Raw genomic sequence first — 53,591 nt, forward strand, 5'->3', positions numbered from 1 at the left:
TCTTTCTAGGCTAGGTTTATGCAACAAAGCCCTTTAGAGTTGAAGTAACAAATCAAATTTAAATCAGATTTGAAAAATAATTACGGTAGTTGCTGTCCTGTGGTAATAATTCTAATAAACGCTGTACAGCATCAATACGATCATGTGTTTGCCCAATAATCCGTAATAATTGATCGGTATCCTTTATTTGATAAATCAACTGGCTTAAACGGGCATCAAAACAATGTCTCCAAGTACTGAGTAAAGGGCTTTCTGATTTAGATAAAAAGCTACCTTTATATAGCGAGAATGTACTCGAAATAAGATTTGCATTTAATGATTGTTCAGCACGTAAAAAATCACATTGGACTTCACAGGTAAGCCTATAAATGCGAGCCTCAATTGAATGAGGTAGTAGGCTACGAAGTTGTGAAAGCTCAGCCTTTAAGGTTTTTAGGCTGACATTACGCTCACCATAAAGGGCATAGTGTAACTCTTCTAAACCAATGCCGTACGGATACAAAGCTAAAATGCAAAGTATTTCAATTTGACGGTGAGTCAAGTTCAAAGTATGCCCATTAAATTGAACCCAGGGCGAACCTAGCGCTTTAATGTATAAAAAATTTTTCTGTTCAAATTTTATTGCTCGCTGTATTAAGTCTGCACAGCGTTCCACAGCAAGAATGCCTAGAGGGGTATGTTTTTTATATTTTGTGGAAAGATTGATAATGCCATGAAATTGACCTGAAGTCGGATCCCAGATAGGTGCTGCATAACAGACCCAATCACGAACGCTGTCCATTTGGTTTTCATGAGAATATACACAACTTGATGTTTGACTATTTAATGTCATACCAATCGCATTGGTCCCAACCGCCTGCGTTGACCAATGGCCACCTTCAATAAAATGTACCTGTTCAGCAGAAGAAAGCATCGCGGAACTACTCCAGGTCCATAACAGAGTACCATGGTGATCTGTAAGACCAATTGCCATATCGGAATCATTAGCAATTCTTAATAAATCGGCATAATTATGCTGAATAGAGCGGCGGAATAGGGAAGTCTGATCTTCTTGAGGCAAAGCCAAAACGGGTGCAGCCTGAACAATATGCTGATTAATTAAATGTGTTGTTTGCAGCTTTTTTGCTAGTGCTGTATTGAACAGGTTCATATCATATTCCTTTATGATTAGACTGTAATATCTTTAAACTTCAGAAATCAATTTCCAGATCTATACTCATTCAATCTTTTCTTACGTGTACCAAATCATTTTTCTTGGATTCGTTAAATAACCTTTTTTGGGTTTTACCAGCCTTTTAGCTACTTTAAAAGTGTTGTTATGGACTGGAAATGACTATTTTTATCTGAAGTGTTAATAAAAGTAACCATTATGTTGATAAATAGGATCCTTTAAATGATGAAAATGTCATTCACGCACGTAGGGCACAGGTACAGCCTCACCATAATACTGGCGGTCAGCAAAATAACTCGATCGCACTAATGGTGCACTCCAAATATTCTTAAACTCTAAGTGCTCTCCATGAGTTTGATAATGTTTAAACTCTTGCAATGTAACAAAACGATGAATTGGCGCATGTGATTTGGATGGCTGTAGGTATTGGCCGATTGTGACATAATCAATTTGATAATCTTTCAAATCATTTAATAACGCAATAACCTCAGCTTCAATCTCTCCTAAACCCACCATCAAACCACATTTCGTTGGGATATCAGGGCAGTAGTGTTTAAATTTCTTAACTAAATTCAATGAATGCTGATAGTCAGCGCCTGGTCGCATGGCTTTATACAGGCGTGGCACGGTTTCAATATTGTGATTAAAGACATCAGGTGGATTTTTGCTCAAAATTTTAAGTGCAATATCTGCGCGACCACGAAAATCAGGAACCAAAACTTCAATCAAAGTGCCTAGACTAGTTTGACGAATTTCTCGAATGCAATCTGCAAAATGCTGTGCACCGCCATCTTTTAAATCATCTCGGTCAACGGAAGTAATCACAACATACTTTAAGTTTAGATTCTTCACTGTTTCAGCCAAATGCAGTGGCTCGTTAATATCTAAGGCATTAGGACGGCCATGCGAGACATCACAGAATGGACAGCGTCGAGTACAGATATCACCCATAATCATGAATGTTGCTGTTCCACTACCGAAACATTGCGGCAAGTTAGGACAAGCCGCTTCTTCGCAAACGGTATGTAGTTTTTGTTGTCTTAATAAATCCTTAATGATTTGGACTTCCTCAGGTTGACTAATTTTAGTCCGGATCCATTCTGGCTTTTTCGGTATCGTTTCCGTTGGAACAACTTTAATTGGAATACGCGCCATTTTTTTAGCGCCACGTAGCTTCTTTCCAGTTAATACTGAGTTATTTAAATCCATTTCAAACACTCCGTCGTTTAAAATAATTAATATTGAGCCTGATATTAAATAAGCTGCTTTAAATGCATTAATAATATTAAAACAGGGCAAAAAAACTTATCATATGAAACAAAGGTTGGTTAAAGGTTTGTTTTTGTATATAGCTGAATAATATTAAAAAATTTACAAATTTTTTAATATTATAAACCACTGTTTTTAATGTTTATCTTATGTTTTTATGCATTATATTTTTTTAGTCTAATATGAAATTAAATAAAAATATTCTTATATAAATATACGATTTAAAAATCCAGTTATTCAATTTGGGATTTTCTTTTAAGCGTAGTTAATAAGGAATAAATATATGCAATTAACGGAAGAGCAATTGCTAGCAGCATACAAAAGAATGCGCGACATTCGTGAATTTGAGGATCGACTTCACGATGAAAACAATACAGGTGATATCCCAGGTTTCATCCATCTTTATAGCGGTGAGGAAGCTGTTGCCGTAGGGATCTGTGAAAATTTAACAGATAAGGACTTCATTACCTCAACACATCGTGGTCACGGACATTGTATTGCAAAGGGCTGTGACATTCACGCCATGATGCTAGAAATTTTTGGCAAAGATGATGGTTTGTGTCGTGGTAAAGGTGGCTCAATGCACATTGCGGACTTAGATAAAGGCATGCTCGGTGCAAACGGTATTGTGGGTGGTGGTCCACCTTTGGCTATTGGGGCAGCTTTAAGTGCTAAAACACTCAAAAATGGTGGGATTGGTCTATCTTTTACCGGTGATGGTGGTTCAAATCAGGGCTTAACTTTTGAAGCCATTAATATGGCTGTTGTGTTAAAGCTTCCTGTCATTTTTGTTTTTGAAAATAACGGTTTTGGTGAAGGTACTGCACATGATTATGCCGTAGGCAGTAAAGATATTGCAGGCCGAGCAGCAGGTTTTGGCTTACCCGCTGAAAAAGTAGATGGAACAGATTTTTTTGCTGTGTATGAAGTTGCACAAAAGGCTATTGAACGTGCCCGCCGTGGTGAAGGTCCGAGTGTGATTGAAACGGTAACCAACCGATTTTATGGACATTTTGAAGGTGATCCAGGGCTTATCCGTTCTAAAGAAGAACTGGATTATGTCAAAGAACATAAGGATCCATTGAAAATATTCCGCGAAAAAGTCAAAGACAAAATTGACGAAGCCAAGCTCGATGCGATTGACGCTCAGTCTAAAGCCAATGTAGACGATGCTGTTGCAAAAGCACGCGCAGCTAAGTACCCAGAAGCCTCTCAGTTACTTACTGATGTTTACGTCTCTTACTAAAGGAATAGTAGAACAATGCCAAATAAAAGTTATCGAAACGCAATTAAAGAAGCAATTGAATTAGAAATGCACCGAGACCCAAGTGTCATTGTGGTCGGTGAAGATGTTCGTGGTGGGCATGGTGGCAAAAATACCGATGACAATAAACTGGAAGGTTTTGGCGGTGTACTTGGTGTAACCAAAGGTTTATGGACTGAATTTGGTTCTGAACGAGTCATTGATACTCCAATTACAGAATCAGCGATTATTGGTATGGCGGCAGGTGCTGCTGCAACGGGTTTAAGACCTGTGGCAGATTTAATGTTTATGGATTTTTACGGCGTGTGTTATGACATGCTGTATAACCAAGCAGCTAAATTTCGCTACATGTTTGGCGGCAAAGCCAAAGCGCCACTCGTTGTACGAGGCATGATCGGTGCAGGTTTTTCTGCCGCAGCACAGCATTCTCAGTCGCCATATAACGTGTTTGCCTCAGTACCTGGCTTAAAAGTGGTGGTGCCTTCGAGCGCCTATGATGTGAAAGGGTTATTGATTCAAGCCATTCGAGATGATGACCCAGTAGTCTTTTGTGAACACAAGTTATTGTACGACATTAAGGGCGAAGTACCAGATGAGGCCTACACTATTCCTTTTGGTGTCGCAAATTACACACGTGAAGGTACTGATATCACCATTATTGCCTTAAGCCTGATGGTGCATCGTGCCAATGAAGTGGCGGATAAGCTCGCAAAAGAAGGCATTTCGGTTGAAGTGGTTGACCCTCGAACCATTTCTCCATTAGACGAAGATGGCATTTTAGAGTCAGTGGCTTCAACAGGTCGCGTAGTTATTGTGGATGAATCAGCAGCGCGTTGTGGTTTCGGACATGATGTGGCTGCCCTCATTGCACAGAAGGGCTTTCATTATCTTAAAGCACCAATCGAGTTAGTCACTCCACCACACTCACCCGTACCATTTTCACCAGTATTAGAAAAAGAATGGCTACCAAGTGTAGAACGCATCGAACAGGCTGTACGCAAGACGTTGGAGGCTTAGGATGAGCGAAATTAAAACTTTAGAAATCCCAAAATGGGGTTTGTCCATGGAAGAGGGTACGATTGCCCAATGGCTGATTCAGGAAGGTACCCAATTTAGTAAAGGACAGGAAATTTGTGAAATTGAAACCACAAAAATCGTCAATGTATTGGAAGCACCTTTTGATGGCCTGCTACGAAAAATTATTGCTAACGATGGTGACACACTGGTCGTAGGTGGAATCATTGCAATCTGTGCAGACGCTCAAGTTTCTGATGCAGAAGTTGAAGCATTTGCACAGTCTTTAGGTGGAACACCTGCTGTAACTGAAAATAAAGCGGTAGCAGCGGTTCCTGAAAAAGTCGATGTGGCTCAAGTTGAAACCAAAGTACAAGCTGCTCCTAAACAGAACAGTGTTGGTAATGGATCAAAAGCGGTGACTCAGGGCGGATATTCTATTCCTGATGAGTTACAAGGCTACCAACAAAGCGATGATATTTTTGCAACGCCACATGCCTTGAAATTGGCTGAAAAGCATAATGTAAACTTGGCTCAGATTACAAGTTCTGGACGTGAAAGCCGTATCAGTGTTCAAGATATTCAGGCCGCAGTTCAAGCTGCTGGTGGTTCTTGGCCAGATGTACGTCATCAAGCCAGCACGAAAGCCGCAAAATCTAAAGCAGATGATAGTGATGTTCTAGCAACACCCGTTGCTCGCCGTTTGGCAAAACAATGGGGTATTAATTTGCATGATTGTCGTGCATCGGGTTCACGTGGACGAGTCTGTAAGGAAGATGTTGAAGCTGTATATCAACGTGAAAACCCTGTACAAGCTCAACATACTGAGTACGCGCATCCAACAGAGTCAGCAAAATTCACCACCATAGCTATGAATGGTATGCGTAAAGCAATCGCTGCACGGCTACAAGCGGCAAAACGCAATGCACCACATTTTCGCTTAACGATAGACTTAAATGTTGAGTCGGTTCAGGCTTTGCGTCAGCAAATTAACAGTACTGTACCGCAAGTTAAACTGTCCATTAACGATATGCTGATTAAAGCTGCTGCTGCTGCACTGATTAAAGTTCCACAAGTTAATGTTCAGTTTGATGAAGAGAATCAGCAGATTTTACAGTTTGAACAAGCTGATATTTCGGTTGCTGTGGCCATCGAAAATGGACTGATCACACCAATCATTAAAGCAGCGAACCGTAAATCTTTGGCGCAAATTTCCAATGATATGCGTGATCTGGCAACACGTGCCAAAACTGGAAAATTAGCACCTGATGAGTTTCAAGGCGGTAGTTTCAGTATTTCCAATTTGGGAATGCTGGGTATTCAACAATTTGATGCCATTATTAACCCACCTCAAGGTGCAATTCTGGCCTTAGGTATAGCAGAGAAACGTGCTGTCGTTGAAAATGATGAGATTGTTGTTCGTGAAATGGTGACCGCAACATTGTCTTGTGATCATCGTGTCATTGATGGTGCGTTGGGTGCTCAATTCCTATCGGTATTGAAGCAGTTTATCGAAAATCCTGCATTAATTTTGGTGTAGGAGGAATAGTCATGTCAGATACACAATTTGATCTTGTGGTTATTGGTGCTGGTCCTGGAGGATATGTCGCTGCGATTCGCGCAGCGCAACTGGGATTAAAAACTGCAATCGTTGAAAAACAACACTTAGGTGGAGTGTGTCTTAATTGGGGATGTATTCCAACCAAGGCTTTATTGAGCGGAGCTGCGCTTGCGCAGCACTTCAAACACGCAGAGCAGTTTGGCTTTACGCTTAACGCGGTTGATTTTGACATTCAAAAACTGGTCCATCATAGCAGACAGGTTTCTGAGCAACTGGTGCAAGGTATCGGTCAACTATTGAAAAAAAATCAAATCACTGTTTTTAACGCAGCAGCCCAGTTTATTGCCAAAGAGCAATTAGAGCTTACAGATGCGAATGGTCAAAAACAGCAGATTTCTGCACCGCATATTATTGTCGCAACAGGCGCACGTGCGGCCAATTTGCCTCATATTCCTGTAGATGGCCATCAGGTCTGGAGTTATAAAGAGGCTTTAGTTCCAGAGCAATTACCAAAGTCTTTACTGGTCATTGGTTCGGGTGCTATAGGCAGTGAGTTTGCAAGCCTATACCAAGACTTAGGCTGCCAAGTCACCTTGGTTGATATTGCCAAGCAGATTCTCCCTAGTGAAGACATTGAAGTTGCGAAGTATGTACAAAAGCAATTTGAACAGCAGGGGATGCAGGTTTTAACCGAAGCAACGGTAAAAAAAATAGAAACTGATCAGGCTCAAGTGCATTGTCATATTGAAACTTTAGCAGGTGTGCAAATCATTAGCGTTGAAAAGGTGCTTTCAGCTATTGGCGTGAAACCGAATGCGGAAAATCTTGGCCTAGACGATTTGGGTGTTGAATTTGAAAATGGTTTTATCAAAGTTGACTCATGGTGTAAAACCAATGTCGTGGGTGTTTATGCAATTGGCGATGTCGCAGGTGCACCCTGTTTGGCACACAAAGCCAGTCATGAAGCCATTCTTTGTGTGGAGAAAATTGCAGGTCTGAGTCATGTACATGTTTTAGATCGTACACAAATTCCTGGCTGTATTTTTACTCATCCGCAAGTGGCCAGTATTGGTTTGACAGAACAGAAAGCGAAAGCTGCGGGCTTGAATATCAATGTGGGTAAGTTCCCTTTACAAGCCAATGGTAAGGCATTGGCTTTGGGCGATAGCGCAGGATTTGTTAAAACCATTTTTAGTCAGGAAACGGGGGAATTGTTGGGTGCTCACATGGTCGGACATGAAGTCACCGAACACATTCAAGGTTTTGCTATAGCAAAATACCTAGAAGCTACGGATGAAAGCTTAGCACAGGTCATTTTCCCTCATCCTACTTTATCTGAGGCGATGCATGAGTCGGTATTGTCGGCAATGCAACGTGCAATTCATATTTAAGGAGTCGCAACATGCCTAGAGGTTTAAACAATAAAGTTGCATTAATTACGGGTGCAGCACAAGGAATTGGACATGGTATTGCCTTACGTTTGGCACAAGAAGGTGTTCATATTGCATTGGTCGATCTTCATCAAGAAAAGCTAAATACTGTTCAACAAGAGATCGAAGCCTTTGGCGTAAAAGCCACCACATTTATTGCAGATATTTCAGATCCAATACAAGTCAGTCATGCAATTGATCATGCAGAATCGACACTTAATGGCTTTGATATCATGATCAATAATGCAGGGATTGCACAAGTTAAAGCGTTGGCAGAAGTAACGCCGAGTGAATTTAACCAAATCATGAACATCAATGTCGGTGGTGTACTTTGGGGGATTCAAGCCGCAGCAAATAAATTTAAACAACGCCAACAGGCTGGAAAAATTATTAATGCCTGCTCAATCGCAGGTCATGAGGGTTTTGCTCTCCTCGGTGTTTATTCAGCAACTAAATTTGCAGTTCGTGCATTGACACAAGCTGCAGCTAAAGAATATGCCAGTGCTGACATTACTGTAAATAGTTATTGTCCGGGTGTTGTTGGTACAGATATGTGGGTCGAAATAGATCAGCGTTTCTCTGAAATTACAGGCGCACCAGTTGGTCAAACGTATAAAAAATATGTAGATGGTATTGCTTTAGGACGTGCTGAAACACCAGATGACGTGGCTGCATTAGTTGCATTTTTAGCCAGCGAGGATGCAAACTACATTACAGGTCAGTCTATTTTGACAGATGGTGGAATGGTTTACCGTTAATATCAACATAAGGAATACATAATGAAAGCAGCTCGTTTTTATGGCCGAAGAGATATTCGGATTGAAGATATTCCTGAACCGAAAGTAGTTCCAGGCACAGTTGGAATTCAAGTTGCATGGTGCGGTATTTGCGGTACAGATTTACATGAATTCATGGAAGGCCCTATTTTTATTCTACCTTGTGGTCATCCACATCCAATTTCAGGAGAATCTGCACCTGTAACAATGGGACATGAATTTTCAGGCGTAGTTTATGCAGTTGGTGAGGGAGTAGATGATATTAAAATTGGGCAACATGTCGTAGTTGAACCCTACATTATTGCGGATGATGTACCGACTGGGCCGAATGATAAATATCATTTATCAAAAAATATGAACTTTATTGGTTTAGGCGGACGCGGCGGCGGTCTTTCTGAAAAAATTGCGGTTCAGCGCCGTTGGGTACATCCTATTTCAAATGATATTCCCTTAGACCAAGCAGCATTGATAGAACCTTTGTCCGTTGGTCATCATGCCTATGTACGAAGTGGTGCAAAAGCTGGTGATATCGCACTGGTTGGTGGAGCAGGCCCTATAGGATTACTTTTATCAGCCATTTTAAAGGCTAAAGGTCTCACGGTCATCATTACTGAATTGAGTGCAAAACGTAAAGAAAAAGCGATAGAAGCGGGTGTTGCAGATTATGTGCTAGATCCATCTAAGGTTGATGTGGTAAATGAAGTAATGAAAATTACTCAAGACCGCGGTGTAGATGTTGCTTTTGAGTGTAGTAGTGTGAATAAAGTTATGGATACACTCGTCGCAGCGATGAAACCAACTGGTGTCGTTGTAATTGTTTCTATTTGGAGCCATCCTGCCACAGTTAACGTACATAGTGTGGTGATGAAAGAACTAGACATTCGTGGCACGATAGCTTACGTCAATGACCATCAGGAAACTATTCGTTTGGTTGAACAAGGTAAGATTAATCTAGAACCTTTTATTACCCAACGGATTGCATTAGATGATCTTGTTTCTAAAGGTTTTGAAACATTGATTCATAATAATGAGTCTGCTATAAAAATTATTGTTCATCCGTAGTAACGCCTAATTTCAAAGACAAATTTGAATAAGCTAGAGATAAACTCTATGTAGCTATTTTTAATATTTATAGCGATAGGAAATGAGTCTGTATTTACAAACTCATTTCGTATAATATTGATTATGTTAAATTGAGTACATGATATTTTAATTTCTTAATAGATAGACCACTCTTATAGATTTAAATCTCTAACTTTATTTTTTCCTTCCAAATAGCGAGTAATTCTTCATGATTTATTTGGTTTGGATTAAAATTCAGTCTTAAAAATGAGAATAAATTACTTAATGATACAAACAAGATACCTTTACTTGGGCTAAAGCTATATTGATAAATATCTATTAAAGACTTGATATAATTGATTTTATCATCCTTGGTTAACATATTCTTCAAACAGTATCCATAACACATTGCAAAACCAATTAAAGCAATAATGTATGTGAATGCTCTCAAGGTATAGTATTTTTTTGATTTATCATAGACTTTTTCTAATAAATCAAAAGCAACATTTTTATGTTCAATTTCTTCTATTGCATGCCAAACCCAAAACTTTAGAATTTCTGGATCTTGGATCAGTTGATTAAATTTTGGAGATTTTAAAAATTGTGCTGAAATCGTTGCTGTGCAATGTTCTAAAGCTGCGGTAAGAAATAAGTCACTCTCTTGTTTAGAAATACCGAATTGACCAAATAAATTAGAGACCAGCTGACTAAGAAGTTGAATAGCGTAGTCTGTTTTCTGCTCTAATTCTGCAATACGAGTTTCATTGATTGGAAAATATTGATTGAATTGAATATGTTCACGTGTATGAATGGCTTCTTGTGCAATAAAATTTGTAATCTGTTTTTGTAAATCAAGATCATGCTTAGATTTAGGATTTTGGTGAGATTTGCGTACCGACTGAATAAAAAATCGTTCGCCTGCAGGAAACATGGCAGATAAAGTAAGCATCGCATAAGTAAGTCCTGCAGAATTTCCCATCCAATAGCGAGTCTGTGGTGAATGCTTCACAAAAAATTTAAGATTGCGAATTGGAAAGTGTTTCACTAGTGGCATATTCATGATATTGAACTCCATAGAAGGCTTATTGGATAGGATATTGTCTTAGGCTCATTCGATGACTTTGGGGTGCCCCTCTTCAGCAATGAAATGAATATCAAAGGTTTTATTGGTAATAAAAAGGACTAAGGCATCATTGTCACTACGAGCACCGTGGAACATCACACTTCCTTCTGGAAACCAAACAAAATTCCCTGGCCCAAATTCACCTTGGCTTGTCACCAAATGTCCTTCAAGGACATACATGCCATGTGCACAGTTATGCCAATGTTCAACAGTTGTAAATCCTGCTGGATAACGTAATTTCCAGATCATCATGCCTGTATCTGGGCATGCCAGACAGGTTTTAACGGGAAGTTCATCATTCAGAAATGGAATAGGTAAAAATTCCCAAGGTGCAGTATTTGTATTAATCACAAAAGGTTGTTGATTCATTTTGACTACCTGATTTCTTTCAATTGAAGGATTTATCCAGCCGAAAGCAAAAGGCTATTCGGCTGTCTGTGGCTTATGCAAATGATGTTGATGTTGTTATGATTGGATCAGATGTAGTTTTGAGTTGCTTGATTATGTGGGTTGAGACAAATTCAGCATCTTTAGCAATATCAAGGAAACGTCCTGAACCCCAGGTATGTAACCAAGGTAGGCCAATAAATGTGACATCAGCATCGAGTGTCACACCTCGCTCATGTTTCGGGTAACCACTGGCTTCAAAAATATCGAGATCAATCCATGAGTAGTCCGGACGGAATCCGATACACCAAATAATTGAAGTAATATTTGCTGCTTTAAGATCCAGTGTCGTGATTTCAGTTTCAGGCTGCCATACAGGCTCATAAACTGAAGATGGTTCAACAGTTTCTATGTTCTGTTCAGTGATATAAGCATCAATTCCCGCATTAATACGGTTATAGGTTGCATCTGCCATATCCAGGTTTTGAATCAGGTCGGGACGAAATACCAACTGACCATCTTTATAATCTTCAAAACGACCAAACAGTTGCATACCTTCTAAAGCGAATTGACGCAAATCAATATCACGTCCGCCATCACGACCTGTGACATAGTGGTTGGTACTATTACGAACCTCTTCACTATAACGATGGTCTTTGACTGTGGTTTGGTAATAACCCATATCGAATAACCATTTCACCACATCTTGACCACGGTAGAAACGTGCACAGCGAGGAGCATCACCTGTCGATAAATAAACTTTTTTACCCGCAAGGTGTAAATCTTCAGCAATCTGAGCACCTGACTGTCCTGAACCCACCACAAGAACATTACCTTCTGGAAGTTGCCCAGCATTAAAATATTGTTCTGAATGAATCACAGTTACATCATTAGGTAATTGTGATGAAAGTTTTGGATAAATTGGTGTGTGGTATCCACCTGCGGCAACAACCAGTTTTTTTGCTTGAATCTCACCCTGATCAGTTGAAATAACAAAGGAATGATCTGCCAGTTTTTCAACATGTTGAACAGTGATTCCTAAAATTGCAGGAGGATTAAGTTTTTCAATAAATTGATCTAGATATTCCACGATCTCGTTCTTTTTCATAAACCCATCAGGATCTACACCAGAATAAGGATGATCTGGTAATAAACATTGCCAGTTAGGCGTCACCAACGTAAAGTTATCCCAGCGCTTATTGCGCCAAGCATGGGTTAATTCAGATTCTTTCTCTAAAACCACATGATCAATATTGGCTTTTTTCAGATAATGGCTGACACACAGCCCTGCTTGTCCACCACCTACAATCACAACGTCATAATTTGATTTGAATTGCACTTGTTCAACTTTAGTCATGGTCTTTTGTCCATCCTGTTTATTCATTTGTCATTTCAATAATTTCAATGCTTTCTTGAAGGGTAATCCCCAAAATCTTGATGTGCTGCTTGATACTGGCCAGATTGTCTAGTGCCGCACTACAAGCGAATCCATAGCGTGCTCTGACACGTTCAGAGGCTTGACCTAAACCGTTTTCAACCTGCTTCATAAAATCAGCGACGTTATAGCGTTGATCTGGACTCAGGTAGTCATAAATCACGGTTGATGGTGAATAGAACTGACTAGTTTCACCATTTGGCCACCTGACCGTAAAATTTACGCTTGGCATATGTATTGCTCCACAGACTGAGAGGAGAATTCTTTTAGTACCTTAAAAGAATCATGCTGTTGTAACAGGTTTTGATAATTCAACCCTGTAAAACACCCTTGTTGAAAATCCCAAAAATAATCTTGTTCACCTTTTAGTTGAACACCTACTTTTCCAGAAGTATTAACCTCACCAATCACTGTGCAATCAATTCCCTGTGAAGCAAAAAGCTCAATAATGTCCTTACACTCATCGTCATCAGCAGTGAGTAGGAAACCATAACTTGGAAAAATTTGGAGCCATTGCAACCAATCTACATGTTGCGGTTTTGGAATCTGCTCTAGACAAATATTTGCTCCCGAACCAGTTGCCTCCAACAGCATTAACAAACTTCCTAAGATTCCTGCATTGCTAATGTCACGAGCAGCATAAGCCAAGTGTTGCTCTGCAATTTCTGGCAGAAGCTCGAGCTGAGCGCGTAGCACTGTGGCAGGTACATGTTCAAAACATTTCCAGTAGGTTGTATTCGGGTGAAATTTTCCCTGCATATTGAGTGCGATCAGAATCTTTTGCCCTGCATGCACATGGAAGACTGATAGAAGTTGCTGAGCTAAGCCTTGAATAGCAACAGACAGCGCTGGCTGAAAATTTGCTTGAATATTGGTATGCCCACCGACTAACTGGACTCCATAGGTTGTACAAGCTGCTTGTATACCTTCTAATAAAAGCTCTGCAGACTGAGAAGTGGTATGCCAATAACTATTTACAACACTCAATGTTCGTCCACCCATGGCAGCAATGTCACTCACATTTGCCATCACCGCAGACCATCCTGCAAAGTAGGGATGTTGCTCTACAAAACTTGGTAACATCCCTTCGCAAGCATGTAATATGTATTGATCTCCTATTTTCAGGGCAGCGGTATCATCAGCAGGCAGTGCATACAAATCTTCATTTTTTTGAATAACTTGAGTATTGATCTGCTTAAAGCTATGTCCAATATCTTGCTTTGAAAGCATGGCAGGTGTTTGTTTTAACAAAGTTAACAATTCAGAAAGCATCATCAAACCTCCTTGTAACTGTAGGCTTGCATGACCACGTGCTGTAGTGGGTAATTTTCTATTTGAGCTTGCATCAACATATGTGGAAGATCCGCAACATTTAGCGTATCCAAACTATCCCAACACAGCTTTTGAAAATAACGCTCGTTTTGTTGCTGTACAGTGGCTAAAAAGGTTTGGCAACCTAAATTTTTGGCAGTGGATACAGCCGCATTAATCAGTGCTTTTCCAATCGCGTGGTGGTGGCGATATAAAGGTTCCACACATAAACGACCGCCCCACCATGTTTGATCCCCATCGGGAAAGATCCGAACAGCACCAATCACACGATCATGTTCTCCAAACATTTGTCCAATCGCAATAATCCCTAGCGCTTTGAAGTCCTGTTCATCTCGGTCTTCTTTCAAGATTTTTTGTTCATCCCGAAAGGTTGCTTCACGCAATTGGTAATATTGTCGACGCTCCCAATCTTCAGTGACAACTTTGATGATAATGTCATCCGTAATAAACTGCTTTAGCTCTTCATTGAGCTCGATTAACCAAGGGTAGCGAGATAATTCCATCACAGACTCCTTATTCATAAGCTTTAAGTGACGAGCAAGCCCCACATTTGGCACAACCTGCTTGAGTATCTTGAGAGTTCAAGCCATATCGGCGTAATTGCGAACCAATTTGGGTATATAGGGATTGCATAAACACTGGATCAGGCTTTGGATGATGTTCCAAAGCAGTTCCCTGAATCGGCACAAAAGGTACAACAAACGGATACACACCTCGTTTTGCCAGATTCTCTGTCATATCAATGATTTCTTTCTGGGTGTCACCTAAACCAGCCAAAATATAGGTGCTGACTTGTCCCCGACCAAATACCTTGACTGCTGCATCAAAAGCAGCAAAGTAAACGCCCAATGAAACTTCTGCTTTGCCAGGCATAATTTTTTGACGGACTCGATCACTGACCGCTTCAAGATGCATTCCTATTGATACAGCACCTGCATCTTTAAGTTTCTGAAACCATGCAAAATCATTAGGCGGTTCGCATTGCACCTGTATCGGTAAATCAACCTGCGCTCTAATAGCTTTGACTGAGTCATATAAAATTTCTGCACCACGATCAGGTGTATTGGGTGTTCCCGTGGTGAGTATCATTTGGGTGATACCATCTAGCTCTACGGCAGCTTTGGCGACTTCAGCGAGCTGATCTGGACGTTTACGAATGATTGCACGTCCGCTTTTTAAAGACTGGTCGATTGAACAAAACTGACATGCGGTAGTCTTGTCATTCATGCGAATACAATGCTGTAAAACCGTTGTTGCTAAGACATCGTGACTATGTAATGTGGCAATCTGTTCATATGGAATTCCATCTGCTGTCACCAAATCATAAAACTTAGGGCGTGTAGGAGCAGATAGCGTTGCAACAGGAATATGATTTTTAGAAACAATCACCTTTCCAGTGATAGGGTCTGTTTTTCCTGTGTAAGGAGAATCTTGTGAGGCAAGGTTTAATACAGGAATCATTAACGTCTGACCGTCCAGCATCATGGCTTTATGATCACTAGGTCCAGCACCACCTTTACGGGATAGCCCAACCTCACCTTCCCACTTGAGCCCGTTACATTGCAAATCACTGAGTAATTCAATTGCAGACATGGCATTCTCCTTGGATTATGATTAAATTAGCTTAGATTTCTTCAGCAAATTCAGCAGTTTGTTCCAAAATTGGTTTAGAGATTGGTTCTACTTGAAGTTCATGTAAAACTTGGGTTGGTCGACGATCGATGAGCAGACTGAGTAACTCTGGACGGCTATAATGACCGACCGAATCCATCATGCGTTTACGTTTATCGATTAGAGAAAAATCGAGATCAGCAATACAGTAACCTTCGCCTTGAGTCACCGGCTCAGCTAGAAACTTGCCTTCAGGCGAAACTATTGCGGTGAAACATCCTCCAGAAATTGGAGCGAGTTCACAGCCTGTATCTTGTATAATTTGTTGTTGTTGTTCTGGATGAAGCCATGCAGTAGCATTCACTACGAAACAACCTGACTCCAAAGCATGGTGTTGAATGGTTGCGCTAATTTGGTCGGCAAAGATCTGTCCAACTAAAGATCCTGGAAACATGGCAGCATGAATTTGCTCACCATCTGCCATTAAAGCGTAGCGCGCTAAAGGATTGTAATGTTCCCAACACGCGAGCGAACCAATTCGACCGACCGCAGAATCAATTGCCTGTAAACCACTACCATCGCCCTGCCCCCACACCATGCGTTCATGGTAGGTTGGTGTAATTTTTCGACGATGTTGAATAATTGAACCATCAGCATTAAACAGCAATTGAGCATTGTAAATTGTGCCACCGGCACGTTCATTAATACCAATTGAAACCACCATATTGGCTGCTCGACAAGCTTTCCCAATTTGTGCTGTCGCTTCTGATGGCACAACAACAGATTCGTTGAGCAACTTTAAGTGTTCTTTGCCCATTGCAAACGGTGCTTGTACAAATGAGAAATAAGGATAATAAGGCACGACCGTTTCAGGAAATACAGCAAATTGCACGCCTTGTTGACCCAGTTCTAAAATCATGTCGCAGATCTTTTTGACCGTGCCTGACTGGCTATATAAAACTGGGCTACACTGAACTGCTGCTGCTTTAACAATTTGACTCATATCTTATTTCCCCTTTATTTCCCAAGTATTCTTAAACAGTCCAAGTATCGATAATTAAGGCATTATCTCGACGCATAAGAAGCTTCAAATCCATGACATCTAAAGGATTAATTGGACGAATTCCTTCCATTAATGCTTTTTCAGTTTGTCCGTATAAAGCTTGTAGAGCGAAACGGCATGCATAGACTTCACCACCTTCAGCCATAAATGCTTTAAGTTGATTATTGACAGCCAAGTGTCCAGGGAATGCTTCTGCCCCCAATGTTGGAAAACCACGTTGTACTCCCAACTGAACACCTGGACCGTATAGCAAAATTTTGGTTTCAAAGCCTTTGCGTAATAACCGTTTTGCTTGTAAGACATTAACCAAGCCAATAGAACCTTCGAAGGCAACGGTATGGAACGTCACCAATGCTTTTTCACCCGGCTGAGCTTTTACATCCTCAAATACCTTTTCTTCATAATCGACAAGAAAATCACCATCTTTGTATTGTTCAATATCTACTTTAGGCATAGCCGTTCCTCATATCTACGGTTTCAATTCAACCAACTGTTTTGGTCTATCTGAGTTATTGCGAGAGCCATGCCAATTTGATTAAAATGTTGTTTTAAATTTTTTATATTATTGAAAAATATATTCTTATTAATTATTTAAGGGGGCTTTGTAAAAATAAGAATGTGTTGAAAAACTACAGCTTTTCGTAGTAATATGAAATTTCATAGTTAAGATTATGATTTTTCATAGCATGAATAATATCGACTTTATTTCTGATTGGGCGTCTTCTGAAGATTCGATTCGTCCGCTTGCTTTTGAGCATACATCGCAAGCATTAATCGTGATCGACCCATATCAAAATCGCTTTAATGATCTGAATATTAGCGCATCTCAATTATTACGCTATGAACGACATGAATTGATTGCAAAAACAGTTACTTCTGTTTTTGGACACATCAATCAATTGCCACATCTCATGGCGTTCACAGATGAAGCACTCAGTAAAGGTTATGCTTGGAATAATGAACTATATGCTTTTGATAAAGAATATGAAAAAATACAACTCGATGTCACCGCTATTCGTTTGCCTTATAAAAATAAAAATCTACTCATTTGGTCATTGGTCGATGTCAAAGATCTAGAATTACGCCAATTGAACAAAAATGCAGACAAGGTCATTCGTGCTGGGCTAAAAGAATGGCAAGCCTTACAAGAGCTTTTTATTGACTCAGATACAGGCAAACATTTATTACTGAGTTCCGTGGGTGATGGTATTTACAGTATTAATAAACAAGGACTATGTACCTTTATTAATCCCGTCGGCGCAAAAATGCTTGGCTTAAAACCCGAAGACGTTCTTGGTAAAAATATTCATAAAGTTCATCATCATACCCATGAAAATGGAACACACTACCCTGTTGAAGATTGTCCAATTTATGCTGCGGTGCATGATGGTATTGTTCATGAAGGCATCCAAGAGGTTTTCTGGCGACGTGATGGTAGCTATTTTCCAGTCGAATTTACCAGTACACCGATTATCCGTGATAGTGAAATCATTGGTGCTGTGGTGGTCTTCCGCGATATTAGCGATCGTTTAAATACTGAAAAACAGCTGACCCATGCACTAGAGGAATTACAAGATTTAAAAAGCCGCCTAGAGCAACAAAATGAATATCTACAAGAAGAAATTTTACAAGAAAATCAATATCACGAAATTGTAGGCAATAGCCCTGCTATTCTACAGATTATTGAAAAAATAAAAGTGGTTGCACCCACTGATGCCAATGTCATGATCTACGGAGAATCAGGAACAGGCAAAGAGCTGATTGCACGCGCTATCCACCAGTCCAGTCACCGTAAACAGCATCCACTTATTCGTGTGAACTGTGCGGCAATTCCCTCTGAATTATTTGAAAGTGAATTTTTCGGACATGTAAAAGGGGCTTTTACAGGCGCAGTTCGCGATCGGGCTGGACGCTTTGAACTCGCCGATCAAGGAACTTTATTTTTAGATGAGATTGGTGAAATCCCACTTGAATTACAAAGCAAATTACTCCGAGTCTTGCAGGAAGGGACTTTTGAAAGAATTGGCGAAGAGAAAACACGGCACGTTGATGTCAGAATTATTGCCGCCACCAATCGAAAATTAAAAGAAGAAGTGAAGCTTAAAAACTTCCGTGAAGACTTATATTTCCGTCTAAATGTATTCCCGATTCATTCTCCTGCATTACGCGAACGTAAACAGGACATTCCTTTACTGGTCTCGCACTTTACCAAGCTAATTAGCGAAAATCGTAAAGTGCCTTATTTACCTTTTTCACAAAAGCATATCCTCGAACTGCAACACTATGACTGGCCCGGTAATATTCGTGAATTACAAAATGTATTGGAACGTGCATTAATCACTGCCAAACACGGGGCTGTTTCTTTCCAATATTTGCTTGAACAAGAATCTTCTCAAGTCCTACTACAGCACAATCAAACCGTAGCAATCGAGCAAGTCCTGACAATACAACAGCTTAAAAAGTTAGAAATGACAAATCTCCAACTGGCAATCAAACAATGTGAAGGTAAAATTTTTGGTGATGAGGGTGCAGCTAAACGCTTAGGCATTAATCCCACCACGCTAATTTCAAAATTAAAAAAACTAGGGATTCAGTATTGAGTCCTATTCACTCAATACTGCGATAAAAACTTATGCTTACTTACAATGTTCATCCAAAACATCAGTTTTGGTAAACACCTCTTTTAGTACATCCAAATCTTCATCAACCGCTGTTTTCATCCCACGTCTTTCTAGCCATTTTCTTCCCCAAAGACTCAGTTCCATAATTAAATGTTGTAGTTCTTTTTCTTCGTCACTTAGCGAATATTCAACTTTTGGAGGGACAACAGAATAAACATGGCGTATTACTAATCCATCTTCTTCAAGTTCACGTAATTGTTTGGACAGTAAGCGTTGATTAATACTCACTAAATGACGTTGTAATTCACTAAAGCGTAAAGTCCCATCTTTAAAGATGGAATGAAAACACACCCTTCCACTTTCAACCTAAAATATGCAGTATGGCTTCCATTGAACAGCCTGGAGCAGAATCATAATTACGGAGTTTTTTCATAGCACTTTACAGTTACCTTTTGATAAGTATAGGAATATTTAAATCGTATAAACACTAAAAAACAGTATGTATCATCATCTCATCAAAGTAAAACTGATTCTTGGAGAGGACTATGTCCGCACTGTTATTCCGACCGATTATCATCCGAAATACTGACTTTAAAAACCGTATTGCCATGTCTCCTATGTGCATGCACTCTGCCACACATGATGGGCATAGCACTGATTCTCATATCGTGTATTATGGCGAACGAGCTTTAGGCGGTGCTAGATTAATCATGCTTGAAATAGCATCTGCATTACCAAATGGTCCCATCGGTCCTGGAGATTTAGGAATATGGAAGGATAGCCATTTCGACAGTTTAGCTCGAATCGAAGATGCGGTTTACCGCTTTGGAGCTAAAGCAGGTGCTCAACTCGGTAATGAGAAGTAAATTTTAATACAAATTTACTTCTCTCGAATACCATAGAGACTGCAAGGTAAGCAAATTAGATCTCATACATAAATTAAAAAATGATCTTCTTTCGATTTAAATTTGAATCACATTTTTTAACATTAAGCTGAACTTAAACACCAAGAATATCTCTTTATGTTAGATAGGATTTCATATTGATTTAAAAAGATATAGCTCCAAGAATGTATTTCGTCAGTGCAATCACGCTGGGAGCAAATAGCACCATGATGATTCCTGAAATAATCATGGAAAGGCTGGCAATGACCCCTTCTAATTCATGTCGCTGTCTTGCACGCGCAATACCCATGGCATGTGCGGCATTACCCAATGCTGCCCCCGAAGCAATTTTGTTCTTGCACCGCATCCATAACAGCAGAACATCTCCCAACAACATGCCAACTAAACCTGTAATCACGGTAAAGAGTGGAATTAAGCTGATGGATCCACCAACTTTTTCAGTCAGTATCAAAGCAAAGGGAATTGAAATGGAACGCGCCAATAGACTATTTTTAACAATGTCATCAAAGTTCATCAGACTGGCCAAAAACCAACTGCTAAAAATACCTACTAACATGGCAAGGCTAGAACTCAGCATAAGTACTTTAAAATGTTGCTGAATCATGCGGCGATAACGAAATACTGGAATAGCAAAAACCACGGTGATTGGGCCAAGCATCGCCACCAGATATTGGGTATAGCTGTAATAGTCTTGAAACTTATGCTGTAAAAGAAAGATCAGCATGATACTCAATACAGGGACGACAATAATCGGAGATAAATAGATTTTTTGTGTTCGAACAAAGAACCGCTTTGCCATGAAATAACACAGTATGGTCCAGACCAAGTAAAAAAGCCCCCAGAACTCAGTCATACGGATTTTCCTGTTTACGTACTTCCTTCTTTAGGAACATACGCACTGTATATACGGAAGACATCATTACCAAAGCGGTACTGATCAAAATCACTAGCAAGATTTTCCAACCACTGATGATCAGTAAGTCATGATATTGAATCACGCCCACCACGGGCGGAATGAAGAACAGTAGCAGTTCAGCCAGTAACAGATCGGCACCCTGTTCAACATGAGCTAGTTTCAGCCATTTCATTTCAAGTAAAATCAACAGCAGAAAGAAACCCAATACACCCGATGCTACAGGTAAGCTCAGCAGCATTTGCAAGCCATAAGCACAGCTCCAAACCATCAAAATAATGATGATTTGATAGCTTGAACTTTTGAGCTGACTGAGTTGATTTCGGATATCCAACATTAGCTTATGTCCGCATAAGCCCGTTCTTTAAATGGCTGAATCGAAACCCGTTTGTAGGTTTCTAAGAAAGACTCATGCTCCAAACGTAGATCCAGATAGGTATTCAAAATTTCTTCGAGCACATCCGGAATATCTTCTGCTGGAAAAGAAGGTCCTAAAATATCGCCAATAGATGCATCGTGGTTAGAATTCCCACCTAAAGTAATTTGATAATACTCAGCCCCTTTTTTATCGACACCCAAGATACCAATATTACCGACATGGTGATGCCCACATGCATTCATACAGCCTGAAATGTTCAGATCAACCTTACCTAAATTATATATAGAGTCTAGGTCATCAAATCGACGAGCAATCGCTTCATATACTGGAATAGATTTAGCATTCGCCAATGAACAAAAATCACCGCCGGGGCAGCAAATCATGTCGGTCAGAAAACCAATATGTGCACGGGCTAGATTGTCACGATCCAAGACTTGCCACAGTTCAAATAAGTCTTTTTGTCGCACATCAGTTAAGGCTATATTTTGCTCATGCGTGGTACGGAGTTCACCAAAAGTATATTGATCGGCTAAATCTGCAATTAAGCGCATTTCATCGGAGGTCATATCACCTGGTGCTACCCCAGGCCTTTTTAAACTAATTGTGACTATACGATAGCCCGCCACTTTATGCGGATGGGTATTGATATTGAACCAGTGTTTAAACTTCGGATACTGCTGGAATAAAGCTTCAAAATCATGCTGTTCTAAGTTTTCATATATAAATGGCTGAAATACAGCATCCATTTGCTCTAAAACACTTTTTTGAACTTTTAGCTGAGTCTGAGTATAGGCAAATTCCGCTTCAACTTTTTCAGCAAAACCCTCAGGAGTTAATGCTTTCACAAGAATTTTAATGCGTGCTTTATATTTATTATCGCGACGACCATGTAAGTTATATACGCGCATAATCGCATCTAAGTAGGCAATTAAGTCTTCACGTGCTAAAAAATGCTTGATGACATGCCCAGCTAAAGGTGTGCGGCCCAAACCACCGCCTACTTTAATTTGATAGCCAATTTCCCCTGTTTCATTTTTTACAACATACACTCCAACATCATGGAATGTTGTCGCAGCTCGATCCTGTTCTGGGTGTGCACAAACTGCGATTTTAAATTTACGTGGCAGGAATGAAAATTCAGGATGAAAGGTACTCCACTGGCGAATCAGTTCGCAGGTGGGACGCGGATCGGTTAATTCCCCTTCAACTACACCGGCGTACTGGTCTGTGGTGGTATTTCGAATGCAGTTACCACTCGTTTGAATGGAGTGCATGTGTACCGTAGCCAGTTCCTGCAAAATATCAGGTACATCTTCAAGCTGCGGCCAATTCAGTTGAATATTTTGACGGGTTGAAATATGTGCATAACCACGATCGTACTTCTGTGCAACCTCAGCAACCTTACGCAATTGATTTGAATTCATTAAGCCATAAGGAACAGCCAAACGCAGCATCGGGGCATAACGCTGAATATATAAACCATTTTGTAAACGTAATGGTCGATATTCGTCTTCAGTCAGTTTCCCATCTAAATAGCGTTGTGTTTGATCACGAAATTGTGCGACACGTTCATTCAATAAGTTCTGGTCAAAATCAGTATATAGAAACATCTGTGCTACCTATTTATTTATGCGATAAATATGAAATAAATATATTTTTGATGAGAATGAATGAAATGAATCAAGCTAAAAAAGTTACAGGATAACTAGAGACACCATGCTGTAGACAGGTCTGCATATATTCGCCATAGACCGATAACTTTTCATAAACATGCTCTGCATAGAACATATCTTCGACTAATTGAGTGGCTTGTTCTTGGCTATAACTTCCATTCGCACTCAATAACTGAGCATTGAGTTTGGAAAATTTTTCACATAGTTCGATATAGCTTTGGTCTTTATTTTTACACAGTAACTGACGCATATTTAATTCAGCACTATCCTTAATCTTGTCTAATGGGTTAGTAGGAATACAATAAATCTTAATTTTAAAAAACTTCTCAATTTCAGTAATTTTTTGAGTATCAAGCTTTAAGTGAGTAATTAAAAAAATCTGAGTTACATCAGCTCTGCACAATGCATTCAGCAGTGCATAATAAAAAAACTCAACATCGTCTAGGTCAGTATCATGCAGATCCAAATATATATTCAAAGCTTGTAATACATCATCAATTTTTAAGTGCGTTTTTTCCTCAGCCTGATAGTAACGGTTTAATAGATTCAGTAAGGGCAGTGTCGCTGGGCTATGATAGATGGATGTTTGATTTAAATTCCCGAGAATAAACGGAGCAAATAAGTAGGCTAAACTCGATTGTTCATTTTCAATTATAGACTGCACAATATAATTCACTTTCACCTTGGAAAGCTCGCGCAAGACTTTTGCACGCAGTAGTGTTGCTTCTAAATTGACGAATTTTTGTATCAGCTTCTTTTCCAACTTTGCTGAAAAAACTCCCTGTTCAATAATCTCGGCAATTCTATTCAAGCTCTCTGTAACAAACATTTCAAAACCATCCAGATTCATTCATATTCATTATTTTGATTCTTTTTTAAATCAGCTGTAGCTACAGAATCGCACTGTCTGAATATAACAGAGTATTGTTATCTACTATCTCTGTTATATTTTATATAACACGTTCTTGTATCTACATCTTGAATTCTGTCTGCTGCAAAATCTAGATAATTATTCAAAGTAGGTAGTTTTTATGAAACGATCTATAGTTTTTCATAACACATGTATAGATAGTGTTTTTTTTAAAAATATCAGAAATTTGTGTCTGCAATGGAGGTTCCTATGAGCCTTGGTTTGACCGCACTAGAACTCGCCCGAATTCAATTTGCCTTTACAGTTTCTTTTCACATCATATTCCCAGCCACTTCGATTGGTCTAGCCTGTTTCCTTTCTCTGCTTGAATGGAAATGGTTACGTACTCAGAATCCAGTCTATAAAGATCTTTTTAAGTATTGGATTAAAATTTTTGCAGTGGCTTTTGCCATGGGTGTCGTATCAGGCATTGTTATGGCCTATCAGTTTGGTACCAACTGGAGTGAGTTTTCCCGTATTGCGGGTTCAGTCACGGGTCCATTACTGACTTATGAAGTGTTGAGCGCCTTTTTCCTAGAAGCTGGCTTTCTCGGCATCATGCTGTTCGGGTGGGGACGCGTTGGTCCTAAAGCACATTTTTTTGCCACCTTAATGGTTGCGATTGGTACCTGTATTTCCATGTTTTGGATTTTGTCATCTAATAGCTGGATGCAAACCCCGCAAGGCTTTGCTATCGAAAATGGCATTATAATCCCGTCTGACTGGTGGGCAATCGTGTTTAACCCGTCCTTCCCTTATCGCTTTGCCCATATGGCAACAGCAGCATTTCTCGTTTCTTCCCTATTGGTGGTCGGTACAGCCGCGTGGCATTTATTCAAAGGTCGCCGCGATGAGTTGGTCAAGAAATCTTTCTCGATGGGACTGTGGATGGTGCTGGTAACATCTTGCCTGCAAGTGGTGATTGGCGATCAGCATGGTTTAAATACCCTGGAACATCAACCGACGAAATTGGCTGCGATTGAGGGGCATTGGGAAACCAATCATGATCATGGCATGCCGTTACTGCTATTTGCTTTACCTGACATGGAAAATGAACGTAATACCTTTGAAATAGGTATCCCTAATTTAGGCAGCTTAATTTTAACTCACTCTATGGATGGAAAAGTTACAGGATTAAAAGACTTCGCTCCTGAAGATCGTCCACCGGTTCCAGTGGTGTTTTGGAGTTTCCGTGTGATGGTGGGACTCGGCATGCTGATGGTGTTGATGTCATTAACAGCATTATGGCTGCGTAAACAAGACCGTTTATATGAGAGCCACTGGTTTCATAAATTTGCAATCCTTATGGGGCCTACAGGTTACATTGCGCTTCTCGCGGGCTGGGTGACTACAGAAGTAGGCCGACAGCCTTGGGTGGTCTATGGTGTCATCCGTACACAGCATGGTTTATCGCATACCGTCACCGCAGATCAAGTGGGTCTGAGTCTGATTATTTTTGTACTGGTCTATACCGTGGTTTTCGGTACAGGCATCTATTATATGCTGAAATTAATCAAGTCAGGTCCCGTGCATATCGACAGTGTCGATTCACAGCTTGCAGGTCCAGGACACTTTAAAACCCCAATGCGACCATTAAGTTCTGTCGATGAATCCATTGATGATTCAGTAAGCAAAACACCTGTGAATAAGGAGCATCATCATGATTGATCTTGCATTAGTCTGGGTCGGAATTATCGGCTTGGGCGTATTGATTTACGTGGTCATGGATGGCTTTGATCTTGGGATTGGTATCTTGTTTCCGTTTATTCAAGGACAACAAGAACGGGATGTGATGATGAATACTGTTGCCCCGGTATGGGATGGCAATGAAACTTGGATGGTTTTGGGCGGTGCAGGACTATTTGCGGCCTTCCCACTGGTCTATTCCACTGTATTATCTGCCTTGTATTTACCCATCATCTTTATGGTCGTTGCCTTAATCTTTCGAGGCGTGGCTTTTGAGTTTCGCTTTAAAGCCAATCGTAGCAAGCTTTTATGGGATCAAGCCTTTATTTGGGGTTCATTCTTCTCCAGCTTTTTTCAAGGGGTGATTCTTGGGGCGTATATTCAAGGGATTGAAACGTACAAGGGTATTTACAGTGGCGGTCCACTTGACTGGCTAACGCCATTCTCTTTGTTCGTAGGCTTGGGGGTGGTTATCATGTATAGCGCATTAGGTTGTGCATGGCTCATCATGAAAACCGAAGCAGCGTTACAAGATAAAATGTATGCACTGATGCCTAAACTGATCATTGCACTCTTAATTGTATTTGGCGCAGTCAGTATCTATACACCTATCAGCCATCCTGAAATTGCACAGCGTTGGTTTAGCTTACCGAATCTGTTCTATTTCAGCCCTGTGCCTATGCTGGTGCTGATTTGCTCTGGGCTGATTTTGAAAGCGTGTACACAGCGCAATGAGGCGCAACCCTTTATCCTGACACTAGGGCTGGTATTTCTAGCCTTTACAGGGTTTGTAATTAGTTTGTGGCCGAACATCATTCCACCTTCGGTTTCCATCTGGCAAGCAGCGGCACCTGAATCGAGCATGAAATTTGCCTTAGTGGGTGCAGTCATTCTCATTCCAATTATTTTGACCTATACCTTTGTGTCCTACTGGGTCTTCCGTGACAAAGTGCGTATTGGTGATGAAGGCTATCATTAAGAAAGGTGACCCTATGAAAAAAATGCAAAATCATTTGAGCCCCACAGCATGGTTCATATTATTATGGTGTTTTGGTTTCCTAACTCTGGGTTTAATTGCAGGATTATTTAGACTGCTCCTAAACCTAGCCTATTAAAAACAGTCTGAATAAAAATTTGGATAGCAGTGCAAAGGCTGCTATCCCTTTCGCCTATGAGCATGACACTTTATGTATAAATCAGAACAACTTGCCCTAAGCCTAAAACATCTGATTGAAACTGGGACATGGAAAGCGCATGAGAAATTGCCCTCTTTAAGACAACAAGTCGAAATTTCAGGCTTTAGCTTAATTACGGTAATGAATGCCTATCAGGAATTGGAAGCACAAGGGCTGGTCTATTCCAAAGAAAAATTAGGCTACTTTGTTGCTGAAAATCCTGTGCAAGCTGCTCTTGCTAAAAAAGTCATTGTGAATGACAAAATTGAAATTAACTCTATTGTTTTTAGATATTTAAAATCAATCCAATCTGAAAAAATTGTGCCTTTGGGCAGTGCTTTCCCAAATAGCCAATTGCTGTATTCTCCCAAACTGATGCAAACCTTGGCACAGCAGGCGAAATACCGCGTCGGTTATGAACAAATGCCGAGCTTACCACCAGGCAACTACGAGCTTCGAAAACTGATTGCGAAACGCTACTGTATGCAAGGGATTCCGACTGATCCTTCAGATATTGTAATGACTTCAGGTGGTCTGGATGCTTTGAATCTATGTTTAAGAGCCATGACCCAAGCAGGCGACTATATTTTGCTGCAAGAAACTATATTTTATGGTGTATGGCAAGCTGCGGAGAATCTGGGTTTAAAAGTCATTACTATTCCAGAACATCCTGAACATGGCTTAGATTTGGAAGCCTTTCAAAAAGCCATTAGTAGCTACCCAATTAAAGTCTGTCTGCTCATGCTAAACAGCCATAATCCAATTGGATTTACTGTCAGTGACGAGATCAAATTTGAACTGGCAAAACTGCTGCATCAACATGAAATTTATTTGATTGAAGATGATGTCTATGAAGAGCTTTATTATGATCAGAAAAAGCCGCTGTCCATGAAATATTATGATCAGCAGAATTTGGTGCTGCACTGCTCTTCTTTTTCCAAAACTTTAGGCGCAGGTTTTCGTATCGGTTGGGTCTATGCAGGTAAGTTCTCTGAACATATCCAGCATTTGCAATTAATGAGTACCATTTCGGTCAACTCATTCATTCAAAATGCCCTAGTGGATTATCTTTCGCACCGCCACTATGAAAAACATTTAAAAGGTCTGCGTACAACGTTAAAACGGCTAAAAAATCAATATTATCAATATCTCAGTAAGCACTTACCTGAAAATTGCACTGTGCATTATTATTCCTCAGGTTATTTTCTATGGGTAACACTGCCTGAAGAAGTGGACAGCAGCAGCATTTATGAAAAAATGATCCAGAATGATATTGGGATTGCCCCAAGTATTCTTTTTTATCGCAAGAATAAAAAGCAGAACCACATCCGTATCAACTGTTCCTTTGAAATGAATGAAACAATGATCCAAGCACTCACGCTCTTGATTGAACAAATCTCGGAGATGCAGTAACGATCTTAATCGTCAGAATGTTGCTATTTTCAATAAAGCTTTCGCAAGCCTGAGGCTACACGCTTTGCGTAAAGCAACACCTAACTGAAACGGACTTCTTTGGTCGTATCCTGTTTTTTATATATCTTCTGTTTTACTGTAAAACGTATTCCCAAATCACAAAACCAATAAAAAAACCCAGAAATGAATATACAGTGATGATAAAAAACACAAACCATGCTTTATTTTTTTTAAATAAAAAATTCATCGATGCCTGCTCATAACTCATATTAAATGAATATTTTAAGCATCATATTAGCGAAGTGTAGGTACAGTTTTGAATGAAAAAATATAACAGAAAAACTTTTAAAATTAAGGGTTAAAACTTTCGTTCATAGCATAACTAAATAAACTTCTGTGAATACACAATAAAAAAGCCCGACATCCTGTCGGGCTTTTTCGTATTGGGTGTTTAGGTATAACTCCTGTCGTACCTCACGTCCTAGTGTTGCACTTATCATTATTGTTTTATGTGTTGGAACATCCTGTTCTCTATGTCCCCATCATATGAAAATTCGCAGGGATGACATAGACGCTATGATCCCTAATTGATGTCAGCCTGAGCGTACAACATTGCTCAAAACTTACCCCAAGGTTTATCCGCAGAAATTGCGGATAATTTCCGAAGTGCATGCATTGAGTTATCAGGGAAAAGTTGAAATTTGAATGTTTTTTGATCAATTTTATTGGCTGAAAGTGACAAGTTCATTCAATAGAAAGCCGATTTGTTTCAAAATCGGCTTTTTCGGCATTTTTTGATTGGTTTGGGTTTTTTAAGTAACTGATATTTAGATTAATATACACGTGTACTTCATATAACCGCTATTATGTTAAATAAGTGCCGTCTTAGGGAAGTGTTGCCAGATAATCTATTAACTTTTTTAGAGCGTATTCAACTGAATTAATTGTTATATGTTCAGCATATATAATATTTTCACTTAATTTTGGATATGTGAAAAATGGATTTTCATGCAACTTAAATAAGAAAAAAATTGATTCTTGGTTTCTTACGCCAATCTTTGAAAAATCGTCAAAAGTTTCTGCTAAGGTCAAGTGATAATGATTAATAAAATTATGATTTATATATAGATTTTCTAAAAAATTTTCTGTGGTTAGATTATAGTTTTTGTGGAAAGGTGATTGGAGTACTGCTCTCAAAGCTCCAATAAAACTAGGCATGTATGTTGGTGAATCTAATGTACCAAATGAAATTCCATTAATATTCATTGTAAGAGATACAAGGTTCTTTTGAGGATTGATATTAAGAATAGTAAAAGAAAATTCTTTTGTACCAATTTCGATATAATTCGTTTCAGTCATTTTATCTTTAAGCTTTCCTAAAATTAACATAATACACCTTATGCGAAGTCAAAAATGGGAGCCTTAAGCTCCCATTTTTACTGTATTTTTTTGAAAATTTCGTATAACCCCCATTATGTTAAATGGACTGTAAATTGATGGATTTTTCATACTTTCTATTTTGAAAAAATTTGCAGATCCTTTTTTTAATTTGTAACTTGGACTGCCATCTCTTTCCTAAATAAATTTATACAGTGAATAAGACAGAGCTAAAAGAGCAGAGGACATCCACAGAATAAAGAAATATTCTCTAAATTTATAAAAAAATAAAATATGTATAAAAAATGCTGAAGTTATGACTAGGAAAATCCAAGTCATTATTCCCACTGAAAAACCGTGATCTTGACAGTTCAGATATAAAGACAGTACCAGAAAAATCACTGAGTATATTTTTAACAAAGGTTGAGAATAATGAAAGCTTAGAAAAGGATACCCAAGTTTTTTCATTCCACTTTGACTGGTCATACACAGCTGCATCATTGCAACCATGGCCCACAATATTGCAGCCAGACTCATTTGGCCACCTCACGCAGCTTTATTTTCTTGAAATAAAAACAGGCAAATATATATCCTGTGGCGATGAGCATCAATACAAGATCAACTCCTGCTACAGACCATTGCTGATGCAACACGGTATTCAAGAGGAACGCGTGAGGAGTCAAGAATATGGGACTAAATACTGTCATCCATAAAATAACAGCAGTGAGGATAAAGGACAAAACTATGGCTTTTTGCATTTTAGCCAGCATCGGAATGAATAGAATACCCACCCAGCTGATAAAGAATATGCTTAACTCATACTGAATCCGCTGTTCAAGACTGCCCGTCAAAATCCGGTTAGCTAAAAAATACATGGCTGTCGCAAACGGCAAGCCCAGAAAAGTAAAATAATTAAGGTAAGCAACCACATTATAACTTAAGGTATGTTGCTGTTTAATACGTTTCTTTTGCCATAATAAAGCTCCTGCGACCAGCATGATGCAACCGACGAGACCTAAACCCGCTAGTATCCCCCTCATCCATTGACTGGCGTAATATCCTAGATGAATACCATAAGTTGCCGAGCTGATTTGAGCGACAGGATGCAGATTTCTTTCGGAATTCAGATTCTGTCCGGTATTTGCTGCAAAAATAAATTGCGGATTATTGAAAGTAATTAATTGGTTATATCCATAATCGAACGTAATTAAGGCTTCCGCAGTATTTGGATTTTTGACTTCAAATTTCTCCAGTACAGCCCCATTACTTGCCTGTTGAGGTAGTTGACGGGAGAATACAGAGAATTCTTTTAATTGAAGAGCTGAATTTGCTGCCGATTTTGGCGGATTGATATATTGTATTTCACTATAAAACTTCTTTATTCCATTCTCGCCATAGTGTTTATTGATTCCCGCTGGCACAAGCAGATAGAAGAAGATCATAATCCCGGTAAAGGCCATAATCAGATAAAAAGGCAGAGTTACTACACCGGTAATATGATGCAAATCCAATAATGTACGCTGTCCCTTAAAACTCCGGAATACAAAAAAATCTTTAATTATTTTTTTATGGGTAAAGATCCCGGTAATTAATGCAATGAGAAATAGCACCCCGACAATAACCACTAGCGTTCTACCGACGACATCGGGCAAAGGATACAGACTGTAATGTAATTTAAAAAAGAAGTCGCCTCCCAGACTTTCCCGACCTTCTGTTAAAATTAATCCTGTATGGGGGTCTTGCAGTTTATGGTACTTATTGGTTTGGGCTTGCCATTCTAAAGTGTTAAAAGGCATTCGGGAATTGGCAAGATTCACTCGCCATCTTTTTGCCTCTGAGGCATGGGTATTTAAGTAATCATAGGCAACCTGGGCCGACTCAAAGGAACTAGGAGGCACTTTTAAATATAAAAAATTTTCAGGTTTAGACCAGAGATTAATTTCAGTTCTGAAATAGGCAATAGAGCCGGTAAAAAAAATCAGGAAGACCGACCACAATACAACGATACCTAACCAGCTGTGTAAAGTTGCCTGTATCTGGCGAAATTGCATTTAATTTTCTCCAAATTTTTTTATGATCCAATAGCTCAGCAATAAAATATAACTGAGATAATTGATGCTCTTTTGCCATAATTTAGACGGAATACAAGGAACTAAAACAATATAAAAAATGAGGAAAGTAAAACCTAGGAGGGCAGATAAATAGATATTTTCAGCTGTTGCAAAAGGTAAATAGTCAGGTAAAACCCAAGAGATCCATAAGCTATAGCCATAAGCAGCCAGGCAGATATAAAAAATTTCTTTAATAGATAACCACTCTGGTTTTTGTTTATCCATTGACCTTATCTTTCATCCCATCTCAGGAAGTGAAGAAGTATCTGTACGGCTACAGATACTTCCTAGGTGAATATTAATAATTAATGGTATAGCTTAGGCCAAAAGTACGACCCTCTGCAGGAATGGCCAACAGTGAGTTGCCATTAGTTACTGCTGCTTGCTGTGCAAATACATTTTTGTACTGCTTGTCCCAGACATTATAGACACCAAAATCGACCCGGCCTTTGGCTACAGGGAAATGAGCCAAGACATCCATCGTGGTATAGCCTTTAATATCTGCTGCACTATTGCTATCGGTTAAACCTGCGGCTATTAATGCTTGGTCATCTTTATAGGCTTCATTAGTGCCTTTGATGGCTAGCATTTGTGCACGTACACCATAACCCTCTTCATTATTCCACTCAGCAAACAGGGTGCCTTTCACAGGCGACACGGCAAAAGCATTCAGTTCATGCCATTGATCTGCTGCATCTTTATATTGTCCGCGTGTGTAGCCCAAGGTCCCACCCACCTTATAGTTGTCCATAAATGGATAACTTACCGTAGCTTCTGCTCCATAAATGCGTTGATCTGTATCTACCACATTTACTGAACGGTCAGCGTTGAACTGTACCACCTTATCGGAGGTATTATAGAAACCTGTTAGACCCAAGTTTAAGCCGTCGTCCTGATTTAAGCGCCAACCCAATTCGTAGCTGTTGACCGTGATCGGTGCAATACCTGACGTCGTTAAGGTATAGGCAGCTACATCACGCAGCACGCGTTGTACATCCGGATAACTATAACCTTGTGAAAAATTGGCATAAACTTGCTGCGCATCTGTTAACTCATAGACTGCACCTAAATTGAACAGGAACTTATCAGCATCGGTAGAGTCAGCCGCCATTAAAGTAACCGGATTGCGTGCGGTTAAATAACTGTCAGTGTCTGCCTGAACATACTGATAACGCACACCGGCCTGTACATTCAAACGATCCGTCAGTGCATAATCCCCTTGTACAAATGTGCCAATATTCTGGATTTCTGTATCAGGTCCGGAACCCTGTTTTTCACCTGTTGGTGTATAGACCAGACCATTATTACTTGGTGTATAGTAATCAGCCCACTGGTGATCTTTTTCCCAGTCATAGTCCAGACCATAAGTCAGTTTTAAATCTCGCTCGACCACCTGCAGGTCAGATTGAACAGTAGAGCGAATTCCTGCATAGTCCACATTGGATTGGCTTTGCTTTACATTCACGCCATCTTTGGAATAACCATACGGTACAAAACGCGCTTTTTCATTACGGTAATACGCTTCAACATTCAAAATTTGTCCCAGAAAATCCTGGTTTTGATACTGGGTATTAAACGCATAGCGTTCTGTAAAGGGTTGTTGATCTAAATTCCACCCTTTAATGGCTTTATAAGAAGGCTGTGTCCCGGTTTGCAGATAAGAATAGTCAGGACCATATTCGGTATCCTGTTCATCATTATAGTATTGTGCACCAAAACTTAAGCTTTGCTTATCGGTTAAATTAAAGTTTAAACGACCATTCACATCAAGCGTATTGGTATCCATCGTGCTGCCCTGCCAAGGGCTTAACGAGATACGGTCACCGTTACCATCAAACTGAGAACCCCGACTGGTAAAATCTACCCCTAAAAAACCGTCCATCTTGTCATGACTAAATGAAGCGGTTTGCCCCACCTGATAAGCCAAACTGTCACGACGGAAATTATCAGCCGATGTCAGGCCTAACTTGGTCTGAAAGCTGACCGGTTTCGATTTGTCCGCACGTTTGGTAATAATATTAATAATCCCGCCCGTCGCACCTGAACCATAAATACTGGTCGCACCTGAAACCACCTCGATATGATCAATCATATTCGGACTGATGCTGTTGAGCTGACGCGCCACATCGCGCGAACCCGTCTGTGAAACTCCGTCAATCATCACCAGTACATTCCGCCCACGCATGGTCTGACCGTAATTACTGCTGGTCCCGCTGCTTGGTGCCAATGAAGGTATCAGCTGCGCTAAAACATCTGCGACTTTTCGACTCGCTCCAGCCTGTTGAGCAATTTCTTCACCCTGAATGGTCTGTACAGTTCCTGCAACTTCAGCAATCGTTTTAGGGGTACGGGTTGCTGTTATCACAATAGGAGAAAGCTTTATTGTTTGACCTGAACTTTCAGGCTCCTTTGATGCAGGACCAAACTCTTCTGCGTACAAATGTGAAGAAATAGCTACTGTAAGAAAACACAGACTAAATTGAGATAGTCGCATTTTTAAACCTTTTCACAAACATTAATAATGATGCTAATAATAGTCATTATCATTATAAATGTAAAATTTTTGTTACATTTTTACTTGTATTTTAACCTAGTATTTATTTTTTCAACTTCTGATGAATGAGAAAAAACTCTTTATTCAGATGTGTATATTTAGAGTATAGGTGAATGTAATACTGAGATTGAGATCCAAGCCAATGGGAAAATTAAGTTAGTTGAAAACCGGCAATGGCGTAATGGCGACTGTTCTACAGGCGAATCAATACTTATTGAAATCTAAGGTAGAGATAAATAAAGCCCTGATCTAGGGTCAGGGCTTCGTATAATCTGTATTATGTTAATTTTAGAGGAACTTTATAATTAAAGGATGCCAAATATGCTGTTGATCAAAAGCGTCCTGCACAGAATTTACCCCAATTATTAAAACTAAAACTGATATTAAAACTAAAACTGATCTTAGCGCGTTAAATCTGAAAATGAAACGTCAAGAGCTAATAATCTCTTTTTGCTTAAGCCAGATCGGCTAAAAATTTTAAAATTGGCTCAACGAGTAACTGGGCATCAAAAAGGATGGCATCGTGCGTGCCCTGTATTTTTACCAAATTCAGATTTTGGGTTGTTAAAAACACGGATTCTTGACTAACTTTGTAAGGAACCAACATATCATTCTCGGAAAATATAAATAGCATCTTGACTGAATGATTTTTTAAGATATCCACTAGATTTAATTGCTGCAATAGATAAAGATGCTTAACCTGATAGTTTAAATCAATACTATTTAACTGTTGGTGCAATAATTTTGCACGTTCACGCGCTGCTGCGCCAGCTAAAGTGACCAAGGTACAGAAGCGCTGCATCCCGCGTTTTGGATCAGCCAGTATGGAGGATTTAAATTGTGTATATTGTTCAACTGGCATTGCCTGTGGCCATGCTTCGTTGGCCACGAAACAGGGATTTGACATACAGCAAATCACTGGCTTGGCAATTTTCAATTGTTGCTGGATTTCATTAGCCAGCAAAAGTGCCAACTGTCCACCCAAAGACCATCCCATCAAGACATCAAAAGAACTCGCCTGCCTAACTTTTTCGGCCAAAATACTTTCCACGTTAGGATCAAAAATATCCCATACTTCAACTTGATACTGCTGCCGTAACTGTTCTACAAACGGGGTTAAGACCGCTGTTCCTAGCCCCCAACCCGTAATCATCAGTATCTTCATTTTGTCTGCTCCAATAAAAAGGGACCAATTCAAGTTGAAATGATCCCTGTTTGTTACACGATTAATTAAGCAGGTTGCATCGCATCTACAGCCAATTCTTTAGCTGTTTTCTTGGCAGCTTCAGCTTTTAAGCCTAATTTAGCAAACAAGGCTTTGTCTTTACCTTCACCACTGTTCGGGGCAGTAAGCAATTTATCACCTGAAAATAATGAGTTAGCTCCAGCCATAAATGCCAGTGCCTGATCAGAGTCAGAGAGAGATTCACGACCTGCCGACAAGCGGATATAACTCTTCGGCATAATAATCCGTGCTACCGCAATAGTACGAATCCAGTCAATCACATCCAGTTTTTCAACATCGGCCAGTGGTGTACCTTCAATAGGAACCAGCATATTTATGGGCACCGAACCCGGGTGAATCGGCATAGTCGCTAGTTCAAATAACAAACCGACTCGGTCTTGTACGCCTTCGCCCAAGCCGACAATACCGCCACTACAGACATTAATTCCGGCATTACGCACATGATCAAGCGTATTTAAGCGGTCATCAAAGCTACGTGTACTGATGACATTGGCATAATATTCACGTGAGGTATCAAGGTTGTGGTTGTAATAATCTAGCCCTGCATCTTTCAGACGTTCCGCTTGTGAGGCATTCAGCATCCCTAGGGTCATACAGGTTTCCATGCCCAATTTCTTGACTTCCTGCACCAATTCCAGCACATACGGCATATCGCGTTCATGCGGGTTACGCCATGCTGCGCCCATGCAAAAACGGGTCGAACCGGAAGCTTTGGCCTGTTTGGCTTCAGCAATCGCCTTTTGTACTTCTACGCGTTTTTCAATTTCCAGATCAGTATCATAATGTGCAGATTGCGAACAGTATTTACAATCTTCCGGACAACGGCCCGTTTTAATTGAAAGCAGAGTACTGACCTGAACAGTATTCGGTTCAAAGTTTTGGCGATGAATTTGCTGTGCCTGAAACAGTAAATCCATTAAAGGCAAGTCATAAATTTCTTGTATTTCGGCACGTGACCAATCATTACGGATCATCTTGTCTGCATCATCTAAAATTCCATTAAGTAAATCATACGCTGTTTTTTTTATTTTTCTTTAGCGTTTTCTTTCATATTCATTGCCTGCTTAAAATAGCTTTAGTTTATCAAGCTATTTTGAAAGCTTATTTAACTCGAATCCTGCTTAAGCCGATGATTCCTTAATTTGAATTGTTGGCTTATTTTGATGAGTGAGTTGATATGCACATAGTGAGGCGTAAATTCCACTCAGAAACCCATGAAGACTACGTGCTTTACTCGTTACTAAATTGTATTGCCCCTTCAATAAACTGAATAATGTTTCTATCTTATTGTGTTGTCTTAGGTGATATTCATCTGATGCACAAAGTTGAATAGCCTGCATATTCTTTCGATGATAAATAATTAAATCAATAACTTGATATTTCAATCTAGTTTTTAATTCTTGGCTGATGTAACCTAGATCCCCGTAAAGTTTTACTTCTACACCAGCAACCAATTGCTCAACCATTTTTATGTCAGCAACATGTCCATTCGATAAAGCAGAACAGGCAATTTCACCAAATTGATTCATCGCAATATGTAATTTACAGCCATAAAATCAGCCCATTGAGCTTCTACCACGTGATGCAATTTGGACTAATGATTTATGATGCTGAATACTTAGAGTTTTACAAACTGGCAGAGTTGTTGAATCAATCCATAAATATTGTGTACCTTGGCCTTTCATCAGTGTCACATGTAAAGCGTGTAGAGCTAATTCATGCATATTGATTAGATGAATCATCCTTTGATAGCAAGGCAAGTACTTAAATAAATGGCTTTTACCTTCTTTTAACCAGGTAAAAAAAGGCTTTGAAATTATTGAAATGAGAGCATTTGTACCAAACGGCAATAAAGCAGATTTCTGAAATTGTAAATTGAGCAGTTCTGATTCTTAAGGAACCACGGTTTTGTTTGAGAAACTCTCAATAAGTTGATTCAAATTTAAGAAAAATCATCAATTACGCAGAATAATTCGGTACTATTGAACATCAGAACTAGAGTTGTGAGTTTGGTGTGGTAACTCAACTGATGGCTCTAGTCCTCTTATTTTTCAAGTCAATTTCTTATCCGCGATTCGGGTTAATTAAGGATGTATAAGCTTCCTTTTTTATAGACAAATGTACAAGAAACAATACTATAACTTTACACTAGTTCTATCTACGAACCTTTGATTTATACTAGCCGGATAACATTACCGGCTTTAAATCAGTTTAGCGACTTTATGAACTTAAAGAAAAATAAAAGACAGTTTGTCTGGGGTTTAAATCTGCTTGCATCGATGATGTATGGCAGCTTTGCTCATGCACAGAGCATCAGCTTTCAGGACGCTGAACGTCAGTTGTTGCAAAATTCTTATAGCAGCCAAGCCTATCAAAGTCTGGAACAAGCTTCAAAACTTGAAGCTGAAGCAGTGAAAGGTATAGGTCTGCCACGAGTCGACCTGAATGTTCGTGCCTATGCCTTTCACAGTGAAGTCGATATTCCATTAAAGCAATTTAAAAATAATCTGGAGAATTCACTCTCTCAAGGCGTGAATGGCCGGCTTAATGAGTGGGAGGCCAGTAATGGCGTGGATATACCTGCAGGTATTACCGATCCACTGCGTGATGGACTTAACAATACTATTCATAGCGGAGTTGGTCTGATTCCGGATACGTCTAATGTCATCCTTGAAGATCAGGTGATTCGCCCCACTGTTTCCGTGATTATGCCAATATATACTGGAGGCCTCACCCGTAGTGCCAAAGAAATTGCCAATATTCAGGTCGGTCGTAGTCAGCTCAGCAACAAACAGCAGCAAGATACGCAGCGTTTTGAACTGATTCAAAGTTATTTTAATGTGCAGCTCCAAAAGCAACTGCATGCAGCTGCGCTGTTTAATCTGAATGCCATGCAGCAGCATTATCGCAATGCCTTAAAAATGGAACAGCAAGGTTTTATCAGTAAAGGCCAGCGCATGCAATTTGAAGTAGCACGCAATAATGCCGAGCGCAGCCAGCAAAATACGCAGGCCAATTTGAATGCTGCGCTGTTCCAGCTCAATAATCTGCTTCAGGAAAGTAGCATCACTGAGCTTTCGACGCCTTTATTTGTCAATAAAACTGAGCCACAGGCTTTAAATCATCTGCTGAAAACCTTTAGTCAGAACTCTGCGCTGATTCAAAAAATGCAGCTGGATACCCAATTGGCCCAAGCCAATGTGAAAGCCCAGCAAGCAGCTAAAAAACCGAATATTTTTGCTTTTGGTGAATATAGTCTGGATCAAAATGAAAACTGGATTGTCGGAGTTGCCGCACGCTATAACCTGTTTTCCGGGATCGATAAAAACAAAAATATTCAGGCTGCTGAACTCAAACGCTCTGCCACAGAACTGCTCACTGCACGCACCCAGCAGGAAATTGAAAATCTGATTTATAAATCTTATAGCGAAGCACTTAGTGCACAGCAAAGTGATGCGCTTCTGGCACAAAACTTGAAAGCCGCACAGGAAAATTTACGCATCCAAGAATTGTCCTTTAAAGAAGATATGGGTACCGCCATACAGGTCATCGATGCACAAAATATGCTGAGCGGACTACGAGCCGAAACTGCCTTGAATGCTTACAAATATGTGATGTCACTGGCCACACTATTACAAAGCCATGGCTCGATTGCAGAATTTCCGAACTACATCCAACATACCAACACTCACTATATTCGCTAATGGAGCCGAACATGAACGAAGATCAACAACCCAATGATCCTGTGAATGAAGCGGCTTCATCCAGCGATACAGAAAAATCGCCTGCGCAACAGGTAGAAACAAAAACTGAAATAGAAAATAACGCGACGACTTCGACCGAGCAACAACAAGCTCCTGAAATCGCTAAAAAGAAAAAATATTTATTGCTCGCCCTGATTCCAGTTCTGCTGGCAGTCATCGCTTTTGGATTATGGAAAAGCTACCAACCGGCTCCGCTTGAATTGCAGGGTCGTGTAGAAGCTGAAACAGTTCAGGTGGCGACCAAAGTGCCAAGCCGTATTGAAGAAATTTATGTAGAAGAAGGTCAGCGGGTCAAAAAAGGCGATGTACTGGTGCGCTTAAACAGCCCGGAAATTCAGGCCAAAAAACAGCAAGCCGCAGCGGCTTTACAATCTGCGCTGGCCTTACAATCGACTGCTGAACGCGGCTCGCAGGAAGAAAATATCGCCAGTCTGTATGCCAACTGGCAAGCGCTGAAAGCACAGCAAAATTTAGCCAAAGTTTCTTATGAGCGTGGTGCAAATTTATTGGAGGAAGGTGTGATTTCACGCCAGCGCCGTGATGAATTGTATGCAGCCAGTCAATCAGCAGCGCAAATGACAGAGGCGGCGTATCAGCAATATGCACGTGCCAAACGTGGCAGCACTTCGCAGCAAAAGAGTTCCGCCGATGCACAGGTAGATATTGCCCAGGCTGCGCTGGATGAAGCCAATGCTTTAGAAGCAGAAACCCAATTAGTAGCACCTGTAAACGGAACGGTGTCTAAAACCTATGGCAAAGTCTCGGAGCTGGTAGCCACCGCAGTCCCTGTGGTCAGCCTGATTGAAGATCAAATGTGGGTGAGCCTGAATATTCGTGAAGACCAATATGCCCCGTTTCAGAAATTGAGCAGTATTGAAGGTTATATTCCCGCCCTAGATAAAACCGCCACTTTTAAAATCAAGCAGATCAGTGCTGAAGGTGAATTTGCCACCATTAAGACCACACGCCAAACCGGCGGTTATGATGTGCGAAGTTTTAAGCTGCATCTTGTGCCCACACCAGCGATTCCTGAACTGAAAGTTGGGATGAGCGTGTTATTTAAACTGAAAGAGACCCGATAATGTGGACGGGTATATGGCGCGAACTGCGCTATCTGCTCCGCGAAAAATGGGATCTGTGTCTGGTCACGCTCGCACCTGCACTGGTGATTATTTTATTCAGCAGCATGTTTGCTCAAGGGAAACCGGATCATTTACCGATTGCGATTATTGATCAAGACCAGAGTGCGCTGAGTCAAAGCATTTATCAGCATGTGGCGCTGAATCATACTCTTAAAATTGCTACGGTGTCGGAACAAACAGCTGAAATTGAGCGCCTGTTAAATCAAAATAAAATTTGGGGTTATATCCATATTCCCAGCGGTGCCGAGCAACGTCTGGTTCGTGCCCGGGATGCTGACATCAGTATTGCCTTTAACCAGAGTTATTTCAGTATCGGAAATACCATTTCCTCTGCCATGCTGGTCAGTACCCTGCAAGCACTGGCTGAATTTAGCGGACAGCAATATCTGGGCAACCGGCTGCCTTCTCTCGAAGCACCGTCACCGCATATCAAAATATCGCCGCTGTATAATCCACAACTGAATTATGAATTCTATCTGGAACTCTATGTCATTCCGGCAATTCTGCATTTACTGCTGTGTTGTTGTGTGGCATTTTCCGTCGGTCAGGAACTGAAGCGGCAGACCTTAACAAGCTGGATTAGCAACTCATCCATCTGGATGGCATTGCTGTCTAAGAACCTGATCTATGTGGCTATTTTTAGTCTATGGACCTGGATCTAGATGTTCTGGCTGATTGAAATTCGCGGCTGGTTTGTTGCCGGCTCGCTCGCTCTGATTCTATCGGCACAATTTCTGCTATATAGCGCTTATGCATTTTTAAGCAGTGCAGTGGTTCTAGCAACCAAAGATTTAAGTAAATCTTTTGGCATCATTGCGGTCTATGGTGGTTCATCTTTAAGTTTTGCCGGTGTGACCTTACCTTTAAATAATGCGCCCCTATTCACCCAGTTCTGGTCCAATATTATTCCGTTCACGCCCTATGCCAAATTACAAACTGAACAATGGGTGATTGGTAGTCCATTGCATATTTCACTGCAAGCTGGATTAATGCTGCTGATCTATGCCCTAGTCTACGCTCTGCTGGCTTATCTGTTTCTTAAAAAAATCGCCAAAGGAGCAACACCATGAAATCCCTTTGGTTTTACTATCTACAAAGCTTTAAAGATATCGTCAGTCACGGCACGATCTTTACCACGCTGATTCTATCTGTCTTGTTTTACAGCTTTTTTTATCCAACCGCTTATCAGGCACAGCAGGCTGAAGCCTTACCGATTATTATTGTCGATGAAGAACAAAGTAGCTTAAGTACCCGCATTATTGGTCAGGTGGCACAAAGCCCCAATGTCGAAATTTAGGCGATTACCGGAAATTTTGCCGAAGCCAAACAATGGATGGAATCTCAAAAAGCCGATGGTATCTTGTTACTACCGGACAATTTATCGCAAAGCTTAAGGCATGGTGAAACAGGCGGAATTGGACTGTATTTAAGCACGGCCAACTTTTTAGTGACCAAACAAATTGGTCTGGGCTTAGCTACATCAGTTGAGCAAACTTTGGCAGATTATACTGAACGCTTTGGCAAGGTCTCGGATTTTTCACCTGCCCTTTCTGTGCATCAAATTCCTTTATTTAATCCGCTGTCCGGCTATGGCAGCTATGTCTTTCCTGCGGTTGCACCTTTAATTATTCACCAAACCATTCTTTTGGGTTTGAGTATGCTAATTTTAGTATATCGGGAAAGAAAAGTAGAATTAAACGCAAATGCATTGGTTGGGATGTGTTTAGCGGTCTTTACTATTGGCTGTCTGGGATGTTTCTATTTATTCGGCTTTAGCTTCTGGCTATTTGATTATCCACGTGGTGGCAACCTGTTCGGGATGCTACTGGCTGTTCCAGTTTTTATCTATACAATAATTGGCATGACCTGCCTATTCGCCAGTTTTCTGGATTTGCCGGAACGTGCGGGTCATGTGATTGTATTCACTTCCATTCCACTGTTCTTTTTATCTGGTGCGGCCTGGCCGCATGCTGCAATGCCTATCTGGATGCAAGTCGTTGGCGAAATCCTGCCTTCCACCCAAATTGTGCAGATGTTTATTCAACTCAATCAGATGGGTGTACCTACAGAGCTAGTCTTGCCTAAATTGCTTTATCTCGGAATGATCGGCAGCTTGTGCTTTTTCTTGGCTTATCGACGTTTAATTTCAAACTGTGGAACTTTCTAGCTAGGTGTTTAGTCCCAGATTTTAATGGTGTAATATTCTCAGAGAAATGGAAAGATGCAGCACTATGGGACAAGTTCTACACAACAGCGCCACAACGACACAGACAGTGCGTCGAGCAATACAAAATAGTTAAGAGAGCTTAATAACGCTAGCCAAGCGTTACGGCATCAATCAAAAGACTGTCGCAAAATGGAAGAAACTTACTTCAGTAGATGATCTTACAACAGGGCCAAAGAATCCTCGCTCAAGCGTGTTATCGCCTGAAAATGAGGCGGCAATTGTTGCTTTTCGAAAACGCACTTTGTTGCCGCTAGACGATTGCCCTTATACATTGCAGCCGAGTATTCCTTATCTGACACGCTCGTCGTTACACCGCTGCTTGCAGCGGCATGGTATTTCATGACTGCCTAAGGTACAAGGTGATCGGCCTGTCAGAAAGCGCTTCATAAGAAATTGAGATCTTTAGAGAGGAATGAATTATTAAAATCAGTCAAACGGCTAGGTCGGTCACTTTGGAAAAAATGGTCTGGTTATCATCATCGAAGTTTAGTGGAAACCAAAATGCATTGCATCAAATGATTAGGCGATAAATTAACAGCAAGGAGTTTTGCTAGTCAGGTGGATGAGATTCATGCACGTGTAGCAGTTTTGAATAAATTCACAGAATTAGATCGCCCTAATACCCAAGTTGTCACTTGAATTTAGCTCAATTAGGGCAGCATTGTCTTTCAAACCTTTGTGCAACAAAGCCCTTCCCCTGATTGATATTTATTATTTAGTTTCCCAGTAATATGTTGATTCTTTTGCGACTTATTGGCCTTTTTTGCGTATTGACCTGATGTTATGGCCCTTGGCACTTCTCGCCCTATTGTTACACCAGAAAATTACCCCTATTCATCAAAAGGCGGTCAATAAAATTCACGCCAAACTAAAAGTTACGCAACAGGAATCATCAACATGATATGGATTGCAGTGATCGGTCTGCTTTGGCTAAGCTGCTTTGCCTTTTATACTGTAAGTGCAAAGCAGATTCTAAAAACCCGAAAATCTCGGTACGCTTTTTTAGCGAATTTTCCTACGTACACTAAATTCGCAGCAGGTATTTTCTTATTCGTTGCAATGGTTTTATTACGGACCCGGTTTAGCTCCAGTATCAGCTTTGTGGCTCTATGGATATTTCTAAGCCCTGTACTGTTTATCTTTATCTTAAAAATGAATAAAGCACTTTAGTATTTATTTAAAATCAGAAAGTAGCAAACAGCCTAGTGCGCTACTTACATGCCCTCTATTGAACCAATCTACCCAGTATCTGCTAAACCTTGCCAACCTACTTTTAAATATTTCAGATTCATTATTTTGGCTAGAATCAAAAATTTAAATTGGTAGGTATTTGGTAGGTAGGATTCTTTTTAACTTCATCCAATACTCATATTACGGTGAGGGTCACCGATAAAATAATCAATGAATGGTAGAAGGAATCACACCATGGCTTTTAAAAATATTTCAGATCAAACTAACGGTTTTTATATTCCCTGTGTTTCACTTTTTGGTCCGGGCTGTGCTAAAGAAATCGGGATAAAAGCACAAAATTTAGGTGCCAAGAAAGCGCTGATTGTAACTGATGCGGGGCTGTTTAAATTTGGTGTTGCAGATGATATTGCAAACTATTTGAAAGAGGCGGGTGTTGACAGTTATATTTTCCCAGGCGCGGAACCCAATCCAACTGATATTAACGTGCATCATGGAGTTACAGCTTATAATGAAAATGCCTGTGATTTTATTGTATCGTTAGGTGGGGGTTCATCACATGACTGTGCCAAAGGCATTGGCCTAGTCACTGCAGGTGGCGGACATATCCGTGATTATGAAGGGATTGATAAAAGTACCGTCCCGATGACACCACTGATTGCAATCAATACTACAGCAGGGACAGCTTCGGAGATGACACGTTTCTGTATCATTACCAATACCGATACCCATGTGAAAATGGCGATTGTAGATTGGCGTTGTACACCACTCATTGCGATTGATGACCCTAAACTTATGTTGGCCAAACCTGCAGGGCTGACTGCGGCAACAGGTATGGATGCCTTGACGCATGCAGTAGAAGCCTATGTGTCTACAGCAGCAAACCCAATCACTGATGCCTGTGCAGAAAAGGCGATTACCATGATCAGCGAATGGCTTAGCCCGGCAGTGGCGAATGGGGATAATCTGGAAGCACGGGATGCCATGAGCTATGCCCAATATCTTGCCGGAATGGCCTTTAACAACGCCTCTTTAGGATATGTGCATGCGATGGCACATCAGCTCGGAGGCTTCTACAACTTGCCGCATGGTGTTTGTAATGCAATTCTGCTCCCCCATGTTTGTGAATTTAACCTGATTGCTTGTCCTGAACGTTATGCCAAAATTGCCCAATTGATGGGGGTGAATACAGAAGGCTTAACCGTAACTGAAGCAGCTTATGAAGCGATTGGCGCCATTCGTCAGCTTTCGGCTTCAATTGGTATTCCATCTGGGCTGACGGAATTGAATGTAAAAGAAGCTGACTTGGCCATCATGGCGGAAAATGCACAAAAAGATGCCTGCATGCTGACCAATCCACGTAAAGCCAGCCATGCCCAAGTGGTAGATATTTTTAAAGCGGCGATGTAGTGCCTCAATGTAAGTCTTCTTTCCAATCATCTGACTTACATTTTTAACAGCCCCTGTTTCACTTTCTGAGGAAGTGTGCCAAGAGCAGACATGCATTTTCCTGTTCCTGGCTGATCCTTTTGCCTTCATAAGAGGATAAAAACGGGGGGTGTTTCTTTTTTATCAAGCCCCTTTCATTATGATTATCGACATTAATCCCATGGTAGAAAAATGCCAAGATTTTTTTAGCCCGTTTCAGCCACAAATAAAATTTCATAGCGTATTATCTTACGATTATATTTGATCCCTGAGGAATAAACTGCGTGTCCTTCAAATGACATGAAGGTGAGCGTAGCTGATTTTAATGAAGAGCATCCCATCAAGCAGCTAGGCAAACTGGGTAGCCACTGATAAAAATTTTAGGATCAGGTTCAGTCTAAATCAATAAGTAAACCCACAGTAAGCAAGGATAATACTTAATATTCCAGAATTTTCCTATTTTAACTGTTTAGCTTTGTACCGACAGTTACATCAGCTTTAAAGATTTTTATATTTTAACAGAGTCTGATGAATGGGATGGATTTTGGGCATCAGTTCAATCAGGCGTTCTATAGCATCAATCGCTTCAGGAAAATGTGCCACATGTTTCAGCAGGACATCGGTTTCATTAGCCTTGAAAATGGCATCGCTCAGGCGTGATTCCAGACAATCTCTCCAAGCGCATAGAAATGGACTTTCTGTTCTAGCCAGAAATACGCCGGTACATAATTTCAAGGCTGAATCAATATATCCAGCATCTAGGGATTGCTCCATCATTAAAAAGTCAGCCTCTACATCCGCCAATAAACGATAGGGTCTGGAACCTAGCATACCACCTAGTACATCGCGTAACTGTGACATTTCTGCTTTTAAAGTCCCTATACTGACCTTGCGTTCGCCATATAAGGCCTGATGCAAGGTATCTAGACTCAGGCCCTGCGGACATAAGGCCAGAATGGCTAGAATTTCAATCTGTCGAGGGGTCAGAACTAGCACCTTGCCATTAAACAGCACTTGAGGTACTGAAAAAGCCCGAATAAACAGGCGCTGCTTCTGGCATTCTAGTAGAGCCGACTGGATGATCGTAGCACAGCGCTCCGCAGCTAGTAGTGCTAAACTGTTATGCTTTGGCCAGGTAGTTGACAGATCAATGACACCTAAGACCTGTTTTGAATAGGGATCAATAATCGGAGCAGCGTAACAAACCCAATCATGAATGGAGGACATGTAATGTTCACTGGAAAAGACACAGCTGGATTGTTGAGTTTTTAAGGATAATGCCAATGCATTGGTTCCGACTAGCTCTTCGCGCCATTGTCCACCTTCAATAAAATGTACACTTTCTGCGGCACTTTGCATTTGCGGGCTGGACGCTGTCCAGATGATAGTGCTGCCTATATCACCGACTGCCAACACCATCGATGACTGCTCTGCAATATGTTTCAAGTCTTGTGCACAATGGTGTAGAGCATAGGCTAAAGTTAAAGAAGAAGTGGTCTTTTTTATATCTGTCAGTGGTGCTGCTAAACGATTCTTAGGGATTTCAGCCGAGGATGAGCGCTGCCAAGAGCTGGCAATACTCTGTCCCAGCTGTTCTGCATGAAGGGGAGATAAACTGCTACTTTGCCGAAGCTGATCGATATTGTGCCTTTTTTGCGCCAAATCTTGTTTTGTCATCATTCCTTATTCTCACAACAATTCATGATTTACATCCGCTGTAATCGTTATTCTTTTAAAATAGATGAAAAGATCGTGAACATGCTAGCTCCAACCTTTTTCCAACCTTACCTCATTTATATTAATCAAATAAGGTGCAGAAGTACCTTATACCAAAGCTGTAGAAGCGGTTTTGCCATACGAAAATAAGCAAAGGAAATAAATATGCGTTACATCGATCCCAATCAACCTGGTTCAAAAATTCAATTTAAAGCACAATACGATAATTTCATTGGCGGCGAATGGGTCGCTCCGGTCAAAGGCGAATACTTTGACAATCTCTCTCCGGTAGATGGCAAAGTCTTTACCAAAGTACCGCGTTCTTCTGTAGAAGACATTGAATTGGCCCTGGATGCAGCGCACAAAGCCAAAGAACAATGGAACAGAACATCGCCGACCACCCGCTCCAATATTCTGTTGAAAATTGCCGACCGTCTGGAACAAAATCTGGAAATGTTGGCTGTAGCAGAAACCTGGGACAATGGAAAACCGATCCGTGAAACGCTGGCTGCCGATATTCCACTGGCCATTGACCATTTCCGTTATTTTGCCGGCTGTATCCGGGCTCAGGAAGGTGGCATTTCCGAAATTGATGAAGATACTATCGCCTACCATTTCCATGAACCGCTTGGTGTAGTCGGACAAATCATTCCCTGGAACTTCCCGATTCTGATGGCCGCCTGGAAACTCGCGCCAGCCTTGGCTGCAGGCAATTGTATTGTGCTGAAACCTGCAGAACAGACTCCGGTCAGTATTCTGGTGCTAGCTGAACTGATTCAGGACATTTTGCCGCCGGGCGTGTTGAACATCGTCAATGGCTACGGGGTCGAAGTCGGCCGTCCACTGGCGACCAATCCCCGTATTGCCAAGATTGCCTTTACCGGCTCGACTGCCGTCGGCCAAATGATAATGCAGTATGCAACTGAAAATATTATTCCGGTAACGCTGGAACTTGGCGGTAAATCACCAAACTTGTTCTTTGCCGACATTATGGATCAGGAAGACGATTATCTGGACAAAGCTCTGGAAGGCTTTGCCATGTTTGCCCTGAACCAGGGTGAAATCTGTACCTGTCCTTCCCGTGCCTTGGTACAGGAAAGTATTGCCGATGAATTTCTGGCGCGTGCAGTAGAGCGGGTGCAACGGATTAAGACTGGTCATCCGTTAGATACCGACACCATGATTGGTGCGCAAGCCTCACAGGAACAGCAGGACAAGATTCTGGGTTGTATTGCCACTGGCCGTGAAGAAGGCGCACAGATCCTGACCGGTGGTGAAGCACGTCATGAAGTGGGTCAAGGTTTCTATATTGAACCGACCATCTTTAAAGGCACCAATGACATGAAAACCTTCCAGGAAGAAATCTTCGGGCCTGTACTGGCTGTGACCACCTTCAAAGACTTCGATGATGCAATCAAGATCGCCAATGATACGATTTATGGACTCGGTGCCGGTGTCTGGTCACGCTCAGCGCATACCTCTTACCGTGCAGGCCGTGCTATTCAGGCAGGTCGGGTCTGGACCAACTGTTATCACATCTACCCTGCCCATGCGGCTTTCGGTGGTTATAAAAAATCAGGGATTGGGCGTGAGAATCACAGAATGATGCTGGATCATTATCAGCAGACTAAAAACTTGCTAGTCAGCTATTCGACCAAACCAGCCGGGTTCTTTTAAGAAGTGAAATAAAAGCGAACTTCGGTTCGCTTTGAATGTATGGTAGCTAGCTTTCACAAAATATCAGCAACATCTTCAAGCTGCGGCCAATTCAAATAAAGTTTTTAGTTTATAAACACTTTTTTTTAAAGGAAAGAGCATCACCTCAAATTTCTATTTGCAATAGTGTCATTTCAAGATAATTTCACTCTATAAAGATTTCGCCACATTCTCCAGCCATTGAGTGCCAGAAGAATAAAAATAAAATAAAGCACGGCGGTTAAATACAATGACTTATAGCTATACATGCCGACATAAATCACATCTAACACACACCATAATCCCCAGCTTTCAATATATTTTTTTGCCGCCCAATAACTTGCCACCAAGCTAAAAGAAGCCAACATGGAATCCAACCAAGGGAGTGATGCTGTGGTGAAATGAGCAAATAAGGCGCCAATCACCAGACCGGCGACAATACCCACAATCAGACTATATACCCAGATTTTTTTATTCAAATAGTCAATCTGCACGGTGATAGCCTGGTCATGATTTTTCTTCGACCAGCTATACCAGCCATACAGTTGCATCAAGATAAATATGGCTTGTAATGCTGCGTCTGCAAATAAATTGACGCGATAAAAAATAATCATATATAAAAATACAGCGACAATATTCACTAACCAGCAGACTTTATATTGTTTGGAGGTCAACCAGACACCTAAAACGTTTAAAATGAACGCTGCAATTTCTATATTTTCCATAGCAATATAACCTGATTAAGCAGCCAATTTAGAAGTTCAGATTGAATGACAAGGTTGCTGTACGCGGCGAACCCAAGAATAAATAATCGTCACCCAAAAATTCACCTGCATCACGCCAGTATTTCTTGTTGAACAGATTATTAATATTCAAGCGCAGCAATGCATCGGTCGTATTTAGCTTAAATTGATAAGCAGCGCCTAAATCAACCACACTATAACCTGCAACTTTCGCAGCACCCTCTTTGTTGGCATATTTGCTGGAACTGTATTGACCACCTGCCAGAATAGTGAAACCTGCAATGCTCGGTACGTTATAGCGAAGATGTGTTGCGAAACGAGCTTTTGGCACGTTTTGCGCCTGATGATTACCATATTCAACCGCTTCTACATTTTCTAAACGGGCTTTAGTCAAGGTAAAAGATGAAGTTAAGGCCAGATGATCGGTTAATGCACCATTCAGTCCGAGCTCCAGACCCTGACTATGTTGTTCGCCTTCCGCAACAAAATAGCGAAGTCCTGAAATCGGCTTGCTATATTGGTTGTCTTGGCGTAAATCAAATAGCGAGGCAGTCAATAAAAACTGCTTGATCTGTTGTTTGAAACCAACTTCATATTGCTCTGAGTAGATCGGTGCTAGGGTTTCAGCAGCATTCTCTGCAAACCAAGGTGCTGATTTTCCATCTGACAAGCCTTTGGCATACGAGGCATAGACGGTAGTCGATTCCAAGGGGCTATAGCTGATTGCGAATTGCGGTAAAAATTTAGCTAAATCGGTATCGCGGACTTTTATTACCTGCTTACCCTCTGCATCATAAGCATGTGCTTGCTCATCAAGCTCGATCCATTTTCCGCCAATTAAAGTGGTCCAATGTTCATTCCATTCAATACGGTCTAATGCTGTAAATGCAGTTTGTTTACTTTTAAGTGCTTGATATTTTGGTCCAGCATTCGCTGTTACTGGGGAAAAATCTATGGTTTCTGTATAAATATTACCTACACCAATCCATTCATTGACACCAGCAAAACGATCTCGCGATTTATTGGTTTGTGTAATATCAAAATTTAGATAATGTTGCGCCCAATTGGTATCAATCACCCCATCTAGTTTGACTTTAAATTGGTTGGTTTTAAAGGTTTCATCTGGATTCTGATAATCGTAAATATCATACTCGCCAGCTTTACCAAACGTGTTACAAGAATACGCTTCTAGACAGCCTTCCCGATAATAACCATAAGCAAAGCTTGAATAGTCATCAACTCTGGATTTACTGTGGGCTGCAACGAGTCCCAAGTTCCAGTCATCATTCAAAGCATAACTATATTTTAAACTGCTATTCAGACTATCGATCGTGACTGGTTTGCCCCAAGTCTGATAACCCAGCAATCGATCCCATTTCACATTTTCTGGGACTTTGCCATCCAGTAATTGATAACCTGGCACTGATTTTTGTTCGGAACGCTGTGCTTCAAGATCAAGTTCTACTTTGGATTGCGCTGACATCTTCCAATCCAATGCCAATGCAGCTAAATAGCGTTCACCCTCCACATGATCGACATAAGAATCCATCTGTTCATTCACCAGATTGATGCGATATCCGAATTGTTGCTCATCACCCCAAAAACCACCTAGATCAGTTGCCACTGAAAACTGTCCATGTTGATCAGCAGAGAATGTCAGGGCCTGGATATCTTTAGGTCGCTTGGTGACATAATTCACAACCCCACCCGGGGTCGACATACCACTTTGAATCGCGGAAATGCCTTTTAAAATTTCCACACGTTCTTTGTTTTCAAGTGCAACATTTTGTTCACCACGAATCACATTGCCATTAATGAGGTAGCTTGATGCCAAATCGAGTGCAAAGCCACGCGAGACAAAGTTTGGATAATAGCCAATTGCAGCATAGCCATCACCGATGGCTGCATCATTTTTTACAACATCGCTCAGCACACGGGCATGTTGTTCAGCGATGAGATCGGCAGTCAAGATAGAAACTGATGCAGGTATTTTTTGCAAATTCTCCGTACCAAAACCTTCAATATTCACTTTGGTACTCGTGTAAGGGATACTTTGATCGGCTGTGATAACAATCGTGTCAAGCTGTTGCACATCGTCTTCAGCATAAGTCAGCGGGATTAAACACAGCTGCGACAGAATGATCATATTTAAAGATCGGGTTAATACATTCTGTTTGAGTTGACGAGTGTTCATACGAAACCTTATGTCTTTGAAATGGGTGATGATGCTGGGTTTAGAGAGAGCAATTGAGAAGCGTGCAATTCGCGTTGAATGAGCCGGGTTAAAGTCTGGATAAATTGTTGACCTTGTTCGCCAAAGAACCAGTCCACATGACCGATAATCCAGTCGTAATAAGCCGCATCTGCATGGTTGAGGTTGTGGGTAATGCCCACAAAATACTCCAGCTCTGAAAAAGCGAAATCCAGATGCACGATTTTTAGCAGTTCTGGCAAAATACTAAAATCTTCTTGTGGATGTACTTTGGAAAAATAAGCATGTAGAAAGGCAGTTAAACCAGCTTCATCAATCTGAATATGTGGGCTCTGCTCTAATTCCAACCAATCAATGAAATTACGTTCAATCGTCACAGCCAGATCATAAAGTGCAGAGTTTCGGTCAGATAAACCAAAATCAATTACGGCAGTAATTTCAGCTTTGGCATCCGGCGCTGACCAGAATAGATTAGAAGCGTGTAAATCGTTATGGGTCCAAATTTTGCTTGCCTGTTGCAATACAGGCTGAATACGCTGGTGAACCTGTAAGATTCGATCTAAAAAGTAAGGATCTAAATTTTTATCGGCAAAATAACGGCTTAATTCTGAACTGTTTGCAATGCGCCGTTGAATGGCTGTAATGATATTTTCACTGTCTAAAAGCTGCTGATTGGACACTAAATAAGATGCTGATCGGCCTTGCTGCTCAGGAAAATCCTGCATGGCCATATGTAACCTTGCCAGTAATTGCCCCGCTTTCGCAGCATGTTCAGCATAGAAAAAAGGTTTCCAGGATTGCTGATTTGCATACAGATCTAAGCCGGCTGCTTTTGCATAGACTTCATAGGTCCAGTCACCTAGCTCTAAAGCAGTCAGACCTTGATTTGAGCTAATCAATGCTGCAACAGGAATTTCTTTGCTAGCTAAATGCTGAAGAACAGCATGCTCCTGTAAAATATCGCGGGCACGACGAAAGGAACAATGGCTGCGCTTAATCAAATACTGATGCGCGACTGCTTCATCCCTGATCACAAAATCCTGCTCCACCTTGACCAGAGCCGCAGATGAAAATGGCCGGGGACTATACCACAAAATCTCAAAATGACCTTGTAAACAGGAATAGTGCTGCTGCAGGCTTTGTAATTCTGGATCAGAAATATGTGCCCAGTCTTTATTTTCCCAGGCATTGCCCATACCATGACCTAAATCATTGGTAATTATGGTCATCATCACTATTCCTGAGCTAGATCATTATCTAATAATGGAAAATCATCGTTTAGGCGAACATGCAAACAGTATTTTTAAATACATTTAATATTGAAGACACGCCCTAAAATTAAGTGGTACATACCAGTATTAAATTGAAGGCAAGTTTAGCCTTATAAATATAAAAATAGAATAGATCTCTCGCATAAATCAAAAAATGATCTTCTTTTTGGTTAATATTCGAACTCCAGATTTCTTAGCATTCGCGCATAATCTGCGGATGAAAATATATCGATTCAAACAAGCTTTCTTATCCTCAGTTCAAGCGATAACGTAGTTTTGAAATGTACCGTAATTCATTTTCATGACTTCACTAAGTAGCTCTTTAAATCCCTGTTTATCAGCAGCAAATTCTACCAGTGATTCATTGTTCAGATCAGTAACACATGCCATGGTCGAAATGACCTGTACACTATGAGCTTTGAATAACCCTCTCAAAATTTCATTTGAATGATTTTGGTCTTTAATAAAGTTCTTTAACGGCTTAGCAGGGATTGCCCAAGTATCGAAGTCTTTCATCTGTATCTGACGAACTTCAATGTCATTGATTTTGATGCTTCGATTCGTTTCTAGAAAAAAATCATTCATAATGATGTCTCAAATTAGATTTTAATGACAAAAAAATACCCTGATGGTTATCCCATCAGAGCTAAATATAAAATTATTTATTTCTTAATTTGAAATACTTTGATCAATCAGTTTCTCAATAGTATTAGTGAACCGTACCGGGTTTGTCGGAGAGTCAAT

Annotated in this window: 45 protein-coding genes and 6 pseudogenes; 21 read left to right on the plus strand and 30 right to left on the minus strand. The window is 40.6% G+C overall.

Annotated features, from left to right (window positions below; genetic code table 11):
- Positions 1-58 precede the first annotated feature (58 nt).
- Together RJ01_RS12225 and lipA are read right to left on the minus strand one after the other, a co-directional pair.
- The gene (locus RJ01_RS12225; protein WP_004812193.1) at positions 59-1,150 is read right to left on the minus strand and encodes a hypothetical protein; all 1,092 of its coding nucleotides are present in this window, start codon (positions 1,148-1,150) and stop codon (positions 59-61) included.
- A gap of 255 nt (positions 1,151-1,405) precedes the next feature.
- Positions 1,406-2,380 (minus strand): lipoyl synthase, encoded by a 975-nt coding sequence (lipA, locus tag RJ01_RS12230; RefSeq protein WP_034171290.1) that lies wholly within the window; start codon positions 2,378-2,380, stop codon positions 1,406-1,408.
- A 343-nt stretch (positions 2,381-2,723) separates the two neighbouring features.
- On the opposite strand from lipA, the gene RJ01_RS12235 reads away from it, so the two are divergent.
- The 6 genes from RJ01_RS12235 to RJ01_RS12260 are packed head-to-tail and all read left to right on the plus strand — an operon-like array spanning position 2,724 to position 9,547.
- Positions 2,724-3,686 (plus strand): thiamine pyrophosphate-dependent dehydrogenase E1 component subunit alpha, encoded by a 963-nt coding sequence (locus tag RJ01_RS12235; protein ID WP_004812189.1) that lies wholly within the window; start codon positions 2,724-2,726, stop codon positions 3,684-3,686.
- Positions 3,687-3,701: 15 nt separating this feature from the next.
- A complete protein-coding gene (locus RJ01_RS12240; protein ID WP_004812188.1) occupies positions 3,702-4,721 on the plus strand; it encodes an alpha-ketoacid dehydrogenase subunit beta in 1,020 nt (339 codons plus the stop codon).
- A 1-nt stretch (position 4,722) separates the two neighbouring features.
- Positions 4,723-6,258 carry a 2-oxo acid dehydrogenase subunit E2 gene (locus tag RJ01_RS12245; protein WP_034171291.1) on the plus strand — a complete coding sequence of 512 codons (1,536 nt, stop codon included), beginning with the start codon at positions 4,723-4,725 and terminating at the stop codon, positions 6,256-6,258.
- 11 nt (positions 6,259-6,269) lie between these two features.
- On the plus strand, positions 6,270-7,670 hold the full coding sequence (gene lpdA / locus RJ01_RS12250; RefSeq protein ID WP_034171292.1) for a dihydrolipoyl dehydrogenase: 1,401 nt from the start codon (positions 6,270-6,272) through the stop codon (positions 7,668-7,670).
- Positions 7,671-7,681: 11 nt separating this feature from the next.
- On the plus strand, positions 7,682-8,467 hold the full coding sequence (locus RJ01_RS12255; protein WP_034171293.1) for an acetoin reductase: 786 nt from the start codon (positions 7,682-7,684) through the stop codon (positions 8,465-8,467).
- Positions 8,468-8,488: 21 nt separating this feature from the next.
- Positions 8,489-9,547 carry a 2,3-butanediol dehydrogenase gene (locus RJ01_RS12260; RefSeq protein ID WP_034171294.1) on the plus strand — a complete coding sequence of 353 codons (1,059 nt, stop codon included), beginning with the start codon at positions 8,489-8,491 and terminating at the stop codon, positions 9,545-9,547.
- A 181-nt stretch (positions 9,548-9,728) separates the two neighbouring features.
- On the opposite strand, the gene RJ01_RS12265 is transcribed toward RJ01_RS12260, so the two are convergent.
- The 9 genes from RJ01_RS12265 to RJ01_RS12305 all read right to left on the minus strand — a co-directional run bounded on the left by RJ01_RS12265 (position 9,729) and on the right by RJ01_RS12305 (position 16,952).
- Positions 9,729-10,607, minus strand: coding sequence for a metal-dependent hydrolase (locus RJ01_RS12265; protein WP_034171295.1), 879 nt, complete (start codon positions 10,605-10,607; stop codon positions 9,729-9,731).
- Positions 10,608-10,655: 48 nt separating this feature from the next.
- Positions 10,656-11,039 (minus strand): cupin domain-containing protein, encoded by a 384-nt coding sequence (locus tag RJ01_RS12270; RefSeq protein ID WP_034171296.1) that lies wholly within the window; start codon positions 11,037-11,039, stop codon positions 10,656-10,658.
- A 73-nt stretch (positions 11,040-11,112) separates the two neighbouring features.
- Positions 11,113-12,414 (minus strand): MSMEG_0569 family flavin-dependent oxidoreductase, encoded by a 1,302-nt coding sequence (locus RJ01_RS12275; protein WP_034171321.1) that lies wholly within the window; start codon positions 12,412-12,414, stop codon positions 11,113-11,115.
- 19 nt (positions 12,415-12,433) lie between these two features.
- On the minus strand, positions 12,434-12,724 hold the full coding sequence (locus RJ01_RS12280; RefSeq protein ID WP_034171297.1) for an MSMEG_0570 family nitrogen starvation response protein: 291 nt from the start codon (positions 12,722-12,724) through the stop codon (positions 12,434-12,436).
- On the minus strand, positions 12,712-13,767 hold the full coding sequence (locus RJ01_RS12285; RefSeq protein ID WP_034171298.1) for a sll0787 family AIR synthase-like protein: 1,056 nt from the start codon (positions 13,765-13,767) through the stop codon (positions 12,712-12,714). Before RJ01_RS12285 ends, RJ01_RS12280 begins: the two co-directional genes overlap by 13 nt.
- The gene (locus tag RJ01_RS12290) at positions 13,767-14,327 is read right to left on the minus strand and encodes an MSMEG_0567/Sll0786 family nitrogen starvation N-acetyltransferase (protein ID WP_034171299.1); all 561 of its coding nucleotides are present in this window, start codon (positions 14,325-14,327) and stop codon (positions 13,767-13,769) included. The genes RJ01_RS12285 and RJ01_RS12290 overlap by 1 nt, the downstream gene beginning before the upstream one ends.
- 10 nt (positions 14,328-14,337) lie before the next feature.
- Entirely contained in the window at positions 14,338-15,417 is a 1,080-nt protein-coding gene (locus tag RJ01_RS12295; RefSeq protein ID WP_034171300.1) for an MSMEG_0568 family radical SAM protein, read from the minus strand.
- Between the two features lie 31 nt (positions 15,418-15,448).
- Positions 15,449-16,438 (minus strand): Nit6803 family nitrilase, encoded by a 990-nt coding sequence (locus RJ01_RS12300; protein ID WP_034171301.1) that lies wholly within the window; start codon positions 16,436-16,438, stop codon positions 15,449-15,451.
- Positions 16,439-16,469: 31 nt separating this feature from the next.
- Complete coding sequence (locus RJ01_RS12305) at positions 16,470-16,952, minus strand: MSMEG_0572/Sll0783 family nitrogen starvation response protein (protein WP_004638761.1); 483 nt, start codon at positions 16,950-16,952, stop codon at positions 16,470-16,472.
- Positions 16,953-17,169: 217 nt separating this feature from the next.
- Here RJ01_RS12305 and RJ01_RS12310 point away from each other — a divergent pair, with 217 nt between their 5' ends.
- The gene (locus RJ01_RS12310) at positions 17,170-19,098 is read left to right on the plus strand and encodes a sigma 54-interacting transcriptional regulator (RefSeq protein ID WP_034171302.1); all 1,929 of its coding nucleotides are present in this window, start codon (positions 17,170-17,172) and stop codon (positions 19,096-19,098) included.
- Between the two features lie 36 nt (positions 19,099-19,134).
- Here RJ01_RS12310 and RJ01_RS12315 read toward each other — a convergent pair whose 3' ends face one another.
- Positions 19,135-19,470, minus strand: a complete 336-nt coding sequence (locus RJ01_RS12315; RefSeq protein ID WP_264673491.1) for a helix-turn-helix domain-containing protein — start codon at positions 19,468-19,470, stop codon at positions 19,135-19,137.
- 194 nt (positions 19,471-19,664) lie between these two features.
- Between RJ01_RS12315 and RJ01_RS12320 the strand changes: the two genes are divergently transcribed.
- The gene (locus RJ01_RS12320) at positions 19,665-19,985 is read left to right on the plus strand and encodes a hypothetical protein (RefSeq protein WP_034171303.1); all 321 of its coding nucleotides are present in this window, start codon (positions 19,665-19,667) and stop codon (positions 19,983-19,985) included.
- 181 nt (positions 19,986-20,166) lie between these two features.
- Here the strand turns inward: RJ01_RS12320 and RJ01_RS12325 are convergent, their stop codons facing one another.
- The 4 genes from RJ01_RS12325 to RJ01_RS12340 form a co-directional block, all read right to left on the minus strand.
- Complete coding sequence (locus RJ01_RS12325; RefSeq protein WP_034171304.1) at positions 20,167-20,877, minus strand: LrgB family protein; 711 nt, start codon at positions 20,875-20,877, stop codon at positions 20,167-20,169.
- Positions 20,870-21,274 carry a CidA/LrgA family protein gene (locus RJ01_RS12330; RefSeq protein ID WP_034171305.1) on the minus strand — a complete coding sequence of 135 codons (405 nt, stop codon included), beginning with the start codon at positions 21,272-21,274 and terminating at the stop codon, positions 20,870-20,872. The genes RJ01_RS12325 and RJ01_RS12330 overlap by 8 nt, the downstream gene beginning before the upstream one ends.
- Complete coding sequence (locus tag RJ01_RS12335; protein WP_034171306.1) at positions 21,274-22,926, minus strand: nitrite/sulfite reductase; 1,653 nt, start codon at positions 22,924-22,926, stop codon at positions 21,274-21,276. The genes RJ01_RS12330 and RJ01_RS12335 overlap by 1 nt, the downstream gene beginning before the upstream one ends.
- A gap of 70 nt (positions 22,927-22,996) precedes the next feature.
- Entirely contained in the window at positions 22,997-23,818 is an 822-nt protein-coding gene (locus RJ01_RS12340) for a hypothetical protein (protein WP_034171322.1), read from the minus strand.
- A gap of 291 nt (positions 23,819-24,109) precedes the next feature.
- Between RJ01_RS12340 and RJ01_RS12345 the strand changes: the two genes are divergently transcribed.
- The 3 genes from RJ01_RS12345 (at position 24,110) to RJ01_RS12355 (ending at position 28,173) form a co-directional block, all read left to right on the plus strand.
- The gene (locus RJ01_RS12345; RefSeq protein WP_034171307.1) at positions 24,110-25,567 is read left to right on the plus strand and encodes a cytochrome ubiquinol oxidase subunit I; all 1,458 of its coding nucleotides are present in this window, start codon (positions 24,110-24,112) and stop codon (positions 25,565-25,567) included.
- Entirely contained in the window at positions 25,560-26,564 is a 1,005-nt protein-coding gene (gene cydB / locus RJ01_RS12350; RefSeq protein WP_034171308.1) for a cytochrome d ubiquinol oxidase subunit II, read from the plus strand. The genes RJ01_RS12345 and cydB overlap by 8 nt, the downstream gene beginning before the upstream one ends.
- Before the next feature lie 208 nt (positions 26,565-26,772).
- Entirely contained in the window at positions 26,773-28,173 is a 1,401-nt protein-coding gene (locus RJ01_RS12355) for a PLP-dependent aminotransferase family protein (protein ID WP_034171309.1), read from the plus strand.
- Between the two features lie 133 nt (positions 28,174-28,306).
- Here RJ01_RS12355 and RJ01_RS16150 read toward each other — a convergent pair whose 3' ends face one another.
- The 9 genes and pseudogenes from RJ01_RS16150 to RJ01_RS15650 form a co-directional block, all read right to left on the minus strand.
- Positions 28,307-28,420: a hypothetical protein gene (locus tag RJ01_RS16150; protein WP_152606033.1), complete on the minus strand. Its 114-nt coding sequence runs from the start codon at positions 28,418-28,420 to the stop codon at positions 28,307-28,309.
- Positions 28,421-29,058: 638 nt separating this feature from the next.
- Positions 29,059-29,532: a hypothetical protein gene (locus RJ01_RS12360; protein WP_052209098.1), complete on the minus strand. Its 474-nt coding sequence runs from the start codon at positions 29,530-29,532 to the stop codon at positions 29,059-29,061.
- Positions 29,533-29,748: 216 nt separating this feature from the next.
- A complete protein-coding gene (locus tag RJ01_RS16865) occupies positions 29,749-30,087 on the minus strand; it encodes a DUF3325 family protein (protein ID WP_004779912.1) in 339 nt (112 codons plus the stop codon).
- Complete coding sequence (locus tag RJ01_RS12370; RefSeq protein ID WP_034171310.1) at positions 30,084-31,601, minus strand: PepSY domain-containing protein; 1,518 nt, start codon at positions 31,599-31,601, stop codon at positions 30,084-30,086. The genes RJ01_RS16865 and RJ01_RS12370 overlap by 4 nt, the downstream gene beginning before the upstream one ends.
- Positions 31,602-31,886 (minus strand): hypothetical protein, encoded by a 285-nt coding sequence (locus RJ01_RS12375; RefSeq protein WP_034171311.1) that lies wholly within the window; start codon positions 31,884-31,886, stop codon positions 31,602-31,604.
- A 73-nt stretch (positions 31,887-31,959) separates the two neighbouring features.
- Positions 31,960-34,155: a TonB-dependent receptor gene (locus RJ01_RS12380; protein WP_034171312.1), complete on the minus strand. Its 2,196-nt coding sequence runs from the start codon at positions 34,153-34,155 to the stop codon at positions 31,960-31,962.
- A 514-nt stretch (positions 34,156-34,669) separates the two neighbouring features.
- Positions 34,670-35,380: a hypothetical protein gene (locus tag RJ01_RS12385; RefSeq protein WP_005237557.1), complete on the minus strand. Its 711-nt coding sequence runs from the start codon at positions 35,378-35,380 to the stop codon at positions 34,670-34,672.
- Between the two features lie 65 nt (positions 35,381-35,445).
- The gene (gene bioB / locus RJ01_RS12390; RefSeq protein WP_004812090.1) at positions 35,446-36,435 is read right to left on the minus strand and encodes a biotin synthase BioB; all 990 of its coding nucleotides are present in this window, start codon (positions 36,433-36,435) and stop codon (positions 35,446-35,448) included.
- 147 nt (positions 36,436-36,582) lie between these two features.
- A pseudogene (locus RJ01_RS15650) lies at positions 36,583-37,451 on the minus strand (IS982 family transposase).
- A gap of 232 nt (positions 37,452-37,683) precedes the next feature.
- On the opposite strand from RJ01_RS15650, the gene RJ01_RS12400 reads away from it, so the two are divergent.
- The 9 genes and pseudogenes from RJ01_RS12400 (at position 37,684) to RJ01_RS12430 (ending at position 45,192) form a co-directional block, all read left to right on the plus strand.
- Positions 37,684-39,165 carry a TolC family protein gene (locus RJ01_RS12400; protein WP_034171313.1) on the plus strand — a complete coding sequence of 494 codons (1,482 nt, stop codon included), beginning with the start codon at positions 37,684-37,686 and terminating at the stop codon, positions 39,163-39,165.
- An 11-nt stretch (positions 39,166-39,176) separates the two neighbouring features.
- Positions 39,177-40,307 carry an HlyD family secretion protein gene (locus RJ01_RS12405; protein ID WP_034171314.1) on the plus strand — a complete coding sequence of 377 codons (1,131 nt, stop codon included), beginning with the start codon at positions 39,177-39,179 and terminating at the stop codon, positions 40,305-40,307.
- Positions 40,307-41,437: pseudogene (locus RJ01_RS12410) on the plus strand (ABC transporter permease). The gene RJ01_RS12405 and the pseudogene RJ01_RS12410 overlap by 1 nt, the downstream one beginning before the upstream one ends.
- A pseudogene (locus tag RJ01_RS12415) lies at positions 41,434-42,534 on the plus strand (ABC transporter permease). The pseudogenes RJ01_RS12410 and RJ01_RS12415 overlap by 4 nt, the downstream one beginning before the upstream one ends.
- A gap of 64 nt (positions 42,535-42,598) precedes the next feature.
- A pseudogene (locus RJ01_RS15905) lies at positions 42,599-42,934 on the plus strand (IS481 family transposase); the annotation flags it as partial.
- Positions 42,935-42,984: 50 nt separating this feature from the next.
- A pseudogene (locus tag RJ01_RS16610) lies at positions 42,985-43,233 on the plus strand (IS5/IS1182 family transposase); the annotation flags it as partial.
- A 52-nt stretch (positions 43,234-43,285) separates the two neighbouring features.
- Positions 43,286-43,495, plus strand: a pseudogene (locus RJ01_RS16805) (PepSY domain-containing protein); the annotation flags it as partial.
- Complete coding sequence (locus RJ01_RS16810; protein WP_004779934.1) at positions 43,492-43,764, plus strand: hypothetical protein; 273 nt, start codon at positions 43,492-43,494, stop codon at positions 43,762-43,764. The pseudogene RJ01_RS16805 and the gene RJ01_RS16810, both read left to right, overlap by 4 nt.
- Positions 43,765-44,019: 255 nt before the next feature.
- Entirely contained in the window at positions 44,020-45,192 is a 1,173-nt protein-coding gene (locus RJ01_RS12430) for an iron-containing alcohol dehydrogenase (protein ID WP_004647793.1), read from the plus strand.
- Between the two features lie 516 nt (positions 45,193-45,708).
- Here RJ01_RS12430 and RJ01_RS12440 read toward each other — a convergent pair.
- On the minus strand, positions 45,709-46,890 hold the full coding sequence (locus RJ01_RS12440) for a transcriptional regulator (protein ID WP_034171317.1): 1,182 nt from the start codon (positions 46,888-46,890) through the stop codon (positions 45,709-45,711).
- 201 nt (positions 46,891-47,091) lie between these two features.
- Here RJ01_RS12440 and RJ01_RS12445 point away from each other — a divergent pair, with 201 nt between their 5' ends.
- Entirely contained in the window at positions 47,092-48,603 is a 1,512-nt protein-coding gene (locus tag RJ01_RS12445) for an aldehyde dehydrogenase family protein (protein WP_034171318.1), read from the plus strand.
- Positions 48,604-48,776: 173 nt separating this feature from the next.
- Here RJ01_RS12445 and pnuC read toward each other — a convergent pair whose 3' ends face one another.
- The 4 genes from pnuC to RJ01_RS12465 all read right to left on the minus strand — a co-directional run bounded on the left by pnuC (position 48,777) and on the right by RJ01_RS12465 (position 53,432).
- On the minus strand, positions 48,777-49,346 hold the full coding sequence (pnuC, locus tag RJ01_RS12450) for a nicotinamide riboside transporter PnuC (protein ID WP_034171319.1): 570 nt from the start codon (positions 49,344-49,346) through the stop codon (positions 48,777-48,779).
- Between the two features lie 28 nt (positions 49,347-49,374).
- Complete coding sequence (locus RJ01_RS12455) at positions 49,375-51,558, minus strand: TonB-dependent siderophore receptor (RefSeq protein ID WP_034171320.1); 2,184 nt, start codon at positions 51,556-51,558, stop codon at positions 49,375-49,377.
- An 8-nt stretch (positions 51,559-51,566) separates the two neighbouring features.
- Complete coding sequence (locus tag RJ01_RS12460; protein WP_034171324.1) at positions 51,567-52,805, minus strand: phosphotransferase enzyme family protein; 1,239 nt, start codon at positions 52,803-52,805, stop codon at positions 51,567-51,569.
- Between the two features lie 300 nt (positions 52,806-53,105).
- Complete coding sequence (locus tag RJ01_RS12465; RefSeq protein ID WP_004812063.1) at positions 53,106-53,432, minus strand: hypothetical protein; 327 nt, start codon at positions 53,430-53,432, stop codon at positions 53,106-53,108.
- Between the last annotated feature and the right edge of the window lie 159 nt (positions 53,433-53,591).

It is taken from the genome of Acinetobacter sp. YZS-X1-1 (genome assembly GCF_000804305.1).
In the GTDB taxonomy this organism is placed as follows: domain Bacteria; phylum Pseudomonadota; class Gammaproteobacteria; order Pseudomonadales; family Moraxellaceae; genus Acinetobacter; species Acinetobacter variabilis.

Coding starts and splice junctions, on each gene's coding strand:
- RJ01_RS12225 (WP_004812193.1), bottom strand. CDS start 1,150: ATGAACCTGTTCAATACAGCACTAGCAAAAAAGCTGCAAACAACACAT.
- lipA (WP_034171290.1), bottom strand. CDS start 2,380: ATGGATTTAAATAACTCAGTATTAACTGGAAAGAAGCTACGTGGCGCT.
- RJ01_RS12235 (WP_004812189.1), top strand. CDS start 2,724: ATGCAATTAACGGAAGAGCAATTGCTAGCAGCATACAAAAGAATGCGC.
- RJ01_RS12240 (WP_004812188.1), top strand. CDS start 3,702: ATGCCAAATAAAAGTTATCGAAACGCAATTAAAGAAGCAATTGAATTA.
- RJ01_RS12245 (WP_034171291.1), top strand. CDS start 4,723: ATGAGCGAAATTAAAACTTTAGAAATCCCAAAATGGGGTTTGTCCATG.
- lpdA (WP_034171292.1), top strand. CDS start 6,270: ATGTCAGATACACAATTTGATCTTGTGGTTATTGGTGCTGGTCCTGGA.
- RJ01_RS12255 (WP_034171293.1), top strand. CDS start 7,682: ATGCCTAGAGGTTTAAACAATAAAGTTGCATTAATTACGGGTGCAGCA.
- RJ01_RS12260 (WP_034171294.1), top strand. CDS start 8,489: ATGAAAGCAGCTCGTTTTTATGGCCGAAGAGATATTCGGATTGAAGAT.
- RJ01_RS12265 (WP_034171295.1), bottom strand. CDS start 10,607: ATGAATATGCCACTAGTGAAACACTTTCCAATTCGCAATCTTAAATTT.
- RJ01_RS12270 (WP_034171296.1), bottom strand. CDS start 11,039: ATGAATCAACAACCTTTTGTGATTAATACAAATACTGCACCTTGGGAA.
- RJ01_RS12275 (WP_034171321.1), bottom strand. CDS start 12,414: ATGACTAAAGTTGAACAAGTGCAATTCAAATCAAATTATGACGTTGTG.
- RJ01_RS12280 (WP_034171297.1), bottom strand. CDS start 12,724: ATGCCAAGCGTAAATTTTACGGTCAGGTGGCCAAATGGTGAAACTAGT.
- RJ01_RS12285 (WP_034171298.1), bottom strand. CDS start 13,767: ATGATGCTTTCTGAATTGTTAACTTTGTTAAAACAAACACCTGCCATG.
- RJ01_RS12290 (WP_034171299.1), bottom strand. CDS start 14,327: ATGGAATTATCTCGCTACCCTTGGTTAATCGAGCTCAATGAAGAGCTA.
- RJ01_RS12295 (WP_034171300.1), bottom strand. CDS start 15,417: ATGTCTGCAATTGAATTACTCAGTGATTTGCAATGTAACGGGCTCAAG.
- RJ01_RS12300 (WP_034171301.1), bottom strand. CDS start 16,438: ATGAGTCAAATTGTTAAAGCAGCAGCAGTTCAGTGTAGCCCAGTTTTA.
- RJ01_RS12305 (WP_004638761.1), bottom strand. CDS start 16,952: ATGCCTAAAGTAGATATTGAACAATACAAAGATGGTGATTTTCTTGTC.
- RJ01_RS12310 (WP_034171302.1), top strand. CDS start 17,170: ATGATTTTTCATAGCATGAATAATATCGACTTTATTTCTGATTGGGCG.
- RJ01_RS12320 (WP_034171303.1), top strand. CDS start 19,665: ATGTCCGCACTGTTATTCCGACCGATTATCATCCGAAATACTGACTTT.
- RJ01_RS12325 (WP_034171304.1), bottom strand. CDS start 20,877: ATGACTGAGTTCTGGGGGCTTTTTTACTTGGTCTGGACCATACTGTGT.
- RJ01_RS12330 (WP_034171305.1), bottom strand. CDS start 21,274: ATGTTGGATATCCGAAATCAACTCAGTCAGCTCAAAAGTTCAAGCTAT.
- RJ01_RS12335 (WP_034171306.1), bottom strand. CDS start 22,926: ATGTTTCTATATACTGATTTTGACCAGAACTTATTGAATGAACGTGTC.
- RJ01_RS12340 (WP_034171322.1), bottom strand. CDS start 23,818: ATGTTTGTTACAGAGAGCTTGAATAGAATTGCCGAGATTATTGAACAG.
- RJ01_RS12345 (WP_034171307.1), top strand. CDS start 24,110: ATGAGCCTTGGTTTGACCGCACTAGAACTCGCCCGAATTCAATTTGCC.
- cydB (WP_034171308.1), top strand. CDS start 25,560: ATGATTGATCTTGCATTAGTCTGGGTCGGAATTATCGGCTTGGGCGTA.
- RJ01_RS12355 (WP_034171309.1), top strand. CDS start 26,773: ATGTATAAATCAGAACAACTTGCCCTAAGCCTAAAACATCTGATTGAA.
- RJ01_RS16150 (WP_152606033.1), bottom strand. CDS start 28,420: ATGAATTTTTTATTTAAAAAAAATAAAGCATGGTTTGTGTTTTTTATC.
- RJ01_RS12360 (WP_052209098.1), bottom strand. CDS start 29,532: ATGACTGAAACGAATTATATCGAAATTGGTACAAAAGAATTTTCTTTT.
- RJ01_RS16865 (WP_004779912.1), bottom strand. CDS start 30,087: ATGAGTCTGGCTGCAATATTGTGGGCCATGGTTGCAATGATGCAGCTG.
- RJ01_RS12370 (WP_034171310.1), bottom strand. CDS start 31,601: ATGCAATTTCGCCAGATACAGGCAACTTTACACAGCTGGTTAGGTATC.
- RJ01_RS12375 (WP_034171311.1), bottom strand. CDS start 31,886: ATGGATAAACAAAAACCAGAGTGGTTATCTATTAAAGAAATTTTTTAT.
- RJ01_RS12380 (WP_034171312.1), bottom strand. CDS start 34,155: ATGCGACTATCTCAATTTAGTCTGTGTTTTCTTACAGTAGCTATTTCT.
- RJ01_RS12385 (WP_005237557.1), bottom strand. CDS start 35,380: ATGAAGATACTGATGATTACGGGTTGGGGGCTAGGAACAGCGGTCTTA.
- bioB (WP_004812090.1), bottom strand. CDS start 36,435: ATGATCCGTAATGATTGGTCACGTGCCGAAATACAAGAAATTTATGAC.
- RJ01_RS12400 (WP_034171313.1), top strand. CDS start 37,684: ATGAACTTAAAGAAAAATAAAAGACAGTTTGTCTGGGGTTTAAATCTG.
- RJ01_RS12405 (WP_034171314.1), top strand. CDS start 39,177: ATGAACGAAGATCAACAACCCAATGATCCTGTGAATGAAGCGGCTTCA.
- RJ01_RS16810 (WP_004779934.1), top strand. CDS start 43,492: ATGATATGGATTGCAGTGATCGGTCTGCTTTGGCTAAGCTGCTTTGCC.
- RJ01_RS12430 (WP_004647793.1), top strand. CDS start 44,020: ATGGCTTTTAAAAATATTTCAGATCAAACTAACGGTTTTTATATTCCC.
- RJ01_RS12440 (WP_034171317.1), bottom strand. CDS start 46,890: ATGATGACAAAACAAGATTTGGCGCAAAAAAGGCACAATATCGATCAG.
- RJ01_RS12445 (WP_034171318.1), top strand. CDS start 47,092: ATGCGTTACATCGATCCCAATCAACCTGGTTCAAAAATTCAATTTAAA.
- pnuC (WP_034171319.1), bottom strand. CDS start 49,346: ATGGAAAATATAGAAATTGCAGCGTTCATTTTAAACGTTTTAGGTGTC.
- RJ01_RS12455 (WP_034171320.1), bottom strand. CDS start 51,558: ATGAACACTCGTCAACTCAAACAGAATGTATTAACCCGATCTTTAAAT.
- RJ01_RS12460 (WP_034171324.1), bottom strand. CDS start 52,805: ATGACCATAATTACCAATGATTTAGGTCATGGTATGGGCAATGCCTGG.
- RJ01_RS12465 (WP_004812063.1), bottom strand. CDS start 53,432: ATGAATGATTTTTTTCTAGAAACGAATCGAAGCATCAAAATCAATGAC.